The organism is Kitasatospora sp. NPDC088134, assembly GCF_044741705.1.
Classification (GTDB): domain Bacteria; phylum Actinomycetota; class Actinomycetes; order Streptomycetales; family Streptomycetaceae; genus Kitasatospora.
Map to the genome: position 1 here is coordinate 113,034 of NZ_JBIUTD010000010.1, position 57,671 is coordinate 170,704.

Below are 57,671 nucleotides of genomic sequence, written 5' to 3' on the forward strand. Positions count from 1 at the left end.
CCGTGAGGTCTTCACCCACATCACGACCGACACCCATCTGCCCATTCCCGACTGACCCACTGCCGGCCGACCCACCGCCGACCGGCCCCGGAACCGAGGTTCCTTCGTCGGTCTGGACGGCTTGGTACCGGGGCGGGTCGGCCCCTGTTGCGACAACGCCGCGGTGCGGAGCCGGTCCGCCCCGCCCGCGGCCGGCACCGGGGCACGGGCCACTCGAGTCCGGGCACCCCGCCCCCCGGTGAGGCCTAGCGGCGTTCGGCGGTGGTTTCCGGGGTGATGGTGTAGATCTCGATCTCGCCGAGGTACAGCAGGTCGTCGAGGTATTCGTCGAGGTCGTCGTAGAGGAGGTTCTCGGTCCAGGTGCGGTGGGCCAGGATCCAGGCGGCGAGGGCGGGGCGGTCGCCGGCGTGGAGGAGGCGGTCGAGGGTGGACTGGGCGGTGCGGGCCTCGGCGGGGGTGAGGGTGTCGTGGTGGCCGGCGGCGGCGCGGGCGAGGGTGGTGTCGATCTCGTCGCCGTAGCGGAGGACGGTCTGGAGGGCGAGTCGGCGCTTCATCTCGGGGGCGGTGAGGATGCCGAAGGGGTGGGAGGCGTAGGTGCCGTCGGGGAGTTTGACGGTGTTCTCGCGTTCGAAGTCGGTGCCCTCGGCCTTGGGGTCGGCGTTGACGAAGGCGACCCGGCTGCCGGGGGGTGCGGCGCGCAGCAGGGCGTCGTCCGGGGTGGTGACGGTGGGTTCGGGGATCAGGCCGCGGTCGCTCTCGGGGGTGCGCAGGTGGAGTTCGCCGCCGTGGGTGGTGCGGTACCAGAGTTTGGCGTGGGTGAGGCCGGTGGAGTCGTGGTCCTTGAGCAGGAAGGGGCGGCGGGCGGTCCGGTCGAACTCGGCGGGGCCGAGGGCGGCGGCCCGGGCGGCGAGTTGGACGGCCTGGACGAAGGTCGCGCAGTCGAGGGTCCAGCTGCCGGCGTCGGCGGTGAGGTCGAGCAGGGCGGCGTGCGGGGAGCGGTTGTTGTGGAGCTGGAGGTAGGCGTCGTCGCCGAGGCCCTGCTGGGTCCAGTTCTGCCGGTGGTACGCCTTGGGCGTGCCGCTGCTCTCGAAGCGCGGGCCGCCGGCCAGGACGCGGCGGGCCAGGATGTCGAGCTGGGCCCGGTACTTGTAGGCGTAGCTGTCGCCCGCCACCAGGCAGCCGCCGAGGCTGAGCAGGACGGCGTCGGTGGAGGCGTAGTCGGTCCGGGTGAGTTCGGGCAGCGCGGCGACGTACTCGTCGTGCCAGACCACGTCACTGCCCGGGACGCTCGCCAACTGGAGGAGCAGGGCGAGGAGTTGCTGCCCGGTGTACTGCTGACCGGCCACGGTGTACATGCGATGGTCCCCCCATCGGTCGCAAGGATTTCCCCCGGACGGTGACGCTAGTGACCAGCCCGTCGGCCTGTCCACGGGAGGGGGCGGGGCGGTCGGGGTGCGCCGGGGTGCCGGGTGCGCGCCCCGCGCGCGGGACCCGACCGGAGCGGGCACCGGATGTCGGGTGCGGCAGGCTGGGTGCTCCGTAGCGTCGGTGGTGCAAGGGAAGAGGGAAGGAGGCCGGGGTGCTGGAGCGGTTGAACCTGGCGATGGAGTACGTCGAGGAGCACTTGGACGGGCGGATCGAGGCGGCCGAGCTGGCGCGGATCGCGGTCACGTCGGAGTACCACTTCCGGCGGCTGTTCTCCTCGCTGGCGGGGATGCCGTTGTCGGAGTACGTCCGGCGGCGTCGGCTCACCGTCGCGGGGGCCGAGGTGCTGGCGGGGGAACCGACCCTGCTGGAGGTCGCCGTCCGGTACGGCTACGCCTCGGGGGAGGCGTTCGCCCGGGCGTTCCGCGCCGTGCACGGGGTCGGCCCCGGCGAGGCGCGGCGCACCGGGGCGGCGCTCAACTCGCAGCCCCGGCTGTCCTTCCGCCTCGTCGTCGAAGGGAGCACCACCATGAGGTACCGCATCGTGGAGAAGGAAGCGTTCCGGGTCGTGGGCAGCAAGGCCCGGGTCCCGCTGATCTACCAGGGCGTCAACCCGCACATCGCGGAGCACATCCGGAGCATCCCGGCGGAGACCGTGCTGCGGATCGCGGCACTCTCCGACCAGGACCCGGAGGGCGTGGTCTCGGCGACCGTCCGGCTGCCGGACCCGTCCGGGAAGGCCGGGTTCGAGGAGGGCAGCGAACTCGACTACTACCAGGCCGTGGTGACGAACCGTCAGGACGTTCCGGCGGACCTGGACGTGCTGGAGTGCCCGGCGGGCAGCTGGGCGGTGTTCGAGAACACCGGGCCGTTCCCGGAGGCGCTGCAGCGGATGTGGGGCGAGGTCGCGGCGCAGTGGATGCCGTCCAACCCGTACGAGTACCGGCCGGGCCCGGAGATCCTGCGCACCCGCGCGCTGCCGGAGGACCCGGCGCAGTCGGTGGCGCAGCTGTGGATTCCGGTGCTGCGGACCGCGAGGTAGTCGGGTAGTGAGGCGGGGCGGGGCGCCGGACCGGGACGGTCGTCCGGCCCAGGTACGGCGGCCCCCGCCCCGGGGCCTCAGGCGGTGGCGGCGGCCGGGCGGCGGCGGGCGCGCAGCACCGCGAGGCCGGCGGCGACCGCCAGCGCGGCGGCGCCCAGGACGCCGACCGCGCCCGCGAGGCTGCCGGCCGGCTTGGCGACGCCCAGCAGGATCAGCGGGCAGACGAACTCGCCGAGGAAGAAGGCGGAGTTCCACAGGCCGGTGCCGCGGCCCCGGTCGGCGGCGTTCAGCAGCACCATGGTGCGGGTGATCAGGGTCGGCAGCAGCATGCCGCCGCCCAGGCAGTTGACGACCGCCCCGGCCACCAGCAGCGGCACGCTGTCGGCGACGGCGATGATGCCGAAACCGAGCGCGCAGAGCGCCAGGACGGCGGGCAGCAGGCGCTCGGCCCGGTCGGTGAGGCGGGTGAAGGCGACGGCGCCGACCACGGTGGCGACGCTGGCGATCGCGGTGCACAGGCCGATGGTGGCGGGGGCGGTGGTGCCGAGGTCGTCGAGCAGGAAGGAGGTCTCCACGGGAACGGTGTAGAACACGATCGCGCTGAAGAAGGTCAGCGCGCAGGGCGCCAGCAGGCGGCGCAGCAGCGGGGTGCGCGTCCCGGCGGCGGCCTCGGCTTCCGTGGCGCCCGCAGCGGTCGCGGCGACGACCTGCGCGCGCCCGGCGGCGGGACGCAGGTACAGGCCCAGCAGCGGGGCGAGCAGCAGGCCGACGGCGTAGGCCCAGAACGGGGCGCGCCACCCGGCCGAGCCGGCCGCGCCGCCGAGGGCGAAGAACGCGGTGGCGGAGATCGAGGCGCACATCGCCTGCAGGGCCAGGTACTTCTCGCGCTGCTTGCCGGACCAGTAGTCGCCGATCAGCGTGGTGCAGCAGGTCATGATGGCGGACTCGGCGATGCCGACCAGGACCCGGCTGGCGACGATCGCGGGCAGCGAGTCCAGCCAGAGCGGGGCGGTGCCGACGATCGCGTACAGCACGGTGGCGATCACCAGCAGGCGGTGCCGGCCGAGGCGGTCGATGATCGCGCCCGCGAACGGGGCCATCACCGCGAGGGAGAGCGCCGGGATCGTCAGCGCCATCGGGGCCAGCGCGTCCGCGCCCGGGGTGGCCGCGAAGTGGTCCTGCAGCTTGGGCAGCACGGGGGCGATCAGCACGGCGCCGAGGATCGGCAGGCAGCTGCCGGCCATCAGCAGGACCGCGGTCAGCCGGGGACGGGCCAGGGCGACGGGGGCGTCCTCGGCGGGCCCGGCGGCCGCTGCGGCCTCGGAGACGGCAGCCGCTGCGGCCTCGGGGGCGACGGCCTCGGAGGTCTCGGCGGCGGGTATGGCGGGAGGCATGGCTGCTCCGTTTCGGGGGCGGATACGTACCACCCGGACGGCGACGGCGGTGGCGCGCACCCGGGCGCCCCGGAACGAGGGCTCCGGAGCAGAGGCCATCGTGGGCCCAGGACGGGGTGCGGGGGAAGCCCACCGTGATCATTTGTCCCGATATTCGTCATCAGTCCCCTCGGTGGACAGGTTTCACGGCCCGTCAGGGGTACCGGCCGCCGGTGGCGGGGGTGTTGATCCGCGCCGCCCGGTCCGCCAGGGTGGCGGGGCCCGCACCGTGCTCCACGACCGAGGAGGACCACCCGTGCACCGCCCGCTCACCCACCTGCGCCACGTCGACCTCGCCGTCCCCGACTTCGGGAAGCAGCGCGACTTCTACGCCGGAATCTGGGGCCTGACCGAGACCGCCACCGACACCGGCCTGTCCTTCCTGGCCGCCGAGGGCTCCCCGGAGCAGTACGTGGTGCGGCTGCGCCGGGCCGGGGAGAAGCGCCTCGACCTGGTGTCCTACGGCGCCGCCAGCCCCGCCGACGTCGACGCCCTGGCCGAGCGACTGCTCGCCGGGGGAGTGCAGCTGATCTCCCGTCCGGGCGCCGTCGACACCCCCGGCGGCGGCCACGGCTTCCGGTTCTTCGACTGCGACGGGCGGACGATCGAGGTCTCCGCCGACGTCGCCGCCCGGCCGCACCGCCGGATCGAGGCGAAGGAGTCCGTGCCCGTCCGGCTCTCCCACGTCGTCCTCAACACCCCCGACCTGGAGCGCACCCGGCGCTGGTACGAGCGGCACCTCGGCTTCAGGCTCTCCGACACGCTGGCCTCCCCGCACGCCGGCGACCTGATGCACTTCCTGCGGATCAACGGCCAGCACCACTCGACGGCCCTGGCCAAGGGCCCGCACACCTCGCTGCACCACGTGTCCTTCGAACTGCGCGGCCTGGACGAGTACCTGTACGGCACCGGGCGGCTGCTGCGGGCCGGCGTCACCAAGCTCTGGGGCCCGGGCCGGCACCTGGCGGGCAACAACACCTTCTCGTACTTCCTCGACCCGCACGGCAACACCGTCGAGTACACCACCGAGATGGACGAACTGGACGAGGACAGCTGGCACCCGCAGGTCCACGACGTCACCCGCCCCGAGGTCACCGACGTGTGGGGAACCGCCAACCCGATGAACGAGTTCGTCGCCAGGGAGTCCTTCAACGACGTCGACCGCGGTGTCTTCGTCGCCCCGCCCGTCTGACCCCCGCTACGGTGGCGGGAGGAGCGGGGAGACACCCCAGGAGAGACCCGAGGAGGCCCCGCCGTGGCGATCCGCCGGCTGGACAACGTGCTCATCGTCGTCGAGGACCTGGACGCCGTGATCGCGTTCTTCGTCGAACTCGGCCTGGAACTGGAGGGCAGCGGCCCGCTCGACTGGCCCGGCGCGGAGCGCGTCATCGGCCTCACCGGCGTCCGCCAGGACGTCGCCATGCTGCGGGTGCCCGGCGGCCCCGGCCGGGTGGAGCTCGCCAGGTTCCACCGGCCGGCCGCCGTCCGCTCCGAACCCGTCGACGCCCCCGCGAACACCCTCGGCCTGCGCCGCGTCATGTTCGCCGTCGACGAACTCGACGACCTGCTGCTGCGCCTGCGGCACGGCCACGGCGCCGAACTGGTCGGCGAGGTGGTGCCCTACGGGGACCTCTTCCGGCTCTGCTACGTGCGCGGCCCCGAAGGCATCGTGGTCGGCCTGGCGGAAGAGCTGCGCTGACGGACCGTCGGGCCGCGCCCGTCGCTACTGCTGGACCCGGCCCTGCAGCGCCTTCGACAGCTCCGCCACGCACGCCGCCAGCTGAGGGGTGGTCAACTGCCCCGGGTCGGAGCCGCAGTTCGTCCCCTGGCCGGGTCCGGGAGAGGGGGACGGAGCCGGTGACGGCGCGGGCGTCGGCTGGCCGCCCGGGGCGGCGATGCTGCCGTTCAGCGCCACCAGGTTCGGCGTCACCGTGGCGTCGCCCGACAGGTCGATGTAGTCCTGGGTCTGCCCGTTGAAGTCCACGAAGCCCCGCCACATGTCCGTCCCGAACGGGACGATCTCCTGCAGCGCCCCGCCCTGCCCCGCGCTGATCGTGATCGCCGTCCGCTGCGCCATGTACGACACCATCCGGCTCGCCAGCGTGTCCAGGTTCACCGCCGGGGCGCTGTCGGCCCGCACGTACACGTGCAGCTCGTTCAGGCCGGTGCCGACCGTGTCGGCCCGGAGCACCGCGAACGCCACCACCAGCTGGGACGAACTCTCCCGCGGCACCAGCGGCGTGACGTAGTACAGGCGCCCGTCGCTCTGCGACCGCAGCAGGAACTCGCCCGGGTTGGTGGCGTTGGTGGACGCCGAGGTGTGGTCGTAGCCGAAGCCCCGGTCGTCCTTCGCGCCGCGCCCGCCCAGCCACTGCACCTCGTGGATCTGGTCCCGCACCACCGAGGCCGGGTACACCCCGCCCGGCAGCTCGCCCGCCGCGACGCTCGGCCGGTACGTCACCGCCGGGCGCCCGTCCGCCGAACCGCGCAGCTCCAGCACCCCGGCCGGCTCCAGCACCGTCCGCTGCTTCCAGCCGATCTGCCGCGTCACCGAGATCACCACCACCGGCTGCGCCGTCCGCACGTCCGGCCCGTCGCAGTAGCCCCAGATGTCCTGGTCGCTGTAGCCCAGGTCGGGGAAGCGCTCGGCCAGCAGGTTGCGCAGGCTGACCGCGCCGGTGCCGCCGAACGCCCGGCCGAAGGCGTGGTCGCCGCCGAACGCGCAGCTCGCCACCTCGTTCGTCCGGCCGTCCCAGACCGCGACGCCCTCCATCGGCGTCTCGTCCGACCCGTCCAGCACCGCCGTCCACCGCCCCGAGCCCCGCCCGTCCGGCAGGTAGTGCAGGCTGTGGCCCAGCAGCTGGACGCCCGAGGTCAGGCCCGCGCTGTCGGTCAGCGCCTTGGTCGCCGCCGCGTACGAGGCGGTGCGCGCCTCGAACCGGAAGTCCGGCATCGGCGCGGCCTTCACGCAGGCCGGCACGTCCGAGGCGCCCACCAGGTCGCAGCGCCCGCCGTCGCCCGGCTTGGCGCCCTCCGTCACCGGCAGCACCGAACGCGGCGTGCCCGCGCCCGTCGCCGGGACGTCCAGCACCGTCGCCGAGGCGTAGAACCGGCCCGCGTCCTTGTCGTCGTCCCACAGCCCGGTGCCCGCCCGCACCAGTGAGGCCAGCACGGCCAGGACCGTCACCGCCATGGTCAGCCGCCAGCGCCACCCGAGCGTGCTGACGCCCGTCTCCGCCGCCAGCAGGGACCAGCCGAACGCCGTGCCGACCAGGCCCGCCGCGACCCAGAACCAGAACAGCGGCGCCGCGTCCCACGGCCCGCCGTGCGGGAAGAACTCCTGTTGGAGCAGCAGCACGTAGCTCCGGTCCTGCTGCCCGAACCCGCCGAACACGAAGTGCTTGACCACCCACACCAGCAGGGCGACCAGTGGCATCCACAACCACCAGGCCGCCAGCCCCAGCAGGGTGTTCCGTATCTCGCGCCGCGACATGCCCACTCCTCCCCGTGACCCGTCCCCCCACAGGAAGAGTGACACCCGCCACCGTCGACCAACCCCGATTTGCAGGAGAATTGAGGGTTCGTCAGGTCTTCCGGCCGCTCACGACGGCGGCCGGTGCTCCGTCATGTCGGCGCCCCGGTCGGAGCGGGTCACCAGGAAGGACGTCCGGGGCAGGGCCCCGTCGGTCGGGCGAGGCCCCTCGGCGGCCGGGCGGTCGGCGGACGGGGGAGCGGCGGACGGGGGAGCGGCCGCGGCGGGGACGTTCCAGCTGTTGCCGGTGGCGCGGACCGCCGGACCGGCCTGGACGTCCCGGCCGTTGGCGTACGCCGCGTTGGCGTCCGCGACGGCCGCCGCGTCCGGCAGGAAGAACCCGACCAGGGCGTTGCGGAACGCCGTGTTGCGGGACAGCCGCAGCCCGCCCGGATTGCCCTCGTCGTTGAACCCCAGCCCCGAGTTGTCCCAGGCCGCGTTGTTCACCACCAGGTGCGCCACCGCCGCGCGGCCGTTCCCGCCGCCCAGCCTCGGCTTGGTCGATCCAGTCCGGCAGGAGGGTGCCGAGGCGGCTGGTCATGAGGTCGTGGAAGCATCGGGCCAGGTCGTAGGCGCGGGCGATGTCCGGGCAGGCAATCCTGACGTGCAGCAGCCTGTCCTGCTCGCGTTCGGGCAGGGCGCCGGTCGGCCGCATGATCCAGGAGGTGATCCGGCGCGGGCTCGGGATGTCGGCGCACACGGGTTCGGCGACCTCGACCGCGCCGGGTGCGGCTTCCTTGATCGCCCGGCTGTAGACGCTGGCGCGGTCGCGGCAGACGATCTCCGCACCGGGGTGCCCGTCCAGCCAATGCGGCGAAGGTCTCCGAGGTCCGGTCGGGCAGGACATCGACGAGGTGGCCCGTCTCGACGTCGACCAGCAGGATGCCGTGGGTGCGGCCCCGGGCGGGCGTCTTCGCCGGTGGTGTTGATCTTGGTCTTGGGGCGGGTGGGGTTCTTGCCCAGGCGTACCGGCCGGCCGGAGCGGCGGCTCGCCGACCAGGCCGTCCAGCGCGTGGCCTGCGGTGCGGGCGAGTTCTTCCAGGGCCGCGCGCACGGCCTCCGTGACCAGTTCGAGGCGGGTCAGGTCGCGGACGGTGGCCAGGACGTGGGTGGAGTCGGTGCGCTGGGTGGTGCGCTCGCGGACCAGGCCGGCCTCTTTCAGCCGGGCCAGGGCGAGGTCGAGGAGGCGGTCCGCCCGGCCGTCCCGCAGCAGGCGGTCGCGGAAGGCGAGACGGTCACGCACCCACATCGCCGTCGTGCCACCAGGGTTGCCGGCCCTCGCCGTCCGCGCCGTTAACACCGGGACCTCGGCACCCGGACGGGGACGGACCGACATGTCGCACTCCCCGGAAGTCTCGCGGCCATCGTGCACCCGCGAGACTGGCGCACCGCCATGATCACCCGCAGTCGAACACCAAGATCCCCGACTGTGAGTATTGGGCGGCACCGCTCGAGGGTCTGACCCGATCCCCGATTGACGCTTCGGCTGTCCTCACTCTGAATCGTCGACCTTCCGAGCGGTGCCACCGCGTGTACCGGCTGGTGATCGTGACCTCAGAGTCGAGCTCATGCGAATCGCCGGACACGGCCAACTGACCACCACCCAGCGCTACCTCCACCCCGACCTGCGTGCCATCGAACGCGCCGGAGTCCAACTCACCACCTGCATCAACGCCACCCGCGGCCTTCCCGGCCCGAAGGTTGAGGTCGAACAGATCCGCGAACTCGCTATCGCTACCTGCATACCGAAGTCGCCCGCCCCGGCCGGGGCGTTCTCGGTCTCGCCAGGTTCCCGCTACAGCGCAGAGCTGGCGGGCGGCCCCCAGACGGCTTCGACGTCCGCGCAAGCGATCGTGATGCAGGAGTTGGTCAGTTCGATCTCGTGCGCGCAGCCTGCCTCGTCGGGGAGTAGTTCGTCCAGCAGGACGGTGTCGGGTTCCCGGGCGTCGGGGTCGGCTTCGGACCGGCCGACGGAGAACTCCGCGACGCCGCGGTAGCTCAGCACCAGTCCTTCATCGTGCTTGGCCGGGTGCGGGAGGAAGGAGATCTCCAGGATTCCGGAGCCCCTGGGTGACCACAAGATCCGGTCGAGGGCGAGATCCTTGACGCAGCGTCTGCTGGTGTAGTTGTAGTGGCCCGGTTCCCTGGCGAACGCGGACGCGCCGGGCGGGAGCTCCAGCCCCTCGGCGAGGGCCGCCAGGTAGTCGATCGCGCTCAGCACGAATCCCCGGTCCCGGTCGTCCCATTCGACGTTGACGTATTTCACTTCTCACAGTCCTTGTTTCCGAGCCGGGGTCGCTTCCACCGGTCGCCCTTGATGTTCTCGGTGCCCTTCTTGCCGAGTCGTCCGGTGTCGCGCATGAAAGTGACGGCCCTGCCCTTGAGCCGGTTCTCGACGCTCTGCGGGATGTCTCCGCCGCCGGTTCCGTGCTTGTAGAACCAACCGTTGCTGCCGAAGATGCCGAATTCCTGGCGGTTACGGTACACGTGGATCTCGAAGTCCTGGGCGTGTCCGTGGTCGAACTTGTCGAGGCGGCCGGTGAAGCCGTGGCCGAAGTCCAGAGGGTCACCGAAGTCGCCCTTGGGTCGCTTCGGTTTCTTCGCCATGAGGCCCAGCGGGTCGGCCCAGACGACCGGGTTGCTGACGTACGCGTGGTGGTTCGGGTCGGCGTCCAGACCCAGCGGGTCCGGCGAGGCGAACCGGGCGGTCTCGGGGTCGTAGTACCGGTGGAGGTTGTAGTGCAGGCGGCTCTCCGAGTCGTAGTACTGACCCGGGAAGCGGAGCGGCGTGTAGGTGGTGCTGCCCTTCGGGTACGTGGTGAGGCCCCAGAGGCTGGAGCGTGCCTGCCAGGCGGCGCTCCCGTCGGCGGCCAGCAGTTGAATGGGGGTTCCCACCAGGTCGGTGACGATGGCGAAGAAGCGCCGGTCGATCTCGTCCTGGCCGGCCCCGCCGTTCCCCGGGCTCCTGGGTTCGATTCTCCTGTTCCGATCGCTTCGGAAGTTTTTGTCATCGGGTGGCGCGGGCTCCGTCTACATGGGTGCCGCGATCTCCGTCCGGGGGTCGCGTCCGACGGTGTTGGCGGAGGGACCTTTGTCGGTCAGGAGAGTTCAGGCGTTGCTGGTGCTGGGGGCGACGGTGTTCACTGCTGCCCCGGCGGGTGCGGTGACCGTTCCCGGGGCGGGGACGTACCAGTTGGCGGTGGCGAGGAGCGGGATGTGCCTCGATGTGCCGGGCGGGTCGACGGCGAGCGGGGCGCTGCTGCAGCAGTGGGGCTGCGGCACCGGGCAGGCGAACCAGCAGTGGACGCTGGCGCCGAGCGGTGCGGGGACGTTCCAGGTCGTCAATGTCCGTAGCGGGCTGTGTCTGAGCGATCAGAGCGCGTCGACGGCGGCGGGGACGGCGGTGGTCCAGGAGGCGTGCACCGCGAACAGCAACAAGCAGTGGGCGTTCCGGCCCGTCACCGCCGCCGGGCGGAGCTGGTCGGACAAGGCGGACGGCTTCGCCGCGACCGGGGGCGGGACCACGGGCGGGACGGCGGGGCCGACCGTCACCGTCAGCACCTTTGCGGACCTGGTGAAGTACGCGACGGCGGACGGCCCGTACACCATCCGGGTCGCCGCGGCCGTCACGGTCGCGCCGTACGGGTACGAGATCCCGGTGAAGTCGGACAAGACCCTGATCGGGGTGGGCACGGCGGGCGAACTGGTGCACGGCGGGCTGTTCCTCGGGCCGGGCGTGCACAACGTGATCATCCGCAATCTGACGATCCGGGACGCGCGGATGGCCGACGACGACCCTGACGACAAGGTGTACGACTACGACGGCATCCAGATGGACACCGCCGACCACGTGTGGATCGACCACAACCGGATCGAGCGGATGAACGACGGGCTGATCGACAGCCGGAAGGACACCAGCTACCTCACCGTGTCCTGGAACGTCCTCGGCGAGGAGAACAAGGCGTTCGGCATCGGCTGGACCGACCACGTCACCGCCCGGATCACCGTCCACCACAACTGGATACACGACACCACCCAGCGCAACCCCAGCGTGGACAACGTCGCGCTGGCCCACCTCTACAACAACTACCTGCAGAACATCGGCTCCTACGGCAACCTCTCGCGCGGGGCGTCGAAGACCGTGATCCAGAACAGCTATTACGACCACGTCGCCAACCCGTACTACAACGACACCGACGCCGCCGCCCTGGTCGAGACCGGCAGCATCGCGGTCGACAGCACCGGTCGGCAGCAGACCCACGGCACCGCCTTCGACCCGGCCGCCTACTACCCGTACACCCTCGACCCGGCCCAGGACGTGCCCGCCCTGCTGACCCGCTACGCCGGCCCGCAGCCGAACATCGGCTGACCCGCCGCCGGGCCCCGGGCGGGGCGGGCTACCAGAGGTCGGTGCCGGACAGGCCGGGGAAGGTGTAGCCCTCCGTCTCGTCCCAGGGGACGTCGAGGTCGTCCAGGTGGACGTGCCAGTCCGCGTCCGGGACGGCGCGGCGCAGGGCGGTGACGGAGCCGAGGACGGCCGACAGGGCGGGCAGGGTGCGTTCGGGGGCGGACGGCAGCTTGGTGGAGCCGTGCACGACGTGCTCGGAGTCGCCCTCGTACAGGCACAGGGACTCCTCGTCCGGGAACGGGAAGGCGGTGGCGCTGTCGGCCGCGATCCGTTCGACCGCGGCCGTCTCGGCGGCGGTCAGGGCGGTGGCGCGGCGGGCGGAGTAGTACACGGAGACGCTCATGGGGCCGAGCGTACGGCGGGGGTCCGACGGTCCCCGGGGTGTGAGGAACGGTCAGATCGGCAGAGCGCCCGGCGGCACGCCGTGCTCGGCGCCGTACGGGGTGAGGGCGAGGACGCCGTGGCCGTGCGCCGGGGTGTCCGGGCCGAGGGCGTGCGGGTCGACGCCGAGGGCGGCGGACAGGCGCAGGGGCAGGTCGAGCAGGGCCCACTCCCACTCGTCCGCCGGGTCCTCCCCGGCGGCCTCGGCCGCCGCCTCGACCCGGGCCCGCTCCTGCTGTTCGAACGGCAGCGGGTCGCCGATCCACCAGTCCGGGTCGGCCGGCGCGGCCTCGTCGTCGAAGGAGGCCGCGCGGCGCAGCAGCACGCCGTCCTCGGCGACCAGCCAGGCCGCCCCGTCGTTCTGCGCGCCGTACCAGTAGGCCTGCGCGGAGCCGTAACGGGCGCTCAACTCCCGGCACAGTCCGGCGACTTCGTCGCTGCGCTCCGGGTCGCAGGGGTTGCACCAGCTGCCCGCGACCAGGGTCCAGCCGTCGAGCGCCGGGGTGACGAAGACCCGGGCGTACTGCGGGAACGGCGGGGCGTCCTCGTGGTCGTGGCTGTCGCAGTCCACCGCCGCGGTGCCGAGCGCGAAGGTGGCCGGCTCGGGCGCGGTGAGGCCCAGCAGGTCGAGGACGCCCTGCCGGTCGCCGGTGCGGACGGCGATCCAGGACAGGAAGCAGGCGGTGACCGGTCCCGGCCGGTCGTCCGGGAGCTTGACCGAGATCAGGCGGCGCAGCGCGGCCAGGTCCGCCGGGTCGAGGTCGCGCGGGTCGCAGAGCTCGGCCAGTGCGGCCAGCGCACCGCGCCGGAGCGTGCCGGGCCCCGCGCGGCGGACCTGCCGCAGCAGCGGGACGGTGTCCGGGCCGAGCCGGACCAGGGCGTGCTGTGCCGCCTGCCGCAGGCCCTGGTCGGCCGCGCCGAGCAGCGGCAGCAGCGTGGGGGCGTGCGGCAGGCCGGCCGCCCCGCAGGCGCCGAGGCCGCGGGCGGCGGTCTCCCGCACCTCCACCGACGGGTGGTCCAGCGCGGCCGCGTACCCGGCGGCGCAGTCCGGCCCGAAGGAGGCCAGCAGGGCCCGCAGCCGCCGGGTCGGCTCGGCGACGGCGTGGCAGTTGCCGTCGCACGGGGCGTCGGGGTGGCGGCGGTCCTCCGGCGCGGCGGCCAGCGCCGCCACGGCCGGGCCGAACGCGAGCGGGCCGAGGGCGGTCAGCGCCGACCTGCACAGCCACCGGGTCCGGTCGTCCGGGGTGTCGGTCAGGGCCGCCAGCAGCGGGGCGACGGCCGCCGCCCCGAAGCCGGGCAGGGCGTCGCGGGCGGCGGTCCTGGTGGCGGCGTCCGGGTGGCCGAGGTCGGCGACCAGCGCGGCGACAGAAGCATGAACAGGGGGAGTGGTGTCGGGCACCGGCGTATCGTGCCCGACACCACCGACAGCGGGGGCGGCCGGGTCAGGGGCGGCCGGCGCGCTCGTACGGGATCAGCTCGCCGGCCTCGACGGGGGCCGGGAGGCGGTTCTCGGCGGGCGGGAGCGGGCAGGTGGCCAGGTCGGTGTAGGCGCAGGGCAGGTTGACGGCCCGGTTGAAGTCGAGGGTGACGCGGTCGTCGGCGTCCGGGGCGGGGATGCTCAGGGAGCGGTTGGCGGCGTAGGTGGTGACGCCGGAGGTGGCGTCGGTGAACAGCACCTGGAGGGTGCCCGGCAGGTGGCCGTTGAAGGCGGTCAGCCGGTGGGTGGAGCCGTCCGGGAGCTCGAACTCGACCTCGCCGGGCGCGTCGTACACGTGCCGCAGCCCCTCGACGGCCGCGCCGACGGTCACCGGGCGCGGCGCCTCGAAGGGCAGGTAGCGGCCGGTCAGCGCCCAGCGCGGGTCCGCCGGGTAGGCCGGGGTGCCGGTGAACTCCCGGACCGGCGGGTGGTCGGGGTGCCGGGGCCGGACGAGGTCGCGGCCGCCGCGCCGGGCGACCTCGACCAGGGCGTCCCCCGCCGTCACGTACACGCTGTCGCGCTCGGCGATCGGCCCGAAGGCGTGCCGCCCGTGCAGCGCCACCCCGTCCAGCAGCAGCTCCTCGCCCTCGTCGAGCTCCACCACCACCCCGTCAGGGCCGGTCGACCAGGCGCCCGGCGCGTCCGGGAAGCGGGCCGGTTCGGCGTCCAGCCAGTGCAGGCCGGTGACGGCCAGGAAGCCGTGCGGGTCGCCGAGGGCGCGGTCCTTGGCGGTGTGCCACTCCTCCCAGGCGCGGGCGAAGGCGGCGGTGTCGGTGTGCGGGGCGGTCGTCATGGCGGTTCCTCGGTGCGACGGGAGGGGAAGGGGAGTCAGAGAACGGCGGCGGTGCGCGGGGCGGGCAGGCCGAGGTGGTCGCGCAGGGTGCTGCCCGCGTACTCGGTGCGGAAGACGCCGCGCTCCTGGAGCAGCGGCACCACGGTGTCGGCGAACTCGTCCAGGCCGCCCGGGGTCAGGTGCGGAGCCAGGATGAAGCCGTCGGAGGCGTCCTGCTGGACGAAGCGGTTCAGCTCCTCGGCGACCCGGGACGGCGTGCCGACGAAGGTCTGGCGGCCCGTCACCTCGACGATCAGGTCCCGGATCGAGAGCTTCTTCGCCTCGGCCAGCGCCCGCCACTCGCGGGCCACCGCCAGCGGGTCGCGGTTCATCCGGACCGAGGCCCGGCCCTGCGCCACGGTGTGCTCGCCGACCAGCGGGTCGGCCGCGGGCAGCGGGCCGTCCGGGTCGTGGTCGCTCAGGTCGCGGTTCCACACCTGCTCCAGCAGCCGGATCGCGGTCTGCCCGCTGACCTGCTGACGGCGGACCAGCTCGGCCTGCTCGTGCGCCTCGGCGTCGGTCGCGCCGAGCGCGAAGGTCACCGCCGGGAGGATCTTCAGCTCGTCCGGGGTGCGCCCGTACTTGGCCAGCCGGCCCTTCACGTCGGCGTAGAACGCCTGCCCGGCCTCCAGGGTGCCGTGCCGGGAGAAGATCGCGTCGGCCGAGGCGGCCGCGAACTCGCGGCCCTGCTCGGAGTCCCCGGCCTGGAAGATCACCGGCCGCCCCTGCGGGCTGCGCGGCACGTCGAAGCGCCCGGCGATGTCGAACTGGCTGTCCCGGTGCGCGAAGCGGCCCGCCTCCGGGGTGCTCAGGAACTGCCCGGACGCCCGGTCGGCCAGCACCTCGTCGCCGCGCCAGGAGTCGAACAGCCGCCAGGACGCCTCCAGGAACTGCCGGGCCCGGGTGTACCGGTCCGCCTCGGCCAGGAACCCGCCGCGGCGGAAGTTCTCGCCGGTGAACGCGTCCCAGGAAGTCACCACGTTCCACGCCGAGCGCCCGGCCGAGAGGTGGTCCAGCGAGGCGAACTGCCTTGCCACCTCGTACGGTTCGTTGAAGGTCGAGTTGATCGTCCCGGCCAGGCCGAGCCGGTCGGTGACGGCCGCCAGCGCCGCCAGGATCGTGAAGGTGTCGGGCCGCCCGACCACGTCCAGGTCGTAGATCCGCCCGTTCTGCTCGCGCAGCCGCAGGCCCTCGGCCAGGAACAGGAAGTCGAACTTGGCGCGCTCGGCGGTCTGCGCCAGGTGGACGAAGGAGCTGAACTCGATCTGGCTGCCCGCCGCCGGGTCGCTCCACACCGTGGTGTTGTTGACGCCCGGGAAGTGCGCGGCGAGGTGGATCTGCTTGACGGGCTTGCCGGTGCTGCTGCGGTCGGTGCTCATGGGGTGTGTCCTCGGGGCTCGGCGGGCGGTCAGGCGGTGGCGGCGTAGCGGCTGGCGGGGCGCGGCAGGCCCAGCAGGCCGCGCAGGGTGGCCGCCTCGTAGGCGGTGCGGAACCGGCCCCGGCGCTGCAGCTCGGGCACCAGGTCGCGGGTGATCCGCTCCAGGTCGTACGGCAGTGCGCCCGGCCGGAGCCGGAAACCGGTCAGCCCGGCGGCCGCCAACTCCTCGATCAGGTCGGCGAGTTCGGCGGACGTCCCGGCGAAGACCCGGGCGTCGCTCGCGTACGGCGCACCCGCCGCCGCGTCCAGCCGGGCCAGCCGCTCCGCCGCCGCGCCGGGCCGCTCGTCGACGAACACCACCAGGTCGGCGAAGACGTGCACGGTGTCGTCGGCCCGGCCCGCGCCGTCCTGCGCGGCCCGGATCTCGGCCAGCACCGCGCGGGCGTCGGCGGCGTCCGTCGGCGTGGTGAACGCCAGGTCGGCCGACCGCCCCGCCAGCCGGAACGGCTCGCCCCGGTGCGCCAGCGCCGCCACCGGCGGCTGGCCCTGCGGCGGGCGCGGCGTGATCGACGGGCCCCGGACGCTGAACCGGGACCCGGTGAAGTCGATGTAGTGCAGCTTGTCCCGGTCGACGAACCGGCCGGTCGCCGCGTCCCGGATCTCCGCGTCGTCCTCCCAGCTGTCCCAGAGCCGGCGCAGCACCTCCACGTACTCCTCGGCCTCGCCGAACTCCGCCGCCAGCACGGCCAGCGCCGCCGGGTCGTCCAGCGCGTCCAGCCGCAGCGCGGGCGCCGTCCGGCGGCCGAAGTGCGCGGCCTCGTCCACCCGGCCCGACACCTTCACCCGCACCCCGGCCCGGCCCGAGCTGACGAAGTCCAGGGTCGCCACCGCCTTCGACAGGTGGAACGGCTCGGTGTGCGTCACCACCGCCGTCGGCACCAGCCCGATGTGCCGGGTCAGCGGCGCGATCCGGGCCGCCAGCAGCACCGAGTCCAGCCGCCCGCGCACCCGGTCGGTCCGGGCGTCCGGCTCGAACGGGTGCTCCGACTGCAGGCTCAGCCCGTCCTCGAAGGTCACCAGGTCGAGCAGGCCGCGCTCGGCCTCCGCCACCAGGTCCGCCCAGTACCCGGCGGTGAACAGCTCCCCGGGCCGGGCCTCGGGCTCCCGCCACGCGGCGGGGTGCCAGCCGGCGCCGTCCAGCGCGACGGCCAGGTGCAGGGGTACGGGGTTCTCGGGCATGGCGGACCTACGACTTTCGGCAGGCGGGCAGGCAGGGGAGCGGGCCGCCTTCGCGCGGGGGCGGGCGGCAGCAGGGAGCAGGGGCAGCAGGGAGGGGCAGGCGGGTCGGGTGGTCAGACCGCGGGCGTCGACGCCGGGGCGGGCACGGGGCGACAGAGCGCGGTCGTCACGCGCAGCAGGTCGATGTGCAGCCGGGCGCGGGTGGTGGTGACCCGGCAGGCCGTCTTGACGGCGACCCGCGCGTTCGCGTTCGGGAACCGCACCGCCCTCACCGCCTCCACCGTTCGACCGTCGTCCGGCCCGCGCCGCGCGGCACCGGGCGCCGCCGTCCTCGCACCGTAACCCCGGCCCCCGGCCTGGCACAACGCTGTTCATACAGCGGTAATGAAGCACTTCCTGACGGATCGTCAGGCATCGGCGGCCGCCGTTGACAGTCGCCCCGGGGCGCGCCTAGCTTGACGGCTCAGCCACCGTCCCGCCGCCCGCTCCGGGCCGCGCCGCGCTGCCCTCTTGCTCCCGGGAGTCCCGCCGCCGTGACCGTCCGCCCCGCCCCGTCCTCCGCCGCCCCGCCCGCCGATCCCGTCCCGCCCGCCGACGCCGCCCTGCTCGACAACCCGGCCTGGGCCGCGCTCACCGGCCCGCACGCGCACTTCGCCGAACGCCTCGGCCGGGCCGCCCGCTACCCCGTCGACGTCTCCCCGTTCACCGCGCTCGCCGACCCCGCCGACCCGCGCGCCTGGCAGGACCTGGCCGCGCTCGCCGGGGCGCCCGGCAGCACCCTCGCCGTCACCGCCGCCGAGACCGCCCCCGCGGGGTGGGAGCCCCAGGAGTCCGGCGCGGGCGTCCAGTTGGTCGCCACCGCGCTGCGCACCGAGCCCGCGCCCGAGGCCGTCCGGCTCGGCCCCGCCGACGTCCCCGAGATGCTCGACCTGGTCGCCCGGACCAAGCCGGGGCCGTTCCTGCCCCGGACGGTGCTGCTCGGCGACTACCTCGGCCTGCGGGTCGACGGCCGCCTGGTGGCGATGGCCGGCGAGCGGCTGCGGCTGCCCGGCTGGACCGAGATCAGCGCCGTCTGCACCGACCCCGCGCACCGCGGCCGGGGCCTGGCCACCCGCCTGGTCCGGGCCGTCGCGCACGGCATCGAGCAGCGCGGCGACACCCCGTTCCTGCACACCGCCGCCGACAACGCCGCCGCGATCCGGCTCTACGAGTCGCTCGGCTTCACCCTGCGCCGCCGCACCGCCTTCCTGCTGGTCCGCAGCCCCGGCCGGAGCGCCGCGCAGTGACGGCCTTCCACTGGTTCCTGCCCACCGGCGGCGACGCCCGCGACCTCGGCCCTCTCTCCCAGGTCTTGTCGGGCGCGCGCCGCCGGACATCCCGCCTGGAAGCACCGGCGAAACACCCAAGTACACCCAGTACGAGGGCGTTCCGCCGGCACTCCCAGCCGGGCGCCCGACGACGCGCGCTGATCCGACAAGACCTGGGAGAGAGGACCGATGCGGCGCCGCCCACGGCACCGGCATCGGCGGCCCCGCCCGGGCCGGGACGGCCGCCGCCGACTGCCCGGCCACCCTCGGCTACCTCACCCAACTCGCCCAGGCGGCCGACCAGTTGGGCTACGAGGCGGTGCTCACCCCGACCGGGGCGCACTGCGAGGACGCCTGGATCACCACCGCCGCGCTGATCGCCGCCACTCGGCGGCTGAAGTTCCTGGTCGCGTTCCGGCCCGGCCTGGTCGAACCCGCGCTCGCCGCCCAGAGCGCCGCCACCTTCCAGCGCCTCTCCGGCGGCCGGCTGCTGCTCAACGTCGTCACCGGCGGCAGCGACGCCGAGCAGCGCTCCTACGGCGACCCGCTCGGCCACGACGAACGCTACGCCCGCGCCGGGGAGTTCCTGGACGTGCTGCGCACCGCCTGGCGCGGCGAGCCCTTCGAGCACCGCGGCGCGCACTACCGGATCGACGGCGGCCACCTGCGCCGGCCCCCGGACCCGGTGCCGCCGATCCACTTCGGCGGCTCCTCCGAGGCCGCGCTCGCCGTCGCCGCCCGGCACGCCGACACCTACCTGACCTGGGGCGAGCCCGTCCCGCAGGTCGCGGAGAAGATCGCCCGGGTGCGCGAACTCGCCGCCGCGCACGGCCGCGCGCCGCGCTTCGGCCTGCGGGTGCACGTGCTCAGCCGGGACACCGCGGAACGGGCCCGGGCCGACGCCGAGGCACTGATCGCCGGGCTGGACGCGGAGGCCGTCGCCGCCGGGCAGCGCCGGCTGCGGGCGCTCGAATCCGTCGGCCAGCGGCGGATGCTGGACCTGCACGGCGGCGACCGCGACCGGCTCTGGGTCGCGCCGAACCTGTGGGCGGGCATCGGCCTGGTCCGGGGCGGCGCGGGCACCGCGCTGGTCGGCTCGCACGAGCAGGTCGCCGAACGGATCGCCGAGTACCGGGCCGCCGGGATCGAGGAGTTCGTGCTCTCCGGCTACCCGTACCTGGAGGAGGCGTACACCTTCGCGGAACGCGTCCGGCCGCTGCTCTGACGCCCGGTCAGTCGCCCGGGGCGGCCACCGCCACCGTGACGATCTCGCGGCTGGCCGGGCCGACGGGGCCGCCCGTCCAGTCGCCGTACCGGGCCGCGACGGCGAGACCGGCCTCGGCGAGCAGCGCGTCCAACTCCGGTTCGGTGAGGAAGCGCAGGCGCTCCCGGTCGGTCCGCAGCAGGGTGCCGTCGCGGGCGTCGGCGATCCGGCCGAGGAAGGTCACCAGGCCGTCGGCCACCGACTCCACCTCGTGCCAGACCCGCAGGGCGCGGCCCGCGCCGTCCGTCACCTCGGCGGCGTTCGACGGGTTCCACTGCTCCCAGGCGCGGGCCGCCGGGTGGCGGGTCTCGAAGGCGAACCGGCCGCCGGGGCGCAGCGCGACCTGGACGGCGGCCAGCGAGGCCCGGATCTCCTCGTCGGTGCGCAGGAACTGGAAGGCGTGCCCCGTCATCACGGCGAGGTCGAACTCGCCCGCCCAGCGGTCGGCGGTCGCGGCGGTGCCCGCCACCCACTCGACGTCCGTCCGGCGGCGGGCCCGGGCCAGCGCGGCGCCGTCCGGGTCCAGGCCGACCAGCCGGCCGGGGTGCCCGTCCGCCCGCAGGCGGTGCAGCATCGCGCCCGTCCCGCACCCGACGTCCAGGATCGCGCCGGCCCCCTGCGCCAGCCGGGCGTAGAAGGCGTCCCCGGGCCACTGCTCCGGGTCCCAGGGGTTCAGCACGTCGTACAGCGCGGCGGCTTCGGTATCCGAGTACATCGCCCCAGTATCGGCCGACCCCGCCGCCCCGCCAAACGAATTACCTTGTCCGGCAATGGAGTTGGTCAGGTGTCAGGTCGGGGCGGTGGGGTTGCGGCGCTACTCGGTCCGCAGTGCGGCGGCGGTCCGGGAGCGGGCCGCCCGGCCGGCCGGCAGCAGCGCCCCGAGCAGGGCGATCACGACCCCGGCGGCCAGTAGCGGGAGGAGCAGCCCGGCGCTGTAGACGTGGGTCACGCCCGGCGGCAGGTGCCGGCCGATCGCCTCCCCCATCGGGGCCTGGGTGGCCTTCTCCAGCAGGACGCCGAGCGGCACCCCGACGAGTCCGGCGAGCAGGCCGGTGACCGTCACCGAGGTCAGGACCATCGTGACGGTCTGACCGGGCGTCATCCCGAGGGCCTTGAAGACCCCCAGGTCGTGGACCCGCTCCCGGGTGTCCTGCACGACCGTGCTGAGCACCCCGAGCGCGGCGACCGCGGTCAGCAGCAGCGTGAACACCGCCACCAGGGCGCCCATTACGGCCACCACCAGGTTCGCGTCGCTCGAGTTGGTCTCGACCGAGGCGTCCAGCGGGGCCAGCGCCGCGCCGGCCGCGGCCGACCACTTGGCCCCGTCGGCGTCCGGGGCCAGTCGGACGTTGAACTGGTCGATGCGCGGGGTCAGCCCGGCGGCGGTGAAGGCGGCCGCGTCCGTCATGGCCGAGTAGTCGGTTCCGCGGGTGTCGAAGTTGATGCCGACGACCTCCAGCGACACCTGCCTGTTCTGCTGCACCACGGTGACGCGGTCGCCGACCCGGAGGCCCATCGTCGAGGCCAGCCGGTCGCCGACCACGGCCTCGCCGGGCGCCGAGAACCAGCGGCCGGACACCAGCTCCAGGTGCGTCCAGGAGAAGTCGCCGCTGACGGTGTACACCACCGGCGGTTCGCCGCCGATCGGCGCGCCGACCATGGTCGCGCCGCTGTCGCCCCAGCCGAACGCGGCCTCCGTCCCCGGGACCCCGGCGAGCGCGGCGGCCACCTTGGTGGCGTCCAGGTGCGCGCGGCGCGGGTCGTCGGGGCCGTAGCGCCCCCACGGCTGGTCCACCTCGGCGGTGGGGATCACGATCCTCGACGCCGCGTTGAAACCCGAACTCATCGAAGCGGCCTGGTACTTGCCGAACGTCGTGCCCAGCCCCACCGCGAAGGTGACGCTGACCGTGCCGAGCAGCACCGCCGCGCCGACCAGCAGCGTCCGGCCCGGCCGGGCGAACGGCTGGGCCAGCCCCAGCGACACGGCCCGGGGCAGCGGCAGCCGCGCCGCCAGCCGCTGCGCCGTCCGCCCGCGCCCGGCGCTCGGGGCGCGGCCGGCCACCAGCGCCCGCACCGCCGGCATCCGGCCGGCCCGCGACGCCGGGACCGCGGCCGTGACGCCGACGACCAGCAGCGCGCCCAGCGCCACCACGAGGTTCACCCAGGCCGGGATCGCGGCACCGGCCGAGCCGAGCTGCCGGCCCGCCCCGTCCAGCACCGGCACGGCCAGCAGATTGCCGAAGACCGTGCCGAGCAGCACGCCGAACGCCGCCGGGACCAGGGCCTGCGCGGTGTAGGCGCGGGTCACCTGCGCCGGGGTGAAGCCCAGCGACTTCAGGATCCCGATCCGCCGGACGCCCGCGGCCACCGCGCCGCCGACCACGATCGTGATGATCAGCGCCGACAGGACCAGCCCGAGGACGCCGAAGGCGACCAGGAACGGCACGAACGCCTTGGCGTTGCCGGTCACCTGCTGTTCCGCCGTCAGGTACGACTGCCCGTCCACGACCGCGCCGGCCGGCACGGCGGCGGCCACCGCCTGCTTGTCGGCGGCGACCTCGGCATCGGTCCCGGCCGCGGCGAACCGGTAGAGCAGCTGCGGGTCGGTCCGGGCCCCGGCGGCGGTCAGCCGGGCAAGACCGTCGGCGGTGGCGAAGCCGGTCGCGCTGTCGGTCACCGAGCCGCCGAAGCCGACCACCTTGAACGACGGCCGGCCCGGCAGGGCGGAGAACACCAGCGCCGAGCCGAAGCAGGCGTCGGCGAAGTCGCCCGCCGGGAGGACGATCTCGTCCGGGCCGGCCGGCCAGCGCCCCCGGGTCAGCAGCAGCTGGTCCAGCCCGGAGGCGCTGCCCGGGTCGGGCCGGGTGGTGACGGTGATCGGACGGTTGTCGTGCCCGGCCCGGTCGGCCGCGGGGCAGTCGGTGCCGACGGTGGTGTCCAGCGGGGCGGAGAGCGGGTACGGCCCGGCCGCCTCGGCGACCCCGGCGGCGTGCGCGGTGGCGGCGAGCTGCGCGGCCGTCGCCTTCGAAGCGTCGAACCGGACCGCCAGGTGCGCCCCGTGCCGGGAGCGGAACGCGTGCTCGAACGGGGCCTGCACGGCGGTCAGCAGGCCGAGGGACAGCACCGAGGACAGCACCGCGGTGCACGTCGTCAGCGCCAGCACGAGGGACTGGACCCGGCGCCGCCCCACCCCGGAGCGGACCACCCTGCCGAGCGCGCTCACCGGCCCACCGCCGGCAGCGCGCGGGCGTTGACGACGTCCCGGGCGATCGCGCCGTCCACCAGCTCGACGGTGCGGTGCGCGAGGCCGGCGGCCAACTGCACGTCGTGGGTCACCAGCAGGATCGTCTGGCCCTCGGCGTTCAGCTCCAGCAGCAGTTGGCGCACGTCCTCGACCGAGCTGGAGTCCAGCGCGCCGGTGGGCTCGTCGGCCAGCAGCAGCGCGGGCCGGTTCATCAGGGCCCGGGCCACCGCCACCCGCTGCCGCTCCCCGCCGGACAGCCGTTGCGGATGTGCCTTGGCGTGCCGCTCGACCCCCAGCGACTCCAGCAGCTCCCAGGCCCGGCGCCGCGCCTCGCCCCGGCCCGTCCCGGCCAGCTGCGCCGGAACCAGCACGTTGTCCAGCACGGTCAGATCGTCGAGCAGGTGGAAGAACTGGAAGACCATGCCGATCGAGGCCCGGCGGTACTTCGCCGACCCGGCCTCGCCGAGCCGGTCGACCCGGACGCCGTCGACGGTGACGCTGCCGCTGGAGGGTCGGTCCAGACCGGCGATCAGGTTCAGCAGCGTGGACTTCCCGCTGCCGGAGTGGCCGAGCACCGCCACGCAGTCACCCGCCGCCACGGACAGGGTCACCCCGGCCAGCGCGGGCGGGCCGTCGTCGTACTTCTTGGTCGCCTCGCGGAGGTCGATCATCGGTGCGTTCGTCATGCCGAGGAACCTACGAACGGGGCGGGTTCCGTCGCGTCGGCCGACGGATGACACCCGGCACCGGGCCGTCCGCCCGGGGGCGTACCCGCGTACATCCCGGGGGTGACGCGCGGGGCCGACGCCCCTGCCTGCGATCTCCGCATGGAAGAGCTCCTCCAGCGCCTCTCGACCTCGCCACGCATGACCTGGCTGACGGACCGGGCCGTGGTGCTGGCCACCGCCTGCTCCTACGCGCTGATGCTCTGCCTGTCGATCGCTCAGGACCGGCACCGCGACGGCCTGTTCCGGCTGCCCGGCCTCGGGACCTTCCCCCTGGTGGGGCTGTGCGTCGTGCTCGCCCTGCCGGTGCTGCTGACGCGCCGGCGGCCGGCGGCGGTGTTCGCGACGGTCCTGGGCGAATCGATCCTCGGCCACCTCTTCGGCGTGCGGCCCTGGATCGTGTTCGTGCTGCTCGTCGGCCTGAGCGGGTACCTCGCCGTCCGGCGGCCGCGGGCCGCCGCCGTCGGCTCCGGCGCGGCCGTGCTGGCCGCGTTCGTCGAGAACATCGGCGTCTACCCCGGGGAGACCCTCGGCGACGCGGCCCAGTGGGCCGGGCAGTTCGCGCTGTGGTTCGCGGTCGCCTGGGTCTTCGGCGGGGTGCACCGCAAGCGCCGCGAGTACCTCGGCGCCCTGGACGAGCAGAAGGCGGCCCGCGCCGTCATGGCCGAGCGGCTGCGGATCGCCCGTGAGCTGCACGACAGCGTCGCGCACAGCATCGGGATCATCACGGTGCTGTCGGGAGCGGCGGCGCGGGTCGTGGACACCAAGCCCGAACAGACCCGGCAGGCGCTGACCGGCATCGAGACCACCAGCCGCCGGACGCTGCTGGAACTGCAGCGCATGCTCGGGGCGCTCCGCCGCGCCGAGCCGGACGACGCCATGCCGGGAGCCGCCCCGCTGGCGCCGGCCGGCAGCCTGGCCGACCTCCCGCAGCTCGCCGAGCGCACGGCCGACGCCGGGGTGCGGGTCCAGGTGGCCTGGCGGGGCGAGCGGCGTCCGCTGCCGCCGGAGATCGAACTGTCGGCGTTCCGGATCGTCCAGGAGTCGGTGACCAACGTGGTGCGGCACTCCGGCGCGCGGACCTGCCGCGTCGCGGTCGGGTACGAGCCGGAAGGAGTGACGATCGAAGTGGTGGACGACGGGGAGGACGGCCCCGGCCGACCGAGGCCCTCGGCGGCGACCGGCGGGGGCGGCTTCGGCCTGCTCGGCATGCGCGAGCGGGTGACGCTGCTGTCCGGCCAGTTCAGCGCCGGCCGACGCCCGGAGGGCGGCTTCCGGGTGGCGGCGAGGCTCCCGGCATGAGCGTGCGGGTCCTGCTGGTCGACGACCAGCCGCTGATGCTGGTCGGCCTGACGATCCTGATCGGCGACACCGACGACCTGGAGGTGGTCGGCGAGGCCGCCGACGGCCGCGAGGCGGTGCGCCTGGCGCGCGAACTGCGGCCGGACGTCGTGGTGATGGACATCCGGATGCCGGGCATGGACGGGATCGAGGCGACCCGGCGGGCCACCGCCGAGCCCGACCCGCCGAAGGTGCTGGTGCTGACGACCTTCGACGACGACGAGTACGTCTACGGCGCGCTGCGGGCCGGCGCCAGCGGCTTCCTGCTCAAGAGCATGGCGCTGGACGCGATCCTGGACGCGATCCGGGTGGTCGCGGCCGGCGACGCGCTGATCGCGCCGAGCGTCACCCGGCGGCTGATCGCCGACTTCGCCGGAACCTCCGCCGCGACCGCGGCCCCCGCCGCCGTACCGGACGCCGGGCCCGCCGCGGACCCGGGGCTCCTCGCGGGGATCACCGACCGGGAGCGCGAGGTGCTGGCCCTGGTCGGCCAGGGCCTGTCGAACGCCGAGATAGCCGAACGCCTGGTGATCAGCGCGGCGACGGCGAAGACCCACGTCGCGCGCCTGTTCGCCAAGCTCGGCGCCCGGGACCGCGTCCACCTGGCGATCGTCGCCTTCGACGCCGGACTCGTGCCGCGCCGACGGTAGGGCCGCTGCCCCTGCCCGGTGGGGCCCGGTGCTCAGGTGAACAGCCCGTACAGGTTCGTGGCGGGCGGCGGTTCCGGGGCGGGGCCGCTCGTGGCCGGGGTCGGGACCAGGTGGGGGAGGTGGGTGGCGAGGGCGGCGGCGTTCGCGTCCAGGACGGGGTCGGCAGAGGTGGGGAGGGCGGTGCGGAGTTCGGCCAGGGCCTCCGTCAAGGTCCGCGCCAGGGCGGGGAGTTCGTCGGCCGGGGTGGCCTCGCGGGCGGCCCGGGCGGTGAGCGGGTGCAGCCGGACGGTGTCGTCGGCGTGCTGGAGCAGGTGGTGCTGGTGCAGCAGCCGCATGGCGGCCCGGGCCCGGTCCGGGTCGGCCCCCAGGTGGTCGCGGACCGCGGCGGTGGCCCAGAGCTCGCCGGGATGGCCGGCCGGGTCGAGGTGCGCGGCGAGCCGGAGCGCGGGGGTGGCCAGCCCGGCGGGGCGGCGCCGGTCGGCGGACTCCAGCTCCGCCAGGAGCGTCGTGGTGATCCGTCCGGTGTAGAGCGGGAGGAGGTCGTCCAGACGCTGGGCGGGGTCGGTGAGCAGCGCCAGGTAGGCGGAGCAGTCCAACTCGTCGTCGATCATGAAGGTGGCGGCGTGGGCCAGCGCCAGCGGGAGGTGGCCGAGCCGCTCGGCCAGCTCCGCCGTGCGGTGGTCGGCGAGCCGGGACGCACCGGCGGAGGCGAGCCGTTCGCGCAGGTAGGCGACGGACTCGGTCGCGGTGAAGGGACCGACCCCGACGAGCACTTGGCCGGAGGAGGTGGCCTGGGCGTCGCGGCGGCGGGTGGTGGCCAGCACCTGTCCGCCCCGGGTCGAGCGGGGCCACCACTGCCGGGCGACGTCGAGGTCGGTGAGGCCGTCCAGGACCACCAGCCAGGACCGGTCGGTGACGGCGAGCCAGTTGAGGAAGGTGAGGGCGTCCTCCTCCGGCCGGGAGGGCAGGTCGCCGGTGATCTGCACCATGGCCGCGGCCCTGGCGTAGGCGGCGACGATGCCCGCGGTGTCGCCGGCGTCCGCCCAGACCACCAGGTCGGTGCCGTCGGCGAGCGACTCGCGGGCGTGCTCGGCGGCGAGCTGGGACTTGCCGGTTCCCGCGCCACCGGAGAGCACCTGGCCGGTGGCGGCGGTGGTGCGTCCGCCGGGGGCCGGTCCGATCTGCCGGTGGAGGTCCGGTCGGGGGCGGGTGGCGGCCGGTGACGGCGGGATGCTGCCGATCAGCAGCGGCCACCGCAACGGCGGCCGATAGGGCGGGTAGTGCACGGTCGTGCTCTGGGCGGTTCCACTGATCGTGAGGCCGCTTGCGAAGGTGTGGCGAACGCGGTCGGCAGCGGGTGGTGCGTCGGTCGTCGCCGACCACTCGCCCGGATCGGTCACGGTTGTCCCACCGTCAGCGCCGGTACCGCTCCCGGCGGGGCGGTCGCGGGCCAGGGCGGCGAGTTCCTCCAGGCCGGCGAGCAGGGCCTCGCGGTCGTCGCCGACGCTGTGTTCCAGCAGGTCGAGGAAGCGGTGCTGCCAGGCGTCCGCCGCCCGGTGCCGGTCCTGCTCGGCCCGGTGCGGGGCGGCGGCGGCCACGTCCTCGGCGGTGCGGTCCAGGTCCGCCAGGGTCTCCGCCTGCCCGTCCGGGGCGGTGCCGGTCCGGGCGAGCAACCGGGCGAGCCGGTCGCGGACTTCGCCCCAGGTATCCGTGCCGATCGCCTCGGCCAAGGTGTTTGCACCCATCGCCGCCAACGCGTCCAGGTCTGCCACGCGCCCGCACCTCCCCCCGGCGGACGCCGGCCGGCCCGCCCCGATGCCACCGCAGCGTACTGCCGCCGGGAGCCCCCGGCAGCCGCTTGACGCAACCCTTCCGGCGGACGGTAACGTGGCGTGACGCACCGTCAACCCGCTCGGTCGGAAAGCGGTTTCCCGTTGGTCGGGCGGTACGGTGCGCAGACGGGCACGGCAGGTACCTGGGGGGCAGGGGATGGCGGAGATCGGGCTGGCCGCGGCGATCGAGGAGCTGCGGCAGGAGCTGTACGCGGCGCAGGAGCGCGGCGCCGACCAGCAGTTCGGCTTCACCGTGAAGGAGGCCCAGCTGGAGCTGCTGCTGGAGCTGCGCAACGTCGGCAAGGGCGACGCGAAGCTGGCCTTCGGCGTCGCCACGGTCGGCCTCGGCGGCGAGCACGGCAGCGTCCGGACGCACAAGCTGACGCTGAAGCTGGAGATCCACGACCGGGCCACCGGCGGCGCCAACCCCGAGGTCAGCGACAGCGGCAACGCCGGCGGCTGGGGCGACGAGGACGACGCGGCGGCCCGAGCGGGCGCTGCCGGGAACTGACGGACGCCGACGGGGGCCGACGGGGAGCAGGATGGACGCGCGCAGGCTGGCGCTGATCCGCAGCGGCGCGGCCGACGGCCGCCCGCTCGACCTGGGCTCCGGCTACCTGATCGCCCCTCGGCTGGTGCTGACGGCCCGGCACGTGGTGGCCGAGAAGGGGACCGGCACCCGCCGGGCCCGGATCAAGGTGTGGATCGGGCACGCGCACGAGGGCGGCACCCGGACGTCCGAGGTGGCCGACGCCTGGCTGCACCCCGAACTGGACGTCGCGCTGCTGCTGCTCGACCGGGGCCACGAGGTGCCGGACCCCGTCCGCTGGGGCCGCCCCGTCGGGCGCGACCCGCTGCCCTACCAGGGCCTCGGCTACCCCGCCGCCAGCACCGCCGACGGGGCCGAGCGCGAGGTCGAGTACCTGCGCGGGACGCTGCCGCCGCTGTCCGGCGGCGGCGGGCGCTACGTCCTCGACCAGGACACCAGGCCCGACCCCCGGCCGGCCGGGCAGACGCTCTGGTCCGGCGCGTCCGGCGCCGCCGTGTTCTGCGAGGGCCACCTGGTGTGCGTGGTGGTCCAGGAGCGCCGGAGCTTCGGCAGCGGCCGCCTGCTGGCCTGCCCCGCGCACGCCTTCCTGGAGGACGGCTTCTTCGCGGCCGCCCTCGACGCGCACGCCGGCGGCCCGCCCGCGCTGGCCGAGATCGGCGCCGCCCTGCCGCCGGAACGGCCCGCCGACCGGTACACCGGCTGGGAGCGCGAGGTCGAACAGGCGCTGTGGCGCTGCCTCCCCGGCACCGACGCCTGCGCCGCCCAGTACCGGGCCCTCGCCGCGGCCTTCGGCTACCGCGTCCCCGCCGCCGAACAGCCCTCGATCGGACGGCTGCTCGCCCTGGTCGGCGTCCACCCGCGCGGCCTCGCCACGCTCAGCGGCACCCTCACCGAAGCCCTCGCCGACCATCCGCAGCAGCGCGCCGACCTGGCCCGGCTGCTCCAGCGCGACCGCGCCCTGCGCGGCGCCCCGCTGCTCTCGATCGGTGAGCACCACCGCCTGCTCGACCTGCTCGGCGGCGTCGCCGAACGGAGCCCCGCGCTGCTCGCGCACGCCTCCCGCGAGGCGCTCCGCCACGCCGTGCTGCCCGCCGCGCTGTCCCGCCCCGGCCCGGCGGCCGACGACCTGGACGGGATCGTCACCGGCCTGGAGGAGATGCCCGCCGACGACCCCGGACCGGACGGCACCCCGCCGGTGCCCGCGCTGGTGAAGGTCGTCGAGTACGCGGCCGCCGCCGTCGCCGACCCCGCGCTGGCCGCCGAACTGCGCGCCTGGTCCGACGAGGTGGTGCGGCGCACCGGCATCCACCCGACCGCCCTCGGCGAGCGCCGCGGCGACGCCCGCCGCTGGGCTGACCGCGCCCCGTCGCCCGTCACCCGGGTGGTGCTGGAACTCGCCGCCGCCGCTCCTTCGGGTCCTCCGGGGGCGGACGGGCCGCGGTACACCTGCCGGGTGCTGCTCGCCCGGGAGGACGGCAGCCGCACCGTCCTGCACGAGCCCGAGACGGTGCTCCGGACCCCGGAGGAGGTGGCCCGCCGCCTGCGCGACGAGGTCCGGGCCGCGGCCGCCCGCGGCGACCTGGCCGCCGACGTCCCCTGGGTGACCGTGCTGGTCGACCGGGAGTCGCTCGGCCTCCCCGTCGACGAGTGGAACCCGGGCGCCCCCCACCCGCTGCTGCCCGGACGCCCGCTCGGCGCCGAGTACCGCGTCACGCTGAGCTGCCCCGAGATCGGCGACCTGGTCGAGAGCCGGGACGCCGACCTGCGCCGCCGCTGGGAGGACGGCCGCGCCGCGACCCTGGTGGTCGGCCCCGAGACCGCCACCGAGGCCCAGCTGCACGGCCTGCTCGACACCGGCCACCGCGACACCGCCCGGGTGGTGCTGCACGGCCCGCCCGAGCGGCGCACCACCATGCTGACGTACTGTCTGGCGCTCGGCGTCCCCGTCGTCCTGTGGGACCGTCAGGCCGCCGGCCACGCCGACGCCGACCGGCTCCGCCCGCTCGAACCGGCCGGCCCGCTGGCCGAACTCCCCGAGCGGGTCCGCGCGTTCCGCAACCGGCCCGACCCCGGCCCGGCCCGCCCCACCCTGCTCTGGGAGAGCGTCGACGGGCGCCCGAAGACCGAACCGCTGCAGCTGAGGGACCCTCGGAAGGGGACGCACACCGGATGACCACCAGCACCGATCCCACGGGCCAGGACCCGGCGGGCCGCGACCCCGAAGGCCAGGACCCGGCGAGCCAGGAACCGGCGGGCCAGGACGGTCCGGGCCAGGACGGTCCGGGCCTCCCGGCCGACTGGCGGCTGTTCCACGGCGACGGGACGGTCCGCGCCGTCGACTTCCCGCCGCCCCCGCCGTGGCGGCGCTTCACCCCGGCCGGACCGGACGCGGCCCCCGCGGCCCGCCCCTACCTGATCGGCCCCGACGAGGCCGACATCGTCAACGCCGCCCTGCACCTGCGGCGCCCGCTGCTGGTCACCGGCCACCCCGGCACCGGCAAGTCCTCGCTGGCGCACGCCATCGCCCGCGAACTCGACCTCGGCCGGGTCCTGCACTGGCCCGTCAACAGCCGCTCCACCCTGCAGGACGCGCTCTACCAGTACGACGCCGTCGGCCGCCTCCGCGAGGCCCACCTGCGCCGCGACACCGGGGGAGCGGGCGGCGCGGGCGAGGGCACCCCCGACGTCGGGGCCGACGACGTCGGCCGGTACATCCGGCTCGGCCCGCTCGGCAACGCCCTGGTCCCGGTCGAACGCCCCCGGGTGCTGCTGATCGACGAACTCGACAAGGGCGACGTCGACCTCCCCAACGACCTGCTCACGGTCTTCGAGGAGGGCGAGTTCACCGTGCCGGAACTCGTCCGGCTCACCGACCGCGGCCACCCCGTCGAGGTGCAGACCGACGACCCCGACCGGACCGCCCCCGTCACCCGGGGCCGCGTCCGCTGCCGCGCCTTCCCCGTCGTGGTCATCACCAGCAACGGCGAACGCGACTTCCCGCCCGCCTTCCTGCGCCGCTGCGTCCGGCTCGACCTGCCCGAGCCCGACGAGCAGCGCCTGCGCGCCATCGTCGAGGCCCACCTCGGCCCGGACGCCACGGCCGGCATCGACGACCTGCTGGCCGAGTTCCTCGGCCGCCGCGCCCCCGGCGAACTCGCCACCGACCAGCTCCTGAACGCCGTCTTCCTGCGCCGCGGCGGCGTCGACCTGGACGCCGGGCGCCTGCTGGAGGCCGTCCTGCACCAGCTCGGCGGAGCGGTCTGAGCCATGCTCGAACGGTTGCGGCAGGTCCTGGCGGGCAGCGGGCTGGAGCTCGCCGAGGAGGAACTCCTCGACGCGCTCTGGCTCGCCCGCACGCTGCCCCCGGGCACCGGCCCCGCCGCCCGGGCCGCCGCCGCGACCCCCCTCCCGGACACCCCGGGACTCCCGGCGCCCGGCGACGCTCCTGCTCCGGAACCCGCCGCTCCCGCCGCCCCGGCCGAACACCCCCTGCACGTCGCCCCGCCGCGCCCCGCGGACCGTCCGGACCCGGCCGCCGGGGCCGCGCGGCCGCCCGGGAAGCAGCCCGAAGCCGCCCCGGCGCGGGCCTTCGGCGTCCGGGTGCCCGACGCCCGCCCGGCCGAGGCCGACACCCGCGCCTCGGCCCGGTCGCTGCGCCCGCTGCGGCAGCGCTTCCCCGACCCGCGCCGCCCCGAACTCGACCTCGCCCGCACGGTCGCCGCGATGGCCGAGACCGGCCTGCCCGTGACGGCCTCCCGGCCCCGGCGCAGCCGCTGGCTCTCACTGGCCCTGGTCGTCGACGACGGCCTGTCCATGGTGCTGTGGCAGCGGATCGCCTCCGACCTGCGGAAACTGCTGCAGCGCGCGGGCGCGTTCCGCGACGTGCGGGTGTACGGGCTCGACAGCCGCAGCGACCGGGCCCCGCTGCTCACCGCCCGGCCCTACCGCACCGGCGGCCCGCAACTGCCGCTCGCCGTCCTCGCCGACCCGACCGGCACCACCCTGGTGCTGGTGGTCAGCGACGGCGTCGGACCGGCCTGGCGGGACGGCCGGATGCGGGCCGCGGTCGACCGCTGGGCGCACTGCGGCCCGACCGCCCTCGTGCACGCCCTGCCCACCCGGCTGTGGCGCGGCTCCGGCATCGCCGCCCGCCCCTGGCGGGTCCGCTCGCACCGGCGCGGCGGCCCGACCGCGCACTGGCGGGTCGCCGACCCCGTCCTGCCCGCCGCCCTGGCCGAGTACCGGGCCGTCCCGGTCCCCGTCCTCGAACCCTCGCCCGCCGCCCTCGCCGCCTGGGCGCACCTGCTCGCCGCACCCGGCGCCAGCGCGCTGCTCCCGCTCTGGCAGGACGCCCCGGACCCCGGCCCCGGCACCCCCGACGGCCCCCGTCAGGCCGGGGCGGAGCCGGACGACCCCGTACTGCGGTTCCGGGACGCGGCGTCCCCCGAGGCGTACCGGCTCGCCGCGCACCTCGCCGCCGTCGCCCCGGTCAGCCCACCGGTGATGCGGCTGGTCCGTGCGGCGCTCGGCGCACCGGTCGACAGCGGCCACCTCGCCGAGGTCTTCCTCGGCGGCCTGATGCACCAGGTGGACTCCGGGGAGCCGGAACCGCCGCCCCACCAGCGCCTGTTCGACTTCGCCCCGCCGATCCGGCGCGGCCTGCTCGCGGCGGTCGCCCCGCACGAACTGCTGCGCACCGCCGACGCGGTCGCCACCCGGCTGGAGACCACCCTCGGACGCTCCGCCGAGTTCCCCGCCTGGGTCGGCCACCCGCAGGGCCCGACCCCCACCACGGCCGGCGCCCCGTCCTTCGGCTGGCTCACCGACCGCCTGCTGCACCGCCTCGGCGTCCCCCCGGCGACCCCACCCTCGCCTTCGCCCTCGCCCTCGCCGGAGCAGACGCAGGCCACTCGGGAGGAAGTGCTCCCGCCGGGCTGGCGGCCGCTCCGGGCCCAGGAAGCACGGCAGTTGGGCGGGTTCCGGCTGATCGCCCGGAGCGACCACGGCTGGCCGCACCTCGGGCTCTACCTGGCCCGGGACCGTGACGGCGACCTGGCCACGGTCCGGGCCGCCGACCGGCTGCTCGCCTCCGACCCGGAGCAGGCCCACCATCTGATCCGCACCGAGGCGACCTGCCTGCGGCGGCTGGCGGGCGTCGGCGCGCCCCGACTGCTCGACGTCTCCTGGAACTACGAGTCGCAGGCCCCGTGGCTGGCGGCCTCCTTCGTGCAGGCCGGGGACGGTGGACCGGTGTTCGACCTCCAGGGCCTCTGCGCGCACGACGGCGGTCCGCCGGACCTCGACCGGTACCTGCGGATCGGCCGCTCGCTGGCCGCCGCAGTCAGCCGGGCGCACCAACTCGGCCTGCTGCACGGCTCGTTGACGCCGCAGAACGTCCTGGTGGCCGATGACGAGGTCCGGCTGATCGGCTGGATCACCGCCTCGGTGGACGGGCAGCACAGCCCGTACCGGGCCGCGCACCGGCGCAACCGGCTCTACGAGTTGGGCGAGACCTCCTCCGGCGAGCGGAGCGAGACGGACCGCCGGCCGACCGCGCGCGGGGAGGCGACCGTGGCAGGCGCACTGCTGATCGCCCTGGCCGTCGACCGGTGGGACGAGATCGGGCCCGACCGCGCGCTCCGGGCGGAACTCGACGCCTCGGGCCTCGCCCCGTGGCTGGCCGACACCCTGTGGCGCTGCCTGGGCAGCGGGGAGTCGGCCCGGCCGACCGCGCAGGACCTGGTCGAGGCGTTCGACCGCGCGATCCTGGAGCGGTCGACGGCGCGACATCGGAGCGATCCGGTGGCCGCCGCCCGGCGCGAGGTGGAGCTGCTGCGGAACTCGGACGACCCGAGTGGCCTGCACCGCCCGCTGCTGGCAAGGGCGTTGAACCTCCTCGCCGACCGGGAGGCCGAGGCCGGACAGTGGCAGGCCGCGTGCACCGCCGGGATCGAAGCGGTCTTCCTGCTCCGCGAGGTCGCCCGCGACGAAGGCACCGTGGCGGCCGGGACCGAACTCGCTCGGGCGCTGAACAACCTGGCGGTGCGCTTCCGCGCTGCCGGGTGGCCGACCCAGGCCCTGGACGCCGCCGTCGAGGCGGTGCAGCGCTACCGGGAGGCGTGCGCGCAGGACCCGGCCGCGTACAACCCCGGCCTCGGGCTGACCCTGGCCAACCTGTCGAACCTGCTCGCCGACGCCGGCCGGTCGGCCGAAGCACTCGTGGCCGCCACCGAGGCGGTGACCCTCTACCAGCAGCTGCCCGGAACCCACCCGCACGCGCACACCGCCGACACCGCCCGGGCCTTCCACGCCCTGTCCAACCGGCTTGCGGCGGAAGGGCGTTCGGCGGAGGCCGTGGACGCGGCGCTGGACGCCGTCAGCCTCTACCGGCTGGCCGTCCGGCGGCATCCCGCCCCCGCGCTGGCCGAACTCGCCGTCGCCTTGGACAACTTCGCGGTCCGCCTCGCCACCGTCGGCAACCACGCCGAGGCCCGCACGGCGCACGACGAGGCCGAGGAGGCCCGCCGCGACCTCGCCGCGACCCCCGACCCCCCGGGCGAGGAGGCGATCCGCCGCGCCCACCAGGTCGGCCAGTGGCTTGACCGGGCTTCTGGGCAAGGGAATTGACGGACCATCAGCCTTCGGTGAGGCGGAGGTTGGCGAGCAGCCGGGTGCCGTCGTCGGTCAGGGCGAGCAGGCGGCCGTCGCGGTGGCGGACGGTCGCGGTGCCCGGGTGGTGGCGCAGAGCCAGGTCGGCCGGCTCGGCGGCCGGGAAGCGCAGCTGGGCGAGGACGTCCAGGCCGGTGCCGCGGGCGAGTTGGACGGTCGTGCTGCCGTCCGGGGCGGCCAGGGCGACGGCGCACAGGTCGCCGTCGGCGAGCAGGACCGGCTCCTCGGTGGAGGCCGGGAGTGGACGGCGGAAGGTGCCGTTCTCGTTGGTGCGGGCCAACGTCCAGCGGTGCCCGTCCGGCTCCAGGACCAGCACGCTGCCGTCGGCCAGCACCGCGCTCGACGGCTCCGGGTCCACCACCCGCAGCCGGGAGCGCAGCTGCCAGTCCGGCTGGTCCCAGCGCCAGCGTTCGAACAGCGCGCCGGTGGCGACCAGCGCCGCGGTGCTGCCCGGCGTGCGGGCCGGAGGCGCCAACAGGACGGTTCCGGAGCCGAGTTCGCGCCAGAGCACGGTCGGCCGGTCCGCGTGCGTGTCGTACACGGTGAGCGCGCGGTCCTCGACCACGGTGAGCAGCCGGCCGTCGAAGGACGGCAGCGGCTCGCCGCCGCGCAGCACCGTCCACGGCCGGACGGTGCGGGTCGCCAGGTCCAGCCGGGAGAGCTCACGGGCCCGCCCGTAGCGGGCGACCAGCAGCACCGTGCCGCCGTGGTCGGCGACCACCAGCCGGTCCGCCGGGACGTCCCAGCGGGCCCTGGTGCGGCCGTTCGCGCCGAGCAGCCGGACGCCCGCCTGCCCGCAGGCCACCAGCACGCCCCCGGACTCCAGCGCGACCGCGTCGGACAGCCGCAGCCGGCCCGGCAGCCCGTCCGCCGTCACGGTGCCCAGCGGCCCCGGGGCGGGCCGGGCGGCCGGCGGGCGCAGGTCGGCCGCCGCGAGCGGGTCGGCGCGCTCCAGCAGGGACCGGAACGCCTCCCGGCCGCTGCGGGCGTCCAGGTCGGGGCCGAAGCCGCCGTCCCGCACCACCGCGCGGGCCGCCGCGGTCGCCACCTCCCGGTCCAGGACCGGGTCGAGGCCCGGCAGACGACTGATCGACAGCGCCAATTCGGCGCGCTGATCGGCCAGTTCGGGCTCGGTGCCGGCCAGGATCGCGCGCACCGGAGGCGCGCAGGCCGCGCCCGCCCCGAGGGCCAGCAGATGGGCGAACGCCCGGGCCCGGACGGTGCCGCCGAGCGCGACCGCGTCCCGCAGGTCCCCGACCACCAGCGGCCGCAGCCGCTCCTCGGGCCAGGCCGCCTCGACCGCGCCCATCCGGTCGCCCGCCGCCTGCCGGGAGCGCACCCACGCCTCCCGGAGCCGGAGCGCCTCGTCCGGGACGACCTCCGCCAGCCGCCGCACCGCCACCGCGAACGCCGCGTGCCGCTCGGCCAGCCGCACCGCGCGGTCGCGCTCACCCGCCCGCCACCACAGCCGGACGGCCAACTCGGCGTCCAGGCCGCGCCCTTCGGCCAGCGCGGCCGCGTCGGCGTACCGGCGCTGCCGCTCCAGCAGCGCCACCGCCTCGGCCGGGGCCGTCAGCAGGTCGGCCAGCACGAACGCGGCCTCGTCGATCCGGCCCTCCCGCTCCAGCGCCTCCGCCGCGTTCCGGTACAGCTCCGTCAGGTGCTGGTGCACCGTCGGCCCGGACAGCGCCGAGAACGCCCCCGTCGACCCCTGGGCCGGGCTCGGCCGGAGCGGTCCGGTCCGGCGCCGGGGCAGCGCCAGGCTCAGCCAGGACGGGCCGTCCGGCCCCCGTTCCCCGCCGAGCGCCATCGCCTCCCGCAGCGCCTCGTCCCAGTCGCGCCGCCGGAACGCGCCGGTCAGGTCGTTCAGGTAGCGGACGTGCCGCCCCCGGATCAGCCGGTCGGCCGGGGTGCGCAGGGCCAGCGCGGAGAGCAGCCCCGTCAGGGCGGCCAGCCGGGGGCGCGCGGGCCTGGCAGTACGGGTCCGGCCGGTGCCGCGGGTCCGATCGGTGCCGTGGGCCCGGCTCGTGGTGCGGCTCGGGCGCCGGAGCCGGGCGAGCCGGGCGAGTCGGTGGAACAGGCCCGGTCGGGTGCCGGGGGCCGTCCCGCGCGCCGGGCGCGCTCCGGGCGTTGCGGCCGTCCCGTCGGTGGGGGCCACCGCCCGGGCCCGGCGGGCCGCGGCCAGGCCGGCGGCCGTCATCGTGAGCACGGCGTACACCGCCGCGATGGCCAGCGCCGGTCCGGTCGACGCCCCGAACAGCGAGGCGGACTTCCAGCCCAGCGCCAGCAGCAGCACCGCGAGGCCCGCCGTGCGCAGCGACCCCGGCCGGACCCCCCGGTCCCTGGCCGCGCCCGGATCGGTGCTCCGGGCCCGGACGGCGCGCTCCGAGGCGGGCCGGACCCGGGCCGCCGCCCGGAGGTCCGGACGGGGCACTTCGAGCAGCGCCTCCACCACCGGCTCCGGCTCCGGTTCCCGCGCCAGGGAAGTGAGGTGACGGACCGTCAGGTTCCCGAGGTCGAGTCGGTGCACGAGCGGGACGGGCGGCAGGTCGGCGAGCCGGTGCCGCTCCCGGACGCCGTGGTGCAGTCGCACCAGGTACCCGGCGACCTCCGCGCCACCACCCTCGTTCTCGTTCTCGTCCTCGCCGGTGTCCCCGTCCGGCAGGTCCAGGGACACCAGCCTGCCGGAGCGCGCCAGCACCGGCAGCCCCGGGCCGCGGTCGGCCCGCCCCGAGACCGGCTCGGCCAGCTGCAGCAGCCAGGAGCCGCAGGGGAGTTCGGTCAGCCGGGCGCCGTCCTGCCAGTACCGCAGCGCCCGGGACGCGGCCTCGTCGGCCCCGAGCAGGGGAGCGTCCAGGACGAAGCCGGCGGCGTCGACCGAGGCGCGGTGGCGGCCGGCGGCGGTGGCGGTCACGTCGTGCTCCCGGAGGTGGATCGGGACGGGCCGGACGGCGGCAACGGCCGTGCGGGGGAAGGAGGAACGGCGCTGTGGGCGCGGAATGCGGCGCGGCTCACGGCGCGACCCCGATCCGGGTGTGGATCTTCCCGGTGAAGGCGTCGCCGACCACGACCCGGCCGGCCTCCGGCTCCGCCACGATCAGCGGCAGGCTCGGGTGCACCACGGGCGCGCTGCGACCACCGGAAAGGCTGCTCAGGGTACGGGAGTTGCCCGGGCGGACGCTGCGCACCAGCAGACCGGCCGTGGAGCAGGTGACCAGGGCGAGTTCGCCGCTCCGGCCGACCAGGCCGATCGGCTCGTGCCCGGCGGGCACCGTCAACTCGACCGTCCCGCCGGTGCGGTGGGCCGCCAACCAGTGCTCGCCGTCCTGCGACCAGGCGACCGCGTCCGGGGCGAACACCCGGTGCGGCGCCCCGGCGGCCTCGGGCGGCAGGCCGTTCCCGTACAGGCGCGGCTCGTGCGCCCAGCGGAAACGCGCACTGTTGAGAGCGGTGTTCCGGGGCGCGAGGGGGCCGTCGCTCGACACTCCGCCGTCGGCGGTGAGCGTCCACCAGCGCCCCGTCAGCGGCACCGTGACGCTGCCGTCGCCCCGGAGTAGCGGCAGGATCGGGCCCGCCTCCATCGCCGCCAGTTCGGCCCGGTCCAGGCCGAGCCGGAGCGCGTCCACCGGCACCCACTCGGCCGGGGTGAGCGGGCGGCCGACCACCTTGACCAGGAGCTTTCCGCCGTGGTGGACCAGGACGATCAGGCGGCGCGGGTACTGCGCCGCGGCGAGGACGGGCAGGCCGAGGCCGTGCACCCGGGCCCGGCCCCGGTCCGGAGAGCCGGGCGCGTCCGGGCGGAGCCGGGTGGCGGCCAGCTGGCCGGGCTTCGCGCCGCGCGCCAGCAGGGTCGACGCGACACTGTTGAAGACCGGCAGCCGGAACACCTCGGCCGCCGTGACGGCCTGCCCCGGGGCCCGGGCGAACTCCGCCCCGCGCAGCGCCCGGACCGTCAACCCGCTTTCGGGCAGCGGGAGTTCGCTGACGGATCCGCGCAGCACGATCCGGACCCCGGTCGCCCCGCCCGCGCCCCAGCCGACCGGTTCGGCGGTCAACGTGCGGCGCTGTCCCGGGAGTTGGGCGGGGAGTCGGTCGGGGAGTCGGTCGGGGAGTTGCGCGGCCAGCTCGGGCGTGGTCAGCAGCCAGGCCTCGTCGGGCGCGGCCAGTGCGGCCAGCGCCCCGGCCACCGCCGCGGCGTCCGGGTCGGCGGCCCGGCGGGCCGCCAGCCACTGCGGCAGCAGCTCGGGCAGGTCGCCCGTCAGCACCTCCGCCGGCGGGTCCCCGAGCACGTGCAGCACCAGCTCGGTGCCCCGGGCGGCCGCCCGCCGCCGCAGCGCGACCAGCGCTGCGAGCTGCACCAGCCGGGCCGCGCCCGCCGCCCGCGGCCCGGTCTCGACCAGCACGACCACCCGGCCGGTCCGCCCCGGCTTTCGGAACTCCGGTGCCAGGTAGAGCAGTTCGCCGTCCTGGTGGCGGCGGACGAACTCCTCGGGCAGCTCCTGGGCGAGCAGCCACTCGGCCGGCCGCAACCGGTCCGGTCGGCCGCGCCGAGCCAGCCCGCCCCAGCCGTCCGGCTCGCCGTCCGTCGCGGTGCGCGACTCGCGCTCGGCGATCAGCGCGTCGACCCCGCGCACCAGCGGGCCGAGCGCCGAGGCCAGCGCGGGCGTGAGCGCGGACAGGTGCGGCGCCCACGGCGCGAGGGCGGCCGGCAGCAGCCCGGCAGGGGAGGGAGAGGGGGAGGCGGGAGGCGTGGGGGAGGCGGGGGAGGCGGCCGGGGCGGGGCTCATCGGCCGTCCCGCCCGTCGGCCGTCACCGGATTCGTCTCCGGGCCCGGGCATTGGTGCGGAACGGCGGGCGCGGCCGGGGCCGCCGGCGCGGCCGTGGTGGCCCGGGCAGCCAGAGCAGCCAGAGCAGCCGGGTCGGCCGGGCGGGTCGGCAGTTCGGCGGTGAGGACCAGGTTCGGCGGGAGCAGCACCAGCAGGGGGTGGTCGAAGGGCGCGGACGTGCCGGGGCCGGTCAGGGCGTCCCGCCAGAGCGCGGCGGACGGGCGCGGCCGGGCCGTGGTCGGCACCAGGACACCGCCGTCCCAGCCCAGGTAGCGGACGTCCGCGGCCCACGGCAGGTCCCCGGCGTCGCCGAGCACCACCAGTGCGTCCCCGTCCGCCGCCGCCCGCAGCACCGTCCCGGCGGCCATCCGCTGCCGGGCCGCCGCCGCCAGCGCGGGCACGGCCGGGCCCAGCCCGACCACGGCGACGGGCGCGAGCGGCGGTTCGCACCGCTCCCAGTCCAGCCCGACGGCGGCCCCGGTGGCAGCCCCGGCGGTGGGCGCGGCACCGGTCATGGCAGTGGCCCCGGCCCCGGAGGCGGATGTCCCGGCGGTCCCGGCAGCGGTCACGGTCGGACCGCCGCGACCAGCCGCTCCCGGACCTCCGCCAACTCCTTTGGCAGGTCGGCGGGTTCGAAGGAGGCGTCGATCTCCCGCAGGGTCGCCTCCAGGCGCAGCCGCAGGTCGGCGGGGGTGGCGCCGGGGTCGCGGCCCGGGGTCGCCGTCTCGGCGAGCAGTTCGGTGCCGACCCGGGCCAGCCGGGCGGCCCGGGCCCGCGGGCCGCGCGACAACTCCTCGGCGGCGTAGACGAGTCCGGCGTTGGCGGCGTCGCCGACCAGGTCGGCGAGGGTGTTCCGGGCCAGTGCCTGGGCGTCGGCGGTCGGCGCGATCAGCGGCAGCACCCACAGGTCGCGGGAAGCGGCCGAGGTGCGCCCGTCGAGGGTCGCGGCGGCGGCGACCAGCCGCTGCGAGCGGACCACCCGCCGGTCGCTGAGCGGGATGCCAGCTGCCCGCAACCGCCGTACAGCAGTGGCGAGTTCGGGGGTGATCCGGTCGAGCGTGCAGCGCCGGGCGGCGGCCGCCAGCCGGTCGAGCGACGCGACCAGGCCGGGGCCCTCGGGGAGCGCGGGCGCGGGGCGGCGCCCGGCCTCCAGCAGGTCCTCCAGGCGGTCGTCCGGGACGGGCTCGACGAACAGCCGGGCCAGGAAGCGGTCCGCGAAGGCTTCCAGCGCCGGGTCCTCCGGCAGGCCGTTGGCCGCGCCGACGCAGACCCGCAGCGGGCTGTCCAGCACCGTCGCGCCGCGCCGGAACACCCGCTCGTTGAGCAGGCCGAGCAAGGTGTTCAGCACGGCGGTGGAGCCGAGGAACACCTCGTCCAGGAAGGCGATCTCCGCCTCCGGCAGCATGCCCCCGGTCTCGTACTCGACCCGTCCCTCGCGCAGCCGCGCCAGGTCGACCGACCCGAACAGCTCGTTCGGCTCGGTGAACCGGCCCAGCAGGCACTCGAAGTACCGGCCGCCGAGTTGCCCCGCGACCCGCCGCACCACCTCGGACTTGGCGGTGCCGGGCGCCCCGACCACCAGCAGGTGCTCCCCGGCGACCGCGCACAGCGCGACCACCTCGGCCAGTACCTCCCGGTCCACCGTCCCGGCCCCGGCGACGGCCACCGCCTCGCCCACCCGCTTCGCATCCGCCGTCAGGCCCGCGTCCCAGAAGTCGTTCACGACCCGGGAGCCTACGTGCCAGAACGCCGGGCACACCATCCGAATTGATGATCGCCCCGGTGATCCGCGCCACCCCACTCGGACCCGTGGCCGGACGACGGGACCGGCCCGCACCCGCTCGGGGTCGGCACCCATCCGCCCGGGGTCGGCACCCATCCGCCCGGGACCGGCGCGTATCTGTCCGGGACCGGCCTCAGTCCTCCAGGGCCGCGATCGCCTCGGCCAGCCAGCGCTTCTCCTCGGTACTGGTCGCGCGGGCGACGCGCAGCATGCCCTGCCGGAAGAGGTCCGGCGCCTCCTCGGCGCGCACCGGCTCGCCGTCGCGGTAGAAGAAGCTCGCCGGAGTGTTGAGGAAGGTCTGTCGGCGGCGGAGGACCGCGGCCTGTTCCGCCCGGTCGGGGAGGTGCCGGAGGAACGCCAGCAGCGTGAAGAAGCGCTGCCCGTCGGTGATGTCGACGTCCTTGGGCACCCGGAGTCGGTCCTGCAGCGCGGCCCGGCCCGCTGCGGTGAGGGAGAGCACCCGCCGGGGCGCCGCACCGCTGCCGGGTTCGGTGCGCTGCTCGACCAGGCCGGCCTTCACCAGCCGGGTGATGGCCGGGTAGAGCGCGCCGTCGCTGATCGGGCGGATGTGGCCGTTGAGGCCCAGGATGCGGGCCTTCACCTCGTAGCCGTGCAGGGGCTCCTCGCAGAGGAAACCCAGAATCGACAGCTCCAGCACGCGGCCGACCGCCTTCCCGTACCTGTTACCTGTCCGGTTCCCGCATTTGGCCGGGCACTTGCCCGTCCCGTCCGGTCATGCTACCTCTTCTCGCTGTACCTCGAATCGAGGTACAGCGAGAACGAGGGGGAGCTGCCATGAGGGCAACGGAGCACCGGCGCAAGCTGGTGTCGCTGGCGTATCCGGTCTACTTCGAACTGCTCGCGGGCGTCACCGCCGGGATCATCGACATGGTCTGGGTGGCGGGGCTCGGCGGGGCGGCCGTCGCAGCGGTGGCCGTGGCGACCAACCTGGAGAACCTGCTGCTCGGCGTCGTCCTCGTCGCCGGGTCGGGCACCACCGTGCTGATCGCCCGGGCCCGAGGGGCCGAGGACCCGGCGGCGCTGCGCTCCGCCGTGCGCGGCGGCTGGACGCTGTGGGCGATCGTCACGCCCGTCGTCGCCCTGGGCGGGTTCCTGGGCCGCGAGCCGCTCGCCCGACTCGTGCTCGGAGGCGGCGCGGACGGCTCACTGCCCCTCGCCACCGGCTACTTCTCGATCGCCCTGCCGGGCATCGCGGTGTTCTTCGCGACCAACGTCGTCGACGGCATCCTCAAAGGCACGGGCGACACCCGCACCCCGATGCGGCTCGCCATGCTCGCCAACGGACTGATCCTCGCCCTGGACCCCGTGCTCATCCTCGGATGCGGGCTCGGGGTCCGCGGGGCCGCGCTCGCCACGGTGCTCGGCCGGACGGCCGCGCTCGCCTGCGGATTCCTCGCACTGCGCCGCAACCCCGTCCTGCGGCAGGCGGCCGCGGCAGCCGCGGCGCCCTCGGACCGAACGGACCGAACGGACTGGGCAGATCGGGCGGATCGGGCGGACCGGGCGGACCGGGCGGACCGAACGAGCCGGGCGGACCGAACGAGCCAAGCGGGCTGGACAGGCCGGACGCGGTTGCTCGGTTCCGACGCCCGTACGGTCGCCGCGACGGGGCTGCCCATGGCGGCCGATTTCGTCGTACGGATGACGGGCGCGCTCGTCCTGGTGGCCGTCGTGGCCCGGATCGGGGTCACCGAGGTCGCCGCCTACGGCATCGCGGCCAAGGCCATGTACGTCGCGACCATGGCCTTCTACGCGGTGCGCCAGGCCGCCGCCATCCGCACCTCCCACCTGCTCGGCGCCGGGCACGACGAGCGGCGGGCCGTCGGGCGGCAGGCGCTGCTGCTCGCCGGGACGCTGGGGCTCGCGGCCGCGCTGGCGCTGCTCGCCGCCGGGCCGTGGATCATGCGGGCGTTCGGCGCCGAGGGCGCGGTGGCCGAGGCCGGCGCGCTCTACCTGCGCTGCCTGGGGCCGTACTTGGTCCTGCTCGCCTGCTTCATCGCGCTGGGCGGGGTGTTCGAAGGCAGCGGCGGCAGTCCCGCCCTCGCCCGGATCACCACGTGCGGGGTGCTGCTCCAACTGGCGCTCGCCGGCGGCCTGTCGGGGCTGGGACTGCCCGGCATCTGCTGCGCCATGGCGGTGTCCATGGCCGTGCAGTGCGCGGCCGTCGTCAGGATGTACCGGCGCACGGCGCCCGCGCCGACGACCCGTCGGCGCGGGGGCGCGGGTCACCCGGAAGAGGGGGCGCGCGTGCCCTCCGGGACGGTGGCCGAAAAGTGATCAACGGGGCCGGAGCGGGGCGGCGGGTAGTGCGGGGGATCCGGGCGGGCCGGAGCGGGGCAGTGCCGGGCGGGGGCGTCCGGGCGGGGTGGCTGGCCGGAATGTCGTCGTCCGCCCGATAAACCTCCAGGTCCTGGAGATCACCGTATCGAGGTAACCGCTCCCCGCCTTCCGGGCGAACGGCATGCACGGCGCCATACGGTTCCACCCGGGCCGAGCGCGCCGGGCACGACCGGTGGCGCACCGTCCGTTCGCCCTCCCCTCTTTCGCGTACCCGTTCCCCGCACCCGTTCCTGCCAGAAGGAGCCACGGATGCCCGACCCCGGGCTTTCCTCGCCGCCCCCTGCTCCGGCCGCCGCACCGTCCGTCCTCCCGCCACCGCCGCTGCCCGGTCCGCCCCCGCTGCCGTTCCCGTCCGCGGTGACGGTCCCCGCACTGGCGGCCCCCGCGACGGCGGCCCCCACGGTGGCGGTCGAGGCCTCGGCGCCCGCCGAAGTGCCGCTGCCCGAAGCCGAGTTGGATCGCATCCTGCGCGGCCCCAGCGGTCTCGGGACGTCCGGCCTCTGGTCGGTCCACACCCCGGAGCCGCCCGCCGGGCCCCCGGCCGCGCCCGGCCCGCCCGGCCCGGCCGCCGGGTCGGCGCTGCCCGGTGTCCCGACCCTGGCGGGGCTGCTGGCGGCGGCCGCCCCGGTGGACCGGGCGGAGGGCACCCCCGTCCCCGGCCTCTACTTCCACCCGATCGCCGAGCCCGACCCGGTCCGGGTGGCCGAGGTCAGCCGCCGGATCAAGGACTGGGCGGTGGACGAGGTCGACCTGTTCCCCGACGAGTGGGAGGGCGACTTCGACGGCTTCTCGGTCGGGCGCTACATGGTCGCCTGCCACCCGGACGCCCCGACGGTCGACCACCTGATGCTCGCCACCCGCCTGATGGTCGCCGAGAACGCCGTCGACGACTGCTACTGCGAGGACTACGGCGGCTCCCCGGTCGGCCTCGGCAGCCGGCTGCTGCTCGCCCACACCGCGCTGGACCCGCTGCACACCACGCCCGAGTACGAGCCGGCCTGGCTGGCCTCGCTGGGCTCGGACGCGCCCCGCCGCGCCTACCGGTCCGCGATGGGCTACTTCACCGCGATGTCCACCCCGTCGCAGGCCGACCGGTACCGGCACGACATGGCGCGCCTGCACCTCGGCTACCTGGCCGAGGCGGCCTGGGCCGAGACCGACCACGTGCCGGAGGTCTGGGAGTACCTGGCGATGCGCCAGTTCAACAACTTCCGGCCCTGCCCGACCATCACCGACACGGTCGGCGGCTACGAGCTCCCCGCGGACCTGCACGCGCTGCCCGCCACCCAGCGGGTGATCGCGCTGGCCGGCAATGCGACCACCCTGGTCAACGACCTGTACTCCTACACCAAGGAGCTCGACAGCCCCGGCCGCCACCTCAACCTGCCGGTGGTGATCGCCGAGCAGGAGGGACTCTCCGCCAAGGAGGGCTACCTGAAGGCGGTCGAGGTCCACAACGAGCTGATGCACGCCTACGAGGCCGAGGCCGCCGCGCTCGCCCTCGCCTGCCCGGCGCCGACCATGCTGCGCTTCCTGCGCGGCGTCGCCGCCTGGGTCGACGGCAACCACTACTGGCACCGGACCAACACCTACCGCTACCGGCTGCCCGATTTCTGGTGAGCCGCGGCTCCCGCCAACTTCCCTGCCAGCCCGGACTATTGGCTACGAAAAGGATCGCACTTCTGTGACCAGCACCGAGTTCAGCACCACCGTCGGCACCTCCGCGTTCGTCCCGTCGCCCGCGACCCCCTACCAGGGAGACATCGCCCGTTACTGGAACAACGAGGCCAGGCCGGTGAACCTGCGCCTCGGCGACGTCGACGGGCTCTACCACCACCACTACGGCATCGGCGACGTCGACCACGCGGCGCTCGGCGACCCGGCCGACGCCGAGTACGAGAAGAAGCTGATCGCCGAACTGCACCGGCTGGAGTCGGCCCAGGCCGAGGTCCTGCTCGACCACCTCGGCGCGATCGGCAGCGGTGACACCCTGATGGACGCCGGCTGCGGCCGCGGCGGCTCGATGGTGATGGCCCACCAGCGCTTCGGCTGCAAGGTGGAGGGCGTCACCCTGTCCTCCACCCAGGCCGAGTTCGGCAACCAGCGGGTCGAGGAGCTGGGCATCGCCGACCACGTGCACTCCCGGGTCTGCAACATGCTCGACACCCCGTTCCAGACCGGCCAGATGTCCGGCTCCTGGAACAACGAGTCCAGCATGTACGTCGACCTGCACGACCTGTTCGCCGAGCACTCCCGGGTGCTGAAGGTCGGCGGCCGGTACGTCACCATCACCGGCTGCTGGAACCCGCGCTACGGCCAGCCCTCCAAGTGGGTCTCGCAGATCAACGCCCACTTCGAGTGCAACATCCACTCCCGCCGCGAGTACCTGCGCGCGATGGCCGACAACCGCCTGGTCCCGCAGGCGATCATCGACCTGACCCCCGACACCCTCCCGTACTGGGAGCTGCGGGCCACCTCCTCGCTGGTCACCGGCATCGAGGAGGCCTTCATCGAGTCCTACAAGGACGGCTCCTTCCAGTACGTGCTGATCGCCGCCGACCGGGTCTGACCCGACCCCGCTCCAGGCACGGGTGACGGACCGTCACCCCCCCCACCGGTCCCCGGCGCCGCTACCGGCGCCGGGGACCGGCCGTTCCCGCCACCGGCAGGTCGTAGCCGCGCCGGATGCTGGTGCCGCGGTCGCGGATGTCGGCGCCGTAGACGTGCAGCGAGACGGTGGTGGCGTCGGTGGCGTTGCGGACCAGGTGCACGTCCCCCGGCGGGACGACGGCGGTGACCGCGCCGGCCCGGTGCACGGCCGTGCCGTCCGGCACCAGCAGCTCCCCGCCGTCCGGCCCGGTCTCCACCCGGTAGCGGGTCTCCTCCTCCGCGCCCCGGTGGACGCCGACCACGCACCAGGCGGTGTGGTCGTGCACGCCGGTCGCCTGCCCGGGCAGCCAGACCAGCGCCACCAGCGAGAAGTCCGGCTCGGCGTGCAGCAGGTGCTGGCGGTAGCCGAGCGGGTCGGGCTCCGTCCGTTCCGACGGGAGCAGGTCGGCCCGGCCCAGGAACGGCGTCAGCGCCCCGGCGGCCCGCCGGGCCCGCTCCGCGGGGTCGGGGCGGCCCCGCACCCCGGCGCGGACGGCACCGATCAGCTCGGCCAGCGGCGTACCGGCGGGAGGGGCGGTGGGAGGGGCGGCAGCGAGGGCCGCAGGGCGGGCGGTCATGGCGGTTCTCTCCAACTCCGGTGATCGCAGCGGTGGTTCGGCCGACAGCAGGGCCGGGGTCCGGACCGGAACCCGGGTCCCGGGCCCCGGTCGGTGGGCGGTGCGGGGCGGCCGGCGGCGGGCGGTGCGGGGCGGTCAGACGCCGGCGGGCCGCAGCTCCGGTGCGGGGGAGCGGGCGTCCAGGTCGCGGAAGCGGGCGGCGAGGTCGCGGACGGCCACCGGGTCGTGGACGATCGAGCGCGGCACCACCGCGTCGGCCCGCCGGGGGACCAGCACGTGCTCGCGGGCCAGCCGGGCCCGCCCGCCGCCGGTGACGTTGAGCAGCACCGGCGCCCCGGTGTCGATCCGGCCGGCCCGAACGGCCCGCCGCAGCGCGGCCAGCGCCACCCCGGCGGGCGGTTCGATGTCGATGCCCTCCAGGTCCTCGAAGTCCGCCATCGCGGCCCGGGCCTCGGCCGCGTCGGCGGTCCACACCTGTCCGCCGCTGCGGGTCAGCGCCTCGCACAGGCCGCCGCGCACGTCGTACGGCGGTCTGCGGTTGGTCAGCTCGGGCGCGAACGCGGCTTCTGCGGCGAGCCGTTGCTGCTGGTCGGCGCCGCACTGCCAGGGCCGCTCGCCGGTCCGCCAGGCCCGGTGCACGGGGGCGTAGGAGGCGTTCTGCGCGAGCACCAGGCGCGGCAGCGGGTCCTCGGGCCGGCGGCGCAGCCGCAGCGCGGCTTCGTGCGCGGCGATCGCGCCCGCCCCGCTGCCGATGGCCTGCACGTAGTAGGCGGGCAGCGCGCCCGTCGCCTCGACGGCGGCGAGCAGGACGGTGCCCAGCCCGTCGCGCCGCCCGACGTTGCGGGTGCCGCCCTCGTGGACGAAGCCGGGCTGGGCGGCGAGCGCGTCGCCGAGCGCGATGGCGTCGGCGTAGTCCGCGCCCTCGACGGCGACGATCCGCACCCACGGGACCGCCGGGGTGCGGGTGCGCAGCCGGGGCAGTGCGGAGGCCGGCACCACCACGACCACCGGCACCCGGTGGCGGCCGCACAGTTCGGCGAAGGCGATCGCGGTGTTGCCCGCCGAGGTGACGACCAGGGTCCCGGCCCCTTCGGGGAGCCGGCCGAGCACGGTGGCGGCCTCCAACTCCTTGAAGGAGCCGGTCTCCAGGTCGCCGCCGCGCTCGGGCCAGTAGCCGTTGAAGGCGATCCACAGCTCGGCCAGGCCGAGCGCGGCGGCGAGCCGCTCGCTGCGGTGCACCGCGGTGCGGCCGGTGCCGGCCAGGTGCCGGCGGACGGGCAGCCAGCGGTGGTAGCGGTACACCCCGTCGCGGTCGGCGTCGGGCGCCAGCTCGGCCTCCCGGTAGGCGCTCTGCCAGAGCCCGGGGGCGTGCGGCTCGGGGCAGGCCAGCGTCAGGCCGTCGTCGGCCTGGCGCCGCCCGCAGACCGGGCAGACCAGGTGGTGGTGCGCGGCGTCGTTCGGGTCGGGGAGCACCGCGGTCAGGCCGTCGCCGTCGCCCGCACGAGGCTCGCCGGGCGCATGTCCGTCCAGTGGGCCTCCACGTGGTCCAGACACTCCTGGCGGCCGGCCGGGCCGTGCGCGGCGGTCCAGCCCGCCGGCACCTCGGCGAACGCGGGCCACAGCGAGTGCTGGCCCTCCTCGTTCACCAGCACCAGGTAGCTGCCCTCGTTGTCCTCGAACGGGTTGGTCATCGCGTTTCCTCTCAGAGTGAACAGGGCGGGGCCGCTGAACCGCGGACGGGGGTCCGCCCGTTGTATTCGGGCGGCAATTCCCGGGGGCCCGAAAAATGGGTACGGAAAAGGCCGCGAGAGCGGTTCACCCGCCCCGGTAAAGAGTGAGTCAAAATGCTGATCGCAGACCGCGACTCACGAGGTGAGAGGCTTGGGGCGGCGGGAAAACGGAAATTCGCCGGAACATAAACGGAGCATGAATTCACCGTTGACAGTCGCACTGATCAGTACCTGCACGACATATGACCCGAGGTCAGTTGTCATTCGCTGACCTGTGCGGTTAGCCTCTGGAATATGCGCAGAACCGGACCGGGGCACTTTCCTGCCGTCGGCCGGTCCGGAACAGCAGCACCCCCCACCGCCACAAAGGAAAAGCGTGGTCACCGAACTCGACCTGGCAGCCCTGCACGATTCACTGACCTCCCCGGTCAGCGAGTCGATGAACTTCCTCAACGAGATCGCGCACCGATTCCCGGACGCCGTCTCGCTGGCGGCCGGCCGCCCGTTCGAGGGTTTCTTCGACCTGGACGACGTGCCGCGGTACTTCGACCGCTACCGCCGCCACCTGACCGAACGCGCCGGCGGCGACGAGACCGGGGTCCGCCGCATCCTGCTCCAGTACGGCCGGACCAAGGGCGTCATCCACGAACTCGTCGCCGAGCACCTGCGGGTCGACGAGGGCATCATCGCCGACCCCGAGGCGCTGGTCGTCACCGTCGGCTGCCAGGAGGCGCTCTACCTGACGCTCCGGGCGCTGCGCCGCGACGAGCGGGACGTGCTGCTCGCCGTCGCCCCCAGCTACGTCGGCGTGCACGGCGCCGCCGGACTGGTCGACCTGCCGGTGCTGCCGGTCCGCGAGACCGCTACCGGCCTCGACCTGGACCACCTGGTGGCCCAGGCCCGGGCCGCCCGGGCGGCCGGCCGCAACCCGGTCGCCTGCTACGTCATCCCCGACTTCGCCAACCCCAGCGGCGCCCGGCTGAGCCTGGCCGACCGCCACCGGCTGCTGCGGATCGCCGCCGAGGAGGACTTCCTCCTGCTGGAGGACAACCCGTACGGCCTGTTCGGCGACCCCGCCGGGCCGCCCACCCTCAAGGCGCTGGACGCCGACGCCCGGGTGGTCTACCTCGGCTCCTTCGCCAAGACCGGCCTGCCCGGCGCCCGGGTCGGCTACGCGCTCGCCGACCAGCGGGTGGCCGGCGGCCACCTCGCCGACCAACTCGCCAAGCTCAAGAGCATGCTGACGGTCAACACCTCGCCCGTCGCCCAGGCCGTCATCGGCGGCAAGCTGCTCGCCCACGGCTGCAGCCTGCGGGCCGCCAACGCGCGCGAGACCCGCACCTACCGGGCCAACCTCGACCAGGTGCTGACCGGACTGGCCGCCCGCTTCGGCGACGTCGAGGGCGTCCGCTGGAACACCCCCGCCGGCGGCTTCTTCCTCGTCCTCACCCTGCCCTTCCCGGCCGGCGACGACCTGCTGGAGCTCAGCGCCGAGCGCCACCGGGTGCTGTGGACCCCCATGCACCACTTCTACGCCGACGGACAGCCGCGCGACACCGTGCGGCTCTCCTTCAGCCACCTCCGCCCGGCCGAGATCGAGACCGGCCTGGACCGACTGGCGGACTTCGTACGGGACCTGACGGACCGACCGGACCGGCCGGGGAACTGACCGTCCGGAGGAGAGAGAGCGGAACCCACCATGAACACCGCCATGAGCACCGTCGCCCCGGGCGCCACTGACGCGGGCCCCGTCGCCACGGGCGCCACCGCCACGGGCCCGGCCCGGATCGTCGCCGTCGGCACCGCCGTCCCGGAGACCTCCTACACCCAGCGCGAACTGCTGGACATCTTCGACATCCAGGACCCCAGGGTCCGCTCCGTCTTCACCAACAGTGCCATCGAGCGCCGCCACCTCACCCTGCCGCCCGAGGGCCCCGACGGCCGCCGGGTGATGGAGGCGCAGGGCGCGCTGCTCGCCAAGCACAAGGCGCAGGCCGTCGACATGGGCGTGCGCGCCGTCCAGGAGTGCCTCAAGCGGACCGGCGCCGACCTGTCCGACATCGGCTACCTGTGCTGCGTCACCACCACCGGCTTCCTCACCCCCGGCCTGAGCGCCCTGATCATCCGTCAGCTCGGCATCGACCCCGCCACCAGCAGGCTCGACGTCGTCGGCATGGGCTGCAACGCCGGACTCAACGCGCTCAACGCCGTCAACGGCTGGGCCCGCGCCAACCCCGGCCGGCTCGCCGTCATGGTCTGCGCCGAAGCCTGCTCCGCCGCCTACGTCTTCGACGGCACCATGCGCACCTCCGTCGTCAACAGCCTGTTCGGCGACGGCGCCGCCGCCGTCGCCCTGCTGGCCGGCGAACCCGCCCTGCCGCTGCCGCACGCCGAAGGCCCCCGGCTGCTCCGCTTCGCCAGCCACATCGTCACCGACGCCGTCGACGCGATGCGCTACGACTGGGACGACGCCCAGGACCGGTTCAGCTTCTACCTCGACCCCCAGGTCCCGTACGTGGTCGGCGCGCACGCCGAGACCGTGGTCGACCGGCTGCTGGCCGGCACCGGCCTGCGCCGCAGCGACGTCCGGCACTGGCTGGTGCACTCCGGCGGCAAGAAGGTCATCGACGCCGTCGGCGTCAACCTCGGCCTGACCCGGCACGACCTGCGCCACACCACCGGCGTGCTGCGCGACTACGGCAACCTCTCCAGCGGCTCGTTCCTCTTCTCCTACCAGCGCCTGCTGGCCGAGGGCGCCGCCGAACCCGGCGACCACTGCGTGCTGATGACGATGGGCCCGGGCTCCACGATCGAGACCGCGCTGGCCCGCTGGTGACCGCCCCCGGCCGCGCGCCGGACCGCCGGTGACCCCCGAGCCGGTGACCCCCGAACCGAACAGGAGCACCCTCCGATGACCCCGCCCCCCGTTGCCCCGCACCCTGCCCCGCACCCCGCACCGCAGACCGCCCCGCACCCGCAGACCGACGGCGCCCGGCCGCTCACCGCCGAGACCGTCCAGGCCTTGAACGCCCTGTGCGACCGCGCCGAGGACGCCGACGACCGCACCCCGCTGGTGCTGCGCGTCACCGGCGCCCCCGACGGCACCCCGCAGGCCCCGCTGCCCCTGGTCAACAAGTGGGAGCGGGCGCTGCGCCGCCTGGAACGCCTCGACCGGCCCACCGTCGCGCTCGCCACCGGCGACTGCGGCGGCACCGCCCTGGACCTGCTGCTCGCCACCGACCACCGGATCGCCACCCCCGGCACCCGCCTGCTGCCCGCCACCGGCCCGGCCGGCGTCTGGCCCGGCATGGCCCTGTACCGGCTGGCCCACCAGGCCGGCGTCGCCGCCGTCCGCGGCACCGCCCTGTTCGGCACCCCCCTGGACACCGCACGCGCCCACGCCCTGCACCTGCTGGACCGGGTCACCGACGACCCCGCCGCCGCGCTCGCCGAACTCACCGCCGCCCTCGGCGACACCACCGACACCGCCGTCCGCCGCCAGCTGCTGACGGACGCCGCCACCACCGGCTTCGACGAAGCCCTCGGCCGCCACCTCGCCGCCTGCGACCGGATGCTGCGCCGCACCCCCGCCGAGATCGCCCCGTGAGCAGCACCGCCGCCCCGGCGGCCGCCGACGCCGACCCGGCGACGGCCGGCCGCGCCCTCGCCGCGGCCGCCGACCGGGCCGAGAGCGTCCTCGCCGCGCTGCCCGCCCCCGCCGAACGCACCCCCGAGCAGCGGCAGCGCGCCACCGACGCCAAGAACGCCGCCCGCACCGCCCGCGACGCCTACCTGCGCCGCCACGTCGACACCCTCTACCGGCAGCTCACCGAGGACCGCACCCGCCACCTGCGGCTGCCCGAACTCCTCGCCCGCGCCACCGCCGACCGGCCCGGACTGCTCCCCACCGCCGAACAGCTGGCCGCCGACCAGGGCCGGCCGCAGAGCGCCAAGGAGGGCCGCGAGATCGACCAGGGCCTGTTCCTGCGCGCCGTGCTCCGCTCGCCCACCGCCGGCCCCCACCTGCTGGAGTCGATGGCCCGCCCCACCGACCGCGCCCTCGCCCTGCTCCCCGAGTTCCGCCGCACCGGCCGGCTCGACCTCGGCTCGGTGCTGCTGGTCCGCGACGGCCGCGCCGCCGAACTCACCATGACCCGCCCCGACTGCCTCAACGCCGAGGACAACCGCCAGGTCGAGGACATGGAGACCGCCGTCGACCTGGCCCTGCTCGACCCCGCCGTCGGCGTCGGCCTGCTGCGCGGCGGCGAGATGACCCACCCCCGCTACCGGGGCCGCCGGGTGTTCAGCGCCGGCATCAACCTCAAGGCCCTGCACCGCGGCGAGATCTCACTGGTCGACTTCCTGCTGCGGCGCGAACTCGGCTACCTCAACAAGCTGGTCCGCGGCCTGCGGGTCGACCACGACGGCGCCTGGCACACCCCCGTGATCGAGAAGCCCTGGGTCGGGGCCGTCGACACCTTCGCCATCGGCGGCGGCGCCCAACTCCTGCTGGTCCTCGACCGGGTGCTGGCCGCCGCCGACTCCCACCTCAGCCTGCCCGCCGCCCAGGAGGGCATCGTCCCCGGCGCCGCCAACCTGCGCCTCGGCCGGCTGGCCGGCGGCCGGACCGCCCGGCAGCTGCTGCTCTGGGGCCGCCGCCTCCAGGCCACCGACCCCGACGCCCGCGGCCTGATCGACGAGGTCGTCGAACCCGAACGGATGGACCGGGCCGCCGCCGAGGCCCTGGAACGCCTCGACAGCCCCGCCGTCGTCACCAACCGCCGGATGCTCCACCTCGCCGAGGAGCCGCCGGACCACTTCCGCGCCTACATGGCCGAGTTCGCCCTCCAGCAGGCCCTGCGCCTGTACAGCGCCGACGTCATCGGCAAGGTCGGCCGGTTCGCCGCCTGACCCCGCGTCAGGACCCCCCGCACGCAAGCAGGCAGGAGACCAGGATGGACCCGGCGCAGCTGACCCGGATCAGGTACCAGAAGCACGGCCGCGTCGCCCGCGTGACGCTGGACCGGCCCGAGTGCCGCAACGCCATGGACCTCCGGACGCACGAGGAACTCGCCCTGGTCTGGGACGACTTCGAGGCCGACGACGACCTCTGGCTGGCCGTCCTCACCGGCGCGGGCGACCGCGCCTTCTCGGCCGGCCAGGACCTCAAGGAACTCGCCGCCCGCAACGCGGCGGGCACCGCCGAACCGTCCACCTTCGGCAGCCGCGGCAAACCCGGCTGGCCGCGGCTCACCGAACGCTTCGACCTCGCCAAGCCGGTGATCGCCCGGGTCAACGGCCACGCCCACGGCGGCGGCTTCGAACTCGCCCTCGCCTGCGACGTGATCGTGGCCGCCGACACCGCCGTCTTCGCCCTGCCCGAGGCCCGGCTCGGCCTGATCGCCGGCGCCGGCGGCGTCTTCCGGCTCACCCGGCAGGCCCCCTACCGGATCGCCCTCGGCCACCTGATCAGCGGCCGCCCGATGACCGCCGCCGAGGCCCACCGCCTCGGCCTGGTCAACGACGTCGTCCCCGCCGCCGAACTCGACGCCTGCGTGGACGCCTGGGTCGCCGACATCCTGCGCTGCGCCCCGCTGGCCGTCCGCGCCGTCAAGCAGGCCGCCGCCGACGCCGCCGCCCTGCCGCTGCCGCAGGCGTTCCGCACCCGCTACCCCTGGGAGGAGCGCCGGATGCACAGCGCCGATGCCCAGGAGGGCCCGCGGGCCTTCGCCGAGAAGCGCGAACCGCGCTGGCAAGCCCGCTGACCCGTCCCGCGTACCCGTTCCGCACCTCCTCCGCCCGCCCGTACCCGCACGCCACTGCCAGCCGAACCGGAGCACCTCGAAGATGTCGGACAACCGATCCGTCACCTGGCCCCTGACCACCGCCCAGTCCGGGGTGTGGTTCGCCCAGCAGTTGGACCCGACCAGCCCCGCGCACCGGATCGCCGAGTGCCTGGAGATCCACGGCCCCGTCGACCCGGTCCTCTTCGAGCGCGCCGTACGGCAGGTGCAGGACGAGAGCGAGGTCCCCCGGCTGCGCTTCACCCGCGACGGCGCCGAGATCCGCCAGTACCTGGGCGCCGAACCGCCGCCGATCCACGTCCAGGACGTCGCCGCCGAGGCCGACCCCTGGGCGGCCGTCCAGGAGTGGATCCGCACCGACCTGACCCGCCCCCTCGACCTGGAGCACGACCCGGTCACCGCCAGCGCCGTCTTCCCCGCCGGCCCCGACCGGCTCTACTGGTACCAGCGCGTCCACCACGTGGCCGGCGACGGCTACAGCGGCGCCCTGGTCGCCGCCCGCGTCGCCGAGCTCTACACCGCCCTGGTCGAGGGCCGCCCCACCGAGTCGCCGTTCACCCCCTACCGCACCACCCTCCAGGACGAACTGGACTACCCCGCGAGCGAGCAGAGCGCCACCGACGCCCGCTACTGGGCCGACCGCCTCGCCGACCGCCCCGAACCCGCCACCCCGGCCGGCCGCACCGCCCCCGCCGCGCACACCGCGCTGCGCCACCGCACCGACCTGCCCGCCGCCACCGCCGACCGCCTGCGCGCCGCCGCCCGCCGCCTGCGCACCGGCCTGCCCGTCCTGGTCACCGCCGCGAGCGCGCTCCTGCTGCACCGCCTCACCGGCGCCGAGGACCTGGTGCTCGGCCTCCCCGTCACCGGCCGCCCCACCCGCGCCCGGCGGGCCGGCATCGGCATGCTCGCCAACGTCCTGCCGATCCGCCTGACGGTCCGTCCGGGCCTCGCCCTCGACGACCTGGTCCGGCAGACCGCCACCACCATGCGCGAGGCGCTGCGCCACCAGCGCTACCGCTACGAGTCCGTCCGCCGCGACCAGGGCCTGGTCGGCGCCGAGGGCGCCCGCCTGGTCGGCCCCTCCGTCAACGTGATGCCCTTCGACTACGACCTGCGGTTCGCCGGACTGCCCTGCACCGCCCACAACTTCTCCAACGGCGCCGTCGACGACCTCTCCTTCGTGCTCTACGACCGCGGCGGCGCGGCCGGCCTCCACCTGGTGGTCGACGCCAACCCGGCCCTGTACACCCAGGACGAGACCGTCGCGCACGGCGAACGCCTCGCCCGCCTGCTGGAACAGTTCGCCGACCTCGCCGACCTCGCCGACCTCGCCGACCTTGCCGACCTCGACGCGGACGCCGCCCGTACCCCCGTGGCCGCCCTCGACCTGCTGACCGCCGCCGAGCGGGCCCGCGCCCTGGAGGCCGGCCGCGGCCCGGCCCGGACGGTCCCGCACGGCACCCTGCCGGACCTCTTCGAGGCGCAGGCCGCCCGCACCCCCGACGCCGTCGCGGTCCTGTTCGAACAGCAGCACCTGACGTACGCGCAGCTCAACGCCCGCGCCAACCGGCTCGCCCGGCACCTGACCGGCCGGGGCGTCGGACCGGAGACCCTGGTCGCCGTCGTCCTGGAACGCTCGCCCGACCTGGTGATCGCCCTGCTCGCCGTCCTCAAGGCCGGCGGCGCCTACCTGCCGATCGACCCCAAGTACCGCTCCGAACGCATCGACTTCGTCCTCCGCGACGCCCGCCCCGTCCACGCCCTGACCGACCGCCGGCACCGGGACCTGCTCCCGCCGGAGCTGCCCCGCACCCTGCTGGACGACACCGGGCTGCTGGACGACACCGGGCTGCTGGACGGCACCGGGCCCTTCGCCGCCCACCCCGACAGCGACCTCACCGCCGCCGAGCGCGGGCGGCTGCGCCCCGAGCACCCCGCCTACGTCATCTACACCTCCGGCTCCACCGGCCGCCCCAAGGGCGTCGTGGTCCCGCACCGCGGCGTCCCCAACCTCGCCGCCGACCACATCGACCGGCTCGCCATCGGCCCCGACAGCCGACTGCTCCAGTTCGCCTCGCCCGGCTTCGACGCCTCCGTCGCCGACATGTGGCCCGCCTGGCTGGCCGGCGCCGCCCTGGTCCTCGCCCCCGCGGAGCGACTGGTCCCCGGCGCCCCGCTCACCGCCCTGCTGACGGAACAGCGGGTCACCCACGCCACCCTGACCCCCTCCACGGTCTCCGTCCTCGCCCCCGGCGACGGCCTGCCCGCCGGAATGACCCTGGTGGTGGCCGGCGAAGCCTGCCCCGCCGACCTGGTCGACACCTGGTCCCGCGACCGCCGGATGATCAACGTCTACGGCCCCACCGAAGCCACCGTCGCCTCCACCGCCAGCGCCCCCCTCGCCAGCGCCCCCCTCGTCAGCACCTCCCTGCACGGCGCCGAGCTCCCGCCGATCGGCCACCCGCTCTGGAACACCCGGGCCCACGTCCTGGACACCGCCCTGCGCCTGACCCCCGACGGCGTGGCCGGTGAACTGTACCTGGCCGGTGCGCAGTTGGCGCGCGGCTACCTCAACCGCCCCGCCCTGACCGCCGAACGCTTCGTCGCCGACCCGTACGGCCCGGCCGGTGCCCGGATGTACCGGACCGGTGACCTGGTCCGCCGACGCGCCGACGGCAGCCTCGAGTACCTGGGCCGGGCCGACGACCAGGTGAAGATCCGCGGCTTCCGGGTCGAACTCGGCGAGGTGGAGGCCGCGTTGGCGTCCTGCACGACGGTGGCGCAGGCCGCCGTGCTGGTGCGGGAGGACGTGCCGGGTGACAAGCGCCTGGTCGGCTACGTCGTTCCGACAGGCGAGTTCGACCCGGCGGCCGTGCGGGCCGAACTCGCCACCGTCCTGCCGGAGTACATGGTCCCGTCGCTGCTCGTCGCCCTGGACGCGCTCCCGCTGACCGTCAACGGCAAGCTCGACCGACGTGCTCTGCCCGCCCCCGGGTTCACCGCCCCCGTGGGCCGGACGGCCCCCCGCACGCCGCGCGAAGAACTGCTGGCCGAGGCGTTCGCCCAGGTGCTCGGCCTGCCGCAGGTCGGCCTCGACGACAACTTCTTCGACCTGGGCGGACACTCCCTGCTCGCCACCCGCCTGGCCAGCCGCGTCCGCACCGTCCTCGGCGTCGAACTCCCCATCCGCACCGTCTTCGAGGCGCCG

At 75.5% G+C, this 57,671-nt stretch carries 47 protein-coding genes (2 of these 47 cut by a window edge); 23 read left to right on the forward strand and 24 right to left on the reverse strand.

Going from position 1 to position 57,671, the window contains the following annotated elements; translation table 11 throughout:
- A protein-coding gene (locus ACIOHG_RS18175; RefSeq protein WP_400951446.1) for a hypothetical protein crosses the window boundary here: on the forward strand, window positions 1–55 show its end. It extends 986 nt beyond the left edge of the window; the window shows 55 of its 1,041 coding nt (coding positions 987–1,041); its start codon lies beyond the left edge, outside the window; it ends in the stop codon at window positions 53–55.
- 190 nt (window positions 56–245) lie between these two features.
- Here the strand turns inward: ACIOHG_RS18175 and ACIOHG_RS18180 are convergent, their stop codons facing one another.
- Complete coding sequence (locus ACIOHG_RS18180) at window positions 246–1,355, reverse strand: hypothetical protein (protein WP_400951448.1); 1,110 nt, start codon at window positions 1,353–1,355, stop codon at window positions 246–248.
- 224 nt (window positions 1,356–1,579) lie between these two features.
- Here ACIOHG_RS18180 and ACIOHG_RS18185 point away from each other — a divergent pair, with 224 nt between their 5' ends.
- Window positions 1,580–2,467, forward strand: a complete 888-nt coding sequence (locus tag ACIOHG_RS18185) for an effector binding domain-containing protein (protein ID WP_400951451.1) — start codon at window positions 1,580–1,582, stop codon at window positions 2,465–2,467.
- A gap of 77 nt (window positions 2,468–2,544) precedes the next feature.
- Here the strand turns inward: ACIOHG_RS18185 and ACIOHG_RS18190 are convergent, their stop codons facing one another.
- Complete coding sequence (locus ACIOHG_RS18190; protein WP_400951453.1) at window positions 2,545–3,861, reverse strand: MFS transporter; 1,317 nt, start codon at window positions 3,859–3,861, stop codon at window positions 2,545–2,547.
- A 295-nt stretch (window positions 3,862–4,156) separates the two neighbouring features.
- On the opposite strand from ACIOHG_RS18190, the gene ACIOHG_RS18195 reads away from it, so the two are divergent.
- Complete coding sequence (locus ACIOHG_RS18195; RefSeq protein ID WP_400951455.1) at window positions 4,157–5,092, forward strand: VOC family protein; 936 nt, start codon at window positions 4,157–4,159, stop codon at window positions 5,090–5,092.
- Window positions 5,093–5,155: 63 nt separating this feature from the next.
- Window positions 5,156–5,599, forward strand: coding sequence for a VOC family protein (locus ACIOHG_RS18200; RefSeq protein ID WP_400951457.1), 444 nt, complete (start codon window positions 5,156–5,158; stop codon window positions 5,597–5,599).
- 24 nt (window positions 5,600–5,623) lie between these two features.
- On the opposite strand, the gene ACIOHG_RS18205 is transcribed toward ACIOHG_RS18200, so the two are convergent.
- Both ACIOHG_RS18205 and ACIOHG_RS18210 read right to left on the reverse strand, forming a co-directional pair.
- Window positions 5,624–7,393, reverse strand: a complete 1,770-nt coding sequence (locus ACIOHG_RS18205; protein WP_400951460.1) for a hypothetical protein — start codon at window positions 7,391–7,393, stop codon at window positions 5,624–5,626.
- Window positions 7,394–7,501: 108 nt separating this feature from the next.
- Complete coding sequence (locus tag ACIOHG_RS18210; protein ID WP_400951462.1) at window positions 7,502–7,882, reverse strand: hypothetical protein; 381 nt, start codon at window positions 7,880–7,882, stop codon at window positions 7,502–7,504.
- Window positions 7,883–8,387: 505 nt separating this feature from the next.
- Here ACIOHG_RS18210 and ACIOHG_RS18215 point away from each other — a divergent pair.
- Window positions 8,388–8,729 (forward strand): hypothetical protein, encoded by a 342-nt coding sequence (locus ACIOHG_RS18215; RefSeq protein WP_400951465.1) that lies wholly within the window; start codon window positions 8,388–8,390, stop codon window positions 8,727–8,729.
- A 498-nt stretch (window positions 8,730–9,227) separates the two neighbouring features.
- On the opposite strand, the gene ACIOHG_RS18220 is transcribed toward ACIOHG_RS18215, so the two are convergent.
- Window positions 9,228–9,698 carry a hypothetical protein gene (locus ACIOHG_RS18220; RefSeq protein ID WP_400951467.1) on the reverse strand — a complete coding sequence of 157 codons (471 nt, stop codon included), beginning with the start codon at window positions 9,696–9,698 and terminating at the stop codon, window positions 9,228–9,230.
- The gene (locus tag ACIOHG_RS18225) at window positions 9,695–10,327 is read right to left on the reverse strand and encodes an RHS repeat domain-containing protein (protein ID WP_400951470.1); all 633 of its coding nucleotides are present in this window, start codon (window positions 10,325–10,327) and stop codon (window positions 9,695–9,697) included. Before ACIOHG_RS18225 ends, ACIOHG_RS18220 begins: the two co-directional genes overlap by 4 nt.
- 226 nt (window positions 10,328–10,553) lie before the next feature.
- On the opposite strand from ACIOHG_RS18225, the gene ACIOHG_RS18230 reads away from it, so the two are divergent.
- Window positions 10,554–11,801 carry an RICIN domain-containing protein gene (locus ACIOHG_RS18230; protein ID WP_400951691.1) on the forward strand — a complete coding sequence of 416 codons (1,248 nt, stop codon included), beginning with the start codon at window positions 10,554–10,556 and terminating at the stop codon, window positions 11,799–11,801.
- Window positions 11,802–11,829: 28 nt separating this feature from the next.
- On the opposite strand, the gene ACIOHG_RS18235 is transcribed toward ACIOHG_RS18230, so the two are convergent.
- From ACIOHG_RS18235 to ACIOHG_RS18260, 6 genes are all read right to left on the reverse strand, one after another.
- Window positions 11,830–12,183, reverse strand: coding sequence for a hypothetical protein (locus ACIOHG_RS18235; RefSeq protein ID WP_400951473.1), 354 nt, complete (start codon window positions 12,181–12,183; stop codon window positions 11,830–11,832).
- A 51-nt stretch (window positions 12,184–12,234) separates the two neighbouring features.
- Entirely contained in the window at window positions 12,235–13,620 is a 1,386-nt protein-coding gene (locus tag ACIOHG_RS18240; RefSeq protein ID WP_400951475.1) for a HEAT repeat domain-containing protein, read from the reverse strand.
- Between the two features lie 43 nt (window positions 13,621–13,663).
- Window positions 13,664–14,491: a DUF1684 domain-containing protein gene (locus ACIOHG_RS18245; protein WP_400951478.1), complete on the reverse strand. Its 828-nt coding sequence runs from the start codon at window positions 14,489–14,491 to the stop codon at window positions 13,664–13,666.
- A 35-nt stretch (window positions 14,492–14,526) separates the two neighbouring features.
- The gene (locus ACIOHG_RS18250) at window positions 14,527–15,909 is read right to left on the reverse strand and encodes an NtaA/DmoA family FMN-dependent monooxygenase (protein ID WP_400951480.1); all 1,383 of its coding nucleotides are present in this window, start codon (window positions 15,907–15,909) and stop codon (window positions 14,527–14,529) included.
- Between the two features lie 29 nt (window positions 15,910–15,938).
- A complete protein-coding gene (locus ACIOHG_RS18255; protein ID WP_400951483.1) occupies window positions 15,939–17,147 on the reverse strand; it encodes an LLM class flavin-dependent oxidoreductase in 1,209 nt (402 codons plus the stop codon).
- Window positions 17,148–17,260: 113 nt separating this feature from the next.
- The gene (locus ACIOHG_RS18260) at window positions 17,261–17,428 is read right to left on the reverse strand and encodes a hypothetical protein (RefSeq protein ID WP_400951485.1); all 168 of its coding nucleotides are present in this window, start codon (window positions 17,426–17,428) and stop codon (window positions 17,261–17,263) included.
- Between the two features lie 252 nt (window positions 17,429–17,680).
- Between ACIOHG_RS18260 and ACIOHG_RS18265 the strand changes: the two genes are divergently transcribed.
- Window positions 17,681–18,433: a GNAT family N-acetyltransferase gene (locus ACIOHG_RS18265; protein WP_400951488.1), complete on the forward strand. Its 753-nt coding sequence runs from the start codon at window positions 17,681–17,683 to the stop codon at window positions 18,431–18,433.
- A 235-nt stretch (window positions 18,434–18,668) separates the two neighbouring features.
- On the forward strand, window positions 18,669–19,679 hold the full coding sequence (locus ACIOHG_RS18270; protein ID WP_400951693.1) for an LLM class flavin-dependent oxidoreductase: 1,011 nt from the start codon (window positions 18,669–18,671) through the stop codon (window positions 19,677–19,679).
- Between the two features lie 7 nt (window positions 19,680–19,686).
- Here the strand turns inward: ACIOHG_RS18270 and ACIOHG_RS18275 are convergent, their stop codons facing one another.
- The 3 genes from ACIOHG_RS18275 to ACIOHG_RS18285 form a co-directional block, all read right to left on the reverse strand.
- Window positions 19,687–20,433, reverse strand: a complete 747-nt coding sequence (locus ACIOHG_RS18275; RefSeq protein WP_400951491.1) for a class I SAM-dependent methyltransferase — start codon at window positions 20,431–20,433, stop codon at window positions 19,687–19,689.
- A gap of 99 nt (window positions 20,434–20,532) precedes the next feature.
- Window positions 20,533–22,941 (reverse strand): FtsX-like permease family protein, encoded by a 2,409-nt coding sequence (locus ACIOHG_RS18280; protein ID WP_400951492.1) that lies wholly within the window; start codon window positions 22,939–22,941, stop codon window positions 20,533–20,535.
- Window positions 22,938–23,648: an ABC transporter ATP-binding protein gene (locus tag ACIOHG_RS18285; RefSeq protein WP_400951495.1), complete on the reverse strand. Its 711-nt coding sequence runs from the start codon at window positions 23,646–23,648 to the stop codon at window positions 22,938–22,940. Before ACIOHG_RS18285 ends, ACIOHG_RS18280 begins: the two co-directional genes overlap by 4 nt.
- Window positions 23,649–23,789: 141 nt before the next feature.
- Between ACIOHG_RS18285 and ACIOHG_RS18290 the strand changes: the two genes are divergently transcribed.
- Both ACIOHG_RS18290 and ACIOHG_RS18295 read left to right on the forward strand, forming a co-directional pair.
- A complete protein-coding gene (locus ACIOHG_RS18290; protein WP_400951498.1) occupies window positions 23,790–24,989 on the forward strand; it encodes a sensor histidine kinase in 1,200 nt (399 codons plus the stop codon).
- Window positions 24,986–25,678, forward strand: coding sequence for a response regulator (locus tag ACIOHG_RS18295; protein WP_400951501.1), 693 nt, complete (start codon window positions 24,986–24,988; stop codon window positions 25,676–25,678). Before ACIOHG_RS18290 ends, ACIOHG_RS18295 begins: the two co-directional genes overlap by 4 nt.
- Window positions 25,679–25,710: 32 nt before the next feature.
- On the opposite strand, the gene ACIOHG_RS18300 is transcribed toward ACIOHG_RS18295, so the two are convergent.
- Window positions 25,711–27,450 (reverse strand): hypothetical protein, encoded by a 1,740-nt coding sequence (locus ACIOHG_RS18300; RefSeq protein WP_400951503.1) that lies wholly within the window; start codon window positions 27,448–27,450, stop codon window positions 25,711–25,713.
- Between the two features lie 217 nt (window positions 27,451–27,667).
- On the opposite strand from ACIOHG_RS18300, the gene ACIOHG_RS18305 reads away from it, so the two are divergent.
- Genes ACIOHG_RS18305 through ACIOHG_RS18320 form a run of 4 tightly spaced genes read left to right on the forward strand, consistent with a single transcriptional unit; the run spans window position 27,668 to window position 34,687 of the window.
- Entirely contained in the window at window positions 27,668–28,021 is a 354-nt protein-coding gene (locus ACIOHG_RS18305; RefSeq protein ID WP_400951506.1) for a trypco2 family protein, read from the forward strand.
- A gap of 31 nt (window positions 28,022–28,052) precedes the next feature.
- Window positions 28,053–30,233, forward strand: a complete 2,181-nt coding sequence (locus ACIOHG_RS18310; protein WP_400951508.1) for a hypothetical protein — start codon at window positions 28,053–28,055, stop codon at window positions 30,231–30,233.
- Window positions 30,230–31,324 carry an AAA family ATPase gene (locus tag ACIOHG_RS18315; protein ID WP_400951511.1) on the forward strand — a complete coding sequence of 365 codons (1,095 nt, stop codon included), beginning with the start codon at window positions 30,230–30,232 and terminating at the stop codon, window positions 31,322–31,324. The genes ACIOHG_RS18310 and ACIOHG_RS18315 overlap by 4 nt, the downstream gene beginning before the upstream one ends.
- Before the next feature lie 3 nt (window positions 31,325–31,327).
- On the forward strand, window positions 31,328–34,687 hold the full coding sequence (locus tag ACIOHG_RS18320; RefSeq protein ID WP_400951514.1) for an SAV_2336 N-terminal domain-related protein: 3,360 nt from the start codon (window positions 31,328–31,330) through the stop codon (window positions 34,685–34,687).
- 7 nt (window positions 34,688–34,694) lie between these two features.
- Here ACIOHG_RS18320 and ACIOHG_RS18325 read toward each other — a convergent pair whose 3' ends face one another.
- From ACIOHG_RS18325 to ACIOHG_RS18345, 5 genes are all read right to left on the reverse strand, one after another.
- Entirely contained in the window at window positions 34,695–37,643 is a 2,949-nt protein-coding gene (locus tag ACIOHG_RS18325; RefSeq protein ID WP_400951517.1) for a bpX6 domain-containing protein, read from the reverse strand.
- 97 nt (window positions 37,644–37,740) lie between these two features.
- Entirely contained in the window at window positions 37,741–39,516 is a 1,776-nt protein-coding gene (locus tag ACIOHG_RS18330; protein ID WP_400951520.1) for a hypothetical protein, read from the reverse strand.
- Window positions 39,513–40,070 (reverse strand): hypothetical protein, encoded by a 558-nt coding sequence (locus tag ACIOHG_RS18335; RefSeq protein ID WP_400951523.1) that lies wholly within the window; start codon window positions 40,068–40,070, stop codon window positions 39,513–39,515. The genes ACIOHG_RS18330 and ACIOHG_RS18335 overlap by 4 nt, the downstream gene beginning before the upstream one ends.
- A gap of 50 nt (window positions 40,071–40,120) precedes the next feature.
- The gene (locus ACIOHG_RS18340; RefSeq protein WP_400951526.1) at window positions 40,121–41,278 is read right to left on the reverse strand and encodes an AAA family ATPase; all 1,158 of its coding nucleotides are present in this window, start codon (window positions 41,276–41,278) and stop codon (window positions 40,121–40,123) included.
- Window positions 41,279–41,471: 193 nt separating this feature from the next.
- The gene (locus ACIOHG_RS18345) at window positions 41,472–41,996 is read right to left on the reverse strand and encodes a PadR family transcriptional regulator (protein WP_400951529.1); all 525 of its coding nucleotides are present in this window, start codon (window positions 41,994–41,996) and stop codon (window positions 41,472–41,474) included.
- A gap of 137 nt (window positions 41,997–42,133) precedes the next feature.
- On the opposite strand from ACIOHG_RS18345, the gene ACIOHG_RS18350 reads away from it, so the two are divergent.
- The 3 genes from ACIOHG_RS18350 (at window position 42,134) to ACIOHG_RS18360 (ending at window position 46,268) form a co-directional block, all read left to right on the forward strand.
- A complete protein-coding gene (locus tag ACIOHG_RS18350) occupies window positions 42,134–43,636 on the forward strand; it encodes an MATE family efflux transporter (protein WP_400951531.1) in 1,503 nt (500 codons plus the stop codon).
- A gap of 312 nt (window positions 43,637–43,948) precedes the next feature.
- The gene (locus ACIOHG_RS18355; RefSeq protein ID WP_400951534.1) at window positions 43,949–45,319 is read left to right on the forward strand and encodes a family 2 encapsulin nanocompartment cargo protein terpene cyclase; all 1,371 of its coding nucleotides are present in this window, start codon (window positions 43,949–43,951) and stop codon (window positions 45,317–45,319) included.
- A gap of 64 nt (window positions 45,320–45,383) precedes the next feature.
- Window positions 45,384–46,268 (forward strand): geranyl diphosphate 2-C-methyltransferase, encoded by an 885-nt coding sequence (locus tag ACIOHG_RS18360; protein WP_400951537.1) that lies wholly within the window; start codon window positions 45,384–45,386, stop codon window positions 46,266–46,268.
- 61 nt (window positions 46,269–46,329) lie between these two features.
- Here ACIOHG_RS18360 and ACIOHG_RS18365 read toward each other — a convergent pair whose 3' ends face one another.
- The 3 genes from ACIOHG_RS18365 to ACIOHG_RS18375 all read right to left on the reverse strand — a co-directional run bounded on the left by ACIOHG_RS18365 (window position 46,330) and on the right by ACIOHG_RS18375 (window position 48,617).
- On the reverse strand, window positions 46,330–46,926 hold the full coding sequence (locus tag ACIOHG_RS18365) for a cysteine dioxygenase (RefSeq protein ID WP_400951540.1): 597 nt from the start codon (window positions 46,924–46,926) through the stop codon (window positions 46,330–46,332).
- A 135-nt stretch (window positions 46,927–47,061) separates the two neighbouring features.
- Window positions 47,062–48,399: a cysteate synthase gene (locus ACIOHG_RS18370; protein ID WP_400951542.1), complete on the reverse strand. Its 1,338-nt coding sequence runs from the start codon at window positions 48,397–48,399 to the stop codon at window positions 47,062–47,064.
- Window positions 48,400–48,404: 5 nt separating this feature from the next.
- Window positions 48,405–48,617, reverse strand: a complete 213-nt coding sequence (locus tag ACIOHG_RS18375) for an MbtH family protein (protein WP_400951544.1) — start codon at window positions 48,615–48,617, stop codon at window positions 48,405–48,407.
- Window positions 48,618–49,032: 415 nt separating this feature from the next.
- Between ACIOHG_RS18375 and ACIOHG_RS18380 the strand changes: the two genes are divergently transcribed.
- From ACIOHG_RS18380 to ACIOHG_RS18405, 6 genes are all read left to right on the forward strand, one after another.
- Window positions 49,033–50,325, forward strand: a complete 1,293-nt coding sequence (locus ACIOHG_RS18380; RefSeq protein ID WP_400951547.1) for a PLP-dependent aminotransferase family protein — start codon at window positions 49,033–49,035, stop codon at window positions 50,323–50,325.
- Window positions 50,326–50,367: 42 nt separating this feature from the next.
- Window positions 50,368–51,492: a 3,5-dihydroxyphenylacetyl-CoA synthase DpgA gene (dpgA, locus tag ACIOHG_RS18385; RefSeq protein WP_400951696.1), complete on the forward strand. Its 1,125-nt coding sequence runs from the start codon at window positions 50,368–50,370 to the stop codon at window positions 51,490–51,492.
- A 75-nt stretch (window positions 51,493–51,567) separates the two neighbouring features.
- Entirely contained in the window at window positions 51,568–52,263 is a 696-nt protein-coding gene (gene dpgB, locus ACIOHG_RS18390; protein WP_400951550.1) for an enoyl-CoA-hydratase DpgB, read from the forward strand.
- A complete protein-coding gene (gene dpgC, locus ACIOHG_RS18395) occupies window positions 52,260–53,567 on the forward strand; it encodes a (3,5-dihydroxyphenyl)acetyl-CoA 1,2-dioxygenase DpgC (protein ID WP_400951553.1) in 1,308 nt (435 codons plus the stop codon). The genes dpgB and dpgC overlap by 4 nt, the downstream gene beginning before the upstream one ends.
- Before the next feature lie 44 nt (window positions 53,568–53,611).
- Window positions 53,612–54,421, forward strand: a complete 810-nt coding sequence (dpgD, locus tag ACIOHG_RS18400) for an enoyl-CoA-hydratase DpgD (protein ID WP_400951556.1) — start codon at window positions 53,612–53,614, stop codon at window positions 54,419–54,421.
- A gap of 82 nt (window positions 54,422–54,503) precedes the next feature.
- On the forward strand, window positions 54,504–57,671 hold the beginning of the coding sequence (locus tag ACIOHG_RS18405; RefSeq protein ID WP_400951559.1) for a non-ribosomal peptide synthase/polyketide synthase. 18,804 nt of this gene lie beyond the right edge of the window; the window shows 3,168 of its 21,972 coding nt (coding positions 1–3,168); the start codon lies at window positions 54,504–54,506; its stop codon lies beyond the right edge, outside the window.

Coding starts and splice junctions, on each gene's coding strand:
- ACIOHG_RS18275 (WP_400951491.1), bottom strand. CDS start 20,433: ATGTACTCGGATACCGAAGCCGCCGCGCTGTACGACGTGCTGAACCCC.
- ACIOHG_RS18205 (WP_400951460.1), bottom strand. CDS start 7,393: ATGTCGCGGCGCGAGATACGGAACACCCTGCTGGGGCTGGCGGCCTGG.
- ACIOHG_RS18355 (WP_400951534.1), top strand. CDS start 43,949: ATGCCCGACCCCGGGCTTTCCTCGCCGCCCCCTGCTCCGGCCGCCGCA.
- ACIOHG_RS18180 (WP_400951448.1), bottom strand. CDS start 1,355: ATGTACACCGTGGCCGGTCAGCAGTACACCGGGCAGCAACTCCTCGCC.
- ACIOHG_RS18305 (WP_400951506.1), top strand. CDS start 27,668: ATGGCGGAGATCGGGCTGGCCGCGGCGATCGAGGAGCTGCGGCAGGAG.
- ACIOHG_RS18375 (WP_400951544.1), bottom strand. CDS start 48,617: ATGACCAACCCGTTCGAGGACAACGAGGGCAGCTACCTGGTGCTGGTG.
- ACIOHG_RS18255 (WP_400951483.1), bottom strand. CDS start 17,147: ATGCCCGAGAACCCCGTACCCCTGCACCTGGCCGTCGCGCTGGACGGC.
- ACIOHG_RS18235 (WP_400951473.1), bottom strand. CDS start 12,183: ATGAGCGTCTCCGTGTACTACTCCGCCCGCCGCGCCACCGCCCTGACC.
- ACIOHG_RS18295 (WP_400951501.1), top strand. CDS start 24,986: ATGAGCGTGCGGGTCCTGCTGGTCGACGACCAGCCGCTGATGCTGGTC.
- dpgA (WP_400951696.1), top strand. CDS start 50,368: ATGAGCACCGTCGCCCCGGGCGCCACTGACGCGGGCCCCGTCGCCACG.
- dpgB (WP_400951550.1), top strand. CDS start 51,568: ATGACCCCGCCCCCCGTTGCCCCGCACCCTGCCCCGCACCCCGCACCG.
- ACIOHG_RS18290 (WP_400951498.1), top strand. CDS start 23,790: ATGGAAGAGCTCCTCCAGCGCCTCTCGACCTCGCCACGCATGACCTGG.
- ACIOHG_RS18330 (WP_400951520.1), bottom strand. CDS start 39,516: ATGAGCCCCGCCCCGGCCGCCTCCCCCGCCTCCCCCACGCCTCCCGCC.
- ACIOHG_RS18315 (WP_400951511.1), top strand. CDS start 30,230: ATGACCACCAGCACCGATCCCACGGGCCAGGACCCGGCGGGCCGCGAC.
- ACIOHG_RS18285 (WP_400951495.1), bottom strand. CDS start 23,648: ATGACGAACGCACCGATGATCGACCTCCGCGAGGCGACCAAGAAGTAC.
- ACIOHG_RS18190 (WP_400951453.1), bottom strand. CDS start 3,861: ATGCCTCCCGCCATACCCGCCGCCGAGACCTCCGAGGCCGTCGCCCCC.
- ACIOHG_RS18365 (WP_400951540.1), bottom strand. CDS start 46,926: ATGACCGCCCGCCCTGCGGCCCTCGCTGCCGCCCCTCCCACCGCCCCT.
- ACIOHG_RS18335 (WP_400951523.1), bottom strand. CDS start 40,070: ATGACCGGTGCCGCGCCCACCGCCGGGGCTGCCACCGGGGCCGCCGTC.
- ACIOHG_RS18320 (WP_400951514.1), top strand. CDS start 31,328: ATGCTCGAACGGTTGCGGCAGGTCCTGGCGGGCAGCGGGCTGGAGCTC.
- ACIOHG_RS18350 (WP_400951531.1), top strand. CDS start 42,134: ATGAGGGCAACGGAGCACCGGCGCAAGCTGGTGTCGCTGGCGTATCCG.
- ACIOHG_RS18245 (WP_400951478.1), bottom strand. CDS start 14,491: ATGACGACCGCCCCGCACACCGACACCGCCGCCTTCGCCCGCGCCTGG.
- ACIOHG_RS18310 (WP_400951508.1), top strand. CDS start 28,053: ATGGACGCGCGCAGGCTGGCGCTGATCCGCAGCGGCGCGGCCGACGGC.
- ACIOHG_RS18250 (WP_400951480.1), bottom strand. CDS start 15,909: ATGAGCACCGACCGCAGCAGCACCGGCAAGCCCGTCAAGCAGATCCAC.
- dpgD (WP_400951556.1), top strand. CDS start 53,612: ATGGACCCGGCGCAGCTGACCCGGATCAGGTACCAGAAGCACGGCCGC.